Origin of the sequence: Actinomadura sp. NPDC023710, assembly GCF_040639875.1 — a bacterium.
GTDB classification, from domain to species: Bacteria; Actinomycetota; Actinomycetes; order Streptosporangiales; family Streptosporangiaceae; genus Spirillospora; species Spirillospora citrea.
On the sequence record NZ_JBFAGB010000021.1, the window covers coordinates 1 to 55,412 of the forward strand.

General features: G+C 70.4%; 54 protein-coding genes and 3 pseudogenes (1 of these 57 running past the window's edge). 30 read left to right on the forward strand and 27 right to left on the reverse strand.

Annotation, left to right across the window (positions count from 1 at the left end; translation table 11 throughout):
- Positions 1-1,003, reverse strand: a 1,003-nt coding sequence (locus tag AB0H37_RS23755) for a DHA2 family efflux MFS transporter permease subunit (protein ID WP_360615193.1), incomplete at its 3' end; no start/stop codon positions are given.
- A gap of 88 nt (positions 1,004-1,091) precedes the next feature.
- Here AB0H37_RS23755 and AB0H37_RS23760 point away from each other — a divergent pair.
- Positions 1,092-1,667, forward strand: a complete 576-nt coding sequence (locus tag AB0H37_RS23760) for a TetR/AcrR family transcriptional regulator (RefSeq protein WP_179834957.1) — start codon at positions 1,092-1,094, stop codon at positions 1,665-1,667.
- 240 nt (positions 1,668-1,907) lie between these two features.
- On the opposite strand, the gene AB0H37_RS23765 is transcribed toward AB0H37_RS23760, so the two are convergent.
- Both AB0H37_RS23765 and AB0H37_RS23770 read right to left on the reverse strand, forming a co-directional pair.
- Positions 1,908-3,281: an amidase family protein gene (locus tag AB0H37_RS23765; protein WP_360615196.1), complete on the reverse strand. Its 1,374-nt coding sequence runs from the start codon at positions 3,279-3,281 to the stop codon at positions 1,908-1,910.
- A 503-nt stretch (positions 3,282-3,784) separates the two neighbouring features.
- Complete coding sequence (locus AB0H37_RS23770; protein WP_360615197.1) at positions 3,785-5,176, reverse strand: hypothetical protein; 1,392 nt, start codon at positions 5,174-5,176, stop codon at positions 3,785-3,787.
- A 330-nt stretch (positions 5,177-5,506) separates the two neighbouring features.
- On the opposite strand from AB0H37_RS23770, the gene AB0H37_RS23775 reads away from it, so the two are divergent.
- Positions 5,507-5,866 carry a DUF4158 domain-containing protein gene (locus tag AB0H37_RS23775; protein ID WP_360615198.1) on the forward strand — a complete coding sequence of 120 codons (360 nt, stop codon included), beginning with the start codon at positions 5,507-5,509 and terminating at the stop codon, positions 5,864-5,866.
- Here AB0H37_RS23775 and AB0H37_RS23780 read toward each other — a convergent pair.
- Positions 5,845-6,201 (reverse strand): recombinase family protein, encoded by a 357-nt coding sequence (locus tag AB0H37_RS23780; protein WP_360615200.1) that lies wholly within the window; start codon positions 6,199-6,201, stop codon positions 5,845-5,847. The genes AB0H37_RS23775 and AB0H37_RS23780 overlap by 22 nt on opposite strands.
- A 226-nt stretch (positions 6,202-6,427) precedes the next feature.
- Positions 6,428-7,282, reverse strand: coding sequence for a MarR family transcriptional regulator (locus AB0H37_RS23785; protein ID WP_360615201.1), 855 nt, complete (start codon positions 7,280-7,282; stop codon positions 6,428-6,430).
- A 139-nt stretch (positions 7,283-7,421) separates the two neighbouring features.
- Between AB0H37_RS23785 and AB0H37_RS23790 the strand changes: the two genes are divergently transcribed.
- The 3 genes from AB0H37_RS23790 (at position 7,422) to AB0H37_RS23800 (ending at position 10,709) form a co-directional block, all read left to right on the forward strand.
- Entirely contained in the window at positions 7,422-8,288 is an 867-nt protein-coding gene (locus tag AB0H37_RS23790) for a haloalkane dehalogenase (RefSeq protein WP_329090686.1), read from the forward strand.
- Positions 8,289-8,614: 326 nt separating this feature from the next.
- Positions 8,615-9,958 (forward strand): FAD-binding oxidoreductase, encoded by a 1,344-nt coding sequence (locus AB0H37_RS23795; RefSeq protein WP_360615203.1) that lies wholly within the window; start codon positions 8,615-8,617, stop codon positions 9,956-9,958.
- Between the two features lie 583 nt (positions 9,959-10,541).
- Entirely contained in the window at positions 10,542-10,709 is a 168-nt protein-coding gene (locus tag AB0H37_RS23800) for a hypothetical protein (protein ID WP_360615205.1), read from the forward strand.
- Between the two features lie 258 nt (positions 10,710-10,967).
- Here the strand turns inward: AB0H37_RS23800 and AB0H37_RS23805 are convergent, their stop codons facing one another.
- Positions 10,968-11,846: an NmrA family NAD(P)-binding protein gene (locus tag AB0H37_RS23805; protein ID WP_360615207.1), complete on the reverse strand. Its 879-nt coding sequence runs from the start codon at positions 11,844-11,846 to the stop codon at positions 10,968-10,970.
- Positions 11,847-11,972: 126 nt separating this feature from the next.
- Between AB0H37_RS23805 and AB0H37_RS23810 the strand changes: the two genes are divergently transcribed.
- Entirely contained in the window at positions 11,973-12,887 is a 915-nt protein-coding gene (locus tag AB0H37_RS23810; RefSeq protein ID WP_360615209.1) for a LysR substrate-binding domain-containing protein, read from the forward strand.
- 237 nt (positions 12,888-13,124) lie between these two features.
- Here the strand turns inward: AB0H37_RS23810 and AB0H37_RS23815 are convergent, their stop codons facing one another.
- From AB0H37_RS23815 to AB0H37_RS23825, 3 genes are all read right to left on the reverse strand, one after another.
- Entirely contained in the window at positions 13,125-13,355 is a 231-nt protein-coding gene (locus AB0H37_RS23815) for a hypothetical protein (protein WP_360615211.1), read from the reverse strand.
- 102 nt (positions 13,356-13,457) lie between these two features.
- Entirely contained in the window at positions 13,458-13,943 is a 486-nt protein-coding gene (locus tag AB0H37_RS23820; RefSeq protein WP_360615213.1) for a MerR family transcriptional regulator, read from the reverse strand.
- A 9-nt stretch (positions 13,944-13,952) separates the two neighbouring features.
- Complete coding sequence (locus tag AB0H37_RS23825) at positions 13,953-14,828, reverse strand: SDR family NAD(P)-dependent oxidoreductase (protein ID WP_360615215.1); 876 nt, start codon at positions 14,826-14,828, stop codon at positions 13,953-13,955.
- 560 nt (positions 14,829-15,388) lie between these two features.
- On the opposite strand from AB0H37_RS23825, the gene AB0H37_RS23830 reads away from it, so the two are divergent.
- The 4 genes from AB0H37_RS23830 to AB0H37_RS23845 all read left to right on the forward strand — a co-directional run bounded on the left by AB0H37_RS23830 (position 15,389) and on the right by AB0H37_RS23845 (position 19,924).
- Positions 15,389-16,042, forward strand: coding sequence for a M15 family metallopeptidase (locus AB0H37_RS23830; protein WP_360615217.1), 654 nt, complete (start codon positions 15,389-15,391; stop codon positions 16,040-16,042).
- Positions 16,039-17,178, forward strand: coding sequence for an alanine racemase (alr, locus tag AB0H37_RS23835; RefSeq protein ID WP_360615219.1), 1,140 nt, complete (start codon positions 16,039-16,041; stop codon positions 17,176-17,178). The genes AB0H37_RS23830 and alr overlap by 4 nt, the downstream gene beginning before the upstream one ends.
- A complete protein-coding gene (locus AB0H37_RS23840; RefSeq protein WP_360615221.1) occupies positions 17,175-18,167 on the forward strand; it encodes a D-alanine--D-alanine ligase in 993 nt (330 codons plus the stop codon). Before alr ends, AB0H37_RS23840 begins: the two co-directional genes overlap by 4 nt.
- Positions 18,168-18,628: 461 nt before the next feature.
- Entirely contained in the window at positions 18,629-19,924 is a 1,296-nt protein-coding gene (locus tag AB0H37_RS23845) for a tetratricopeptide repeat protein (protein WP_360615222.1), read from the forward strand.
- Positions 19,925-20,594: 670 nt separating this feature from the next.
- On the opposite strand, the gene AB0H37_RS23850 is transcribed toward AB0H37_RS23845, so the two are convergent.
- Positions 20,595-21,185, reverse strand: a complete 591-nt coding sequence (locus tag AB0H37_RS23850; RefSeq protein WP_360615224.1) for a hypothetical protein — start codon at positions 21,183-21,185, stop codon at positions 20,595-20,597.
- 257 nt (positions 21,186-21,442) lie between these two features.
- Here AB0H37_RS23850 and AB0H37_RS23855 point away from each other — a divergent pair, with 257 nt between their 5' ends.
- The gene (locus tag AB0H37_RS23855) at positions 21,443-22,702 is read left to right on the forward strand and encodes a site-specific integrase (protein WP_360615226.1); all 1,260 of its coding nucleotides are present in this window, start codon (positions 21,443-21,445) and stop codon (positions 22,700-22,702) included.
- A 325-nt stretch (positions 22,703-23,027) separates the two neighbouring features.
- Here the strand turns inward: AB0H37_RS23855 and AB0H37_RS23860 are convergent, their stop codons facing one another.
- A complete protein-coding gene (locus tag AB0H37_RS23860) occupies positions 23,028-24,344 on the reverse strand; it encodes an MFS transporter (RefSeq protein WP_329090657.1) in 1,317 nt (438 codons plus the stop codon).
- A 313-nt stretch (positions 24,345-24,657) separates the two neighbouring features.
- On the opposite strand from AB0H37_RS23860, the gene AB0H37_RS23865 reads away from it, so the two are divergent.
- The gene (locus tag AB0H37_RS23865; protein WP_329090654.1) at positions 24,658-24,792 is read left to right on the forward strand and encodes a hypothetical protein; all 135 of its coding nucleotides are present in this window, start codon (positions 24,658-24,660) and stop codon (positions 24,790-24,792) included.
- A gap of 75 nt (positions 24,793-24,867) precedes the next feature.
- Here AB0H37_RS23865 and AB0H37_RS23870 read toward each other — a convergent pair whose 3' ends face one another.
- Both AB0H37_RS23870 and AB0H37_RS23875 read right to left on the reverse strand, forming a co-directional pair.
- Positions 24,868-25,749 (reverse strand): PhzF family phenazine biosynthesis isomerase, encoded by an 882-nt coding sequence (locus AB0H37_RS23870; RefSeq protein WP_360615229.1) that lies wholly within the window; start codon positions 25,747-25,749, stop codon positions 24,868-24,870.
- 208 nt (positions 25,750-25,957) lie between these two features.
- Positions 25,958-26,263: a DUF1330 domain-containing protein gene (locus AB0H37_RS23875; RefSeq protein ID WP_329090650.1), complete on the reverse strand. Its 306-nt coding sequence runs from the start codon at positions 26,261-26,263 to the stop codon at positions 25,958-25,960.
- A 188-nt stretch (positions 26,264-26,451) separates the two neighbouring features.
- Here AB0H37_RS23875 and AB0H37_RS23880 point away from each other — a divergent pair, with 188 nt between their 5' ends.
- Entirely contained in the window at positions 26,452-27,354 is a 903-nt protein-coding gene (locus AB0H37_RS23880) for a LysR family transcriptional regulator (RefSeq protein ID WP_360615231.1), read from the forward strand.
- A 130-nt stretch (positions 27,355-27,484) separates the two neighbouring features.
- Here the strand turns inward: AB0H37_RS23880 and AB0H37_RS23885 are convergent, their stop codons facing one another.
- Positions 27,485-27,934, reverse strand: coding sequence for a MarR family transcriptional regulator (locus AB0H37_RS23885; protein WP_329090647.1), 450 nt, complete (start codon positions 27,932-27,934; stop codon positions 27,485-27,487).
- Between the two features lie 138 nt (positions 27,935-28,072).
- On the opposite strand from AB0H37_RS23885, the gene AB0H37_RS23890 reads away from it, so the two are divergent.
- Together AB0H37_RS23890 and AB0H37_RS23895 are read left to right on the forward strand one after the other, a co-directional pair.
- Positions 28,073-29,314 (forward strand): MFS transporter, encoded by a 1,242-nt coding sequence (locus tag AB0H37_RS23890; protein WP_360615410.1) that lies wholly within the window; start codon positions 28,073-28,075, stop codon positions 29,312-29,314.
- A gap of 8 nt (positions 29,315-29,322) precedes the next feature.
- The gene (locus AB0H37_RS23895; protein WP_329090645.1) at positions 29,323-29,970 is read left to right on the forward strand and encodes a nitroreductase family protein; all 648 of its coding nucleotides are present in this window, start codon (positions 29,323-29,325) and stop codon (positions 29,968-29,970) included.
- Between the two features lie 405 nt (positions 29,971-30,375).
- Here the strand turns inward: AB0H37_RS23895 and AB0H37_RS23900 are convergent, their stop codons facing one another.
- Entirely contained in the window at positions 30,376-30,696 is a 321-nt protein-coding gene (locus AB0H37_RS23900; protein WP_360615234.1) for a hypothetical protein, read from the reverse strand.
- A gap of 289 nt (positions 30,697-30,985) precedes the next feature.
- Between AB0H37_RS23900 and AB0H37_RS23905 the strand changes: the two genes are divergently transcribed.
- Positions 30,986-31,573, forward strand: a complete 588-nt coding sequence (locus tag AB0H37_RS23905; protein WP_360615235.1) for a GNAT family protein — start codon at positions 30,986-30,988, stop codon at positions 31,571-31,573.
- A 26-nt stretch (positions 31,574-31,599) separates the two neighbouring features.
- Here AB0H37_RS23905 and AB0H37_RS23910 read toward each other — a convergent pair whose 3' ends face one another.
- Together AB0H37_RS23910 and AB0H37_RS23915 are read right to left on the reverse strand one after the other, a co-directional pair.
- On the reverse strand, positions 31,600-32,631 hold the full coding sequence (locus AB0H37_RS23910) for a phosphotransferase (RefSeq protein ID WP_360615237.1): 1,032 nt from the start codon (positions 32,629-32,631) through the stop codon (positions 31,600-31,602).
- Positions 32,628-33,722 carry a TIGR03857 family LLM class F420-dependent oxidoreductase gene (locus tag AB0H37_RS23915; RefSeq protein WP_360615239.1) on the reverse strand — a complete coding sequence of 365 codons (1,095 nt, stop codon included), beginning with the start codon at positions 33,720-33,722 and terminating at the stop codon, positions 32,628-32,630. Before AB0H37_RS23915 ends, AB0H37_RS23910 begins: the two co-directional genes overlap by 4 nt.
- A gap of 134 nt (positions 33,723-33,856) precedes the next feature.
- On the opposite strand from AB0H37_RS23915, the pseudogene AB0H37_RS23920 reads away from it, so the two are divergent.
- A pseudogene (locus AB0H37_RS23920) lies at positions 33,857-34,042 on the forward strand (IS5/IS1182 family transposase); the annotation flags it as partial.
- A gap of 135 nt (positions 34,043-34,177) precedes the next feature.
- Here the strand turns inward: AB0H37_RS23920 and AB0H37_RS23925 are convergent.
- Positions 34,178-34,720, reverse strand: a complete 543-nt coding sequence (locus AB0H37_RS23925; RefSeq protein ID WP_329090634.1) for a MarR family winged helix-turn-helix transcriptional regulator — start codon at positions 34,718-34,720, stop codon at positions 34,178-34,180.
- A 50-nt stretch (positions 34,721-34,770) separates the two neighbouring features.
- Here AB0H37_RS23925 and AB0H37_RS23930 point away from each other — a divergent pair, with 50 nt between their 5' ends.
- The 4 genes from AB0H37_RS23930 (at position 34,771) to AB0H37_RS23945 (ending at position 39,065) form a co-directional block, all read left to right on the forward strand.
- Positions 34,771-35,619, forward strand: a complete 849-nt coding sequence (locus AB0H37_RS23930; RefSeq protein WP_360615241.1) for an alpha/beta hydrolase — start codon at positions 34,771-34,773, stop codon at positions 35,617-35,619.
- A complete protein-coding gene (locus AB0H37_RS23935) occupies positions 35,616-36,989 on the forward strand; it encodes an FAD-binding oxidoreductase (protein WP_360615243.1) in 1,374 nt (457 codons plus the stop codon). The genes AB0H37_RS23930 and AB0H37_RS23935 overlap by 4 nt, the downstream gene beginning before the upstream one ends.
- A gap of 325 nt (positions 36,990-37,314) precedes the next feature.
- Positions 37,315-38,313: an RNA polymerase subunit sigma-70 gene (locus tag AB0H37_RS23940; RefSeq protein WP_360615245.1), complete on the forward strand. Its 999-nt coding sequence runs from the start codon at positions 37,315-37,317 to the stop codon at positions 38,311-38,313.
- 5 nt (positions 38,314-38,318) lie between these two features.
- Positions 38,319-39,065 (forward strand): DUF6069 family protein, encoded by a 747-nt coding sequence (locus tag AB0H37_RS23945; RefSeq protein ID WP_360615247.1) that lies wholly within the window; start codon positions 38,319-38,321, stop codon positions 39,063-39,065.
- Between the two features lie 260 nt (positions 39,066-39,325).
- Here AB0H37_RS23945 and AB0H37_RS23950 read toward each other — a convergent pair whose 3' ends face one another.
- The 5 genes and pseudogenes from AB0H37_RS23950 to AB0H37_RS23970 all read right to left on the reverse strand — a co-directional run bounded on the left by AB0H37_RS23950 (position 39,326) and on the right by AB0H37_RS23970 (position 42,890).
- A complete protein-coding gene (locus AB0H37_RS23950) occupies positions 39,326-40,243 on the reverse strand; it encodes an NADP-dependent oxidoreductase (protein ID WP_360615249.1) in 918 nt (305 codons plus the stop codon).
- 242 nt (positions 40,244-40,485) lie between these two features.
- Positions 40,486-40,805 (reverse strand): annotated as a pseudogene (locus AB0H37_RS23955) (IS256 family transposase); the annotation flags it as partial.
- Positions 40,805-41,785, reverse strand: coding sequence for a helix-turn-helix domain-containing protein (locus tag AB0H37_RS23960; RefSeq protein WP_360615250.1), 981 nt, complete (start codon positions 41,783-41,785; stop codon positions 40,805-40,807). The gene AB0H37_RS23960 and the pseudogene AB0H37_RS23955, both read right to left, overlap by 1 nt.
- Complete coding sequence (locus AB0H37_RS23965) at positions 41,773-42,369, reverse strand: hypothetical protein (RefSeq protein ID WP_360615252.1); 597 nt, start codon at positions 42,367-42,369, stop codon at positions 41,773-41,775. Before AB0H37_RS23965 ends, AB0H37_RS23960 begins: the two co-directional genes overlap by 13 nt.
- Positions 42,370-42,764: 395 nt before the next feature.
- Positions 42,765-42,890, reverse strand: coding sequence for a zinc-ribbon domain-containing protein (locus AB0H37_RS23970; protein WP_329090618.1), 126 nt, complete (start codon positions 42,888-42,890; stop codon positions 42,765-42,767).
- A 627-nt stretch (positions 42,891-43,517) separates the two neighbouring features.
- On the opposite strand from AB0H37_RS23970, the gene AB0H37_RS23975 reads away from it, so the two are divergent.
- Positions 43,518-44,066 carry a sigma-70 family RNA polymerase sigma factor gene (locus tag AB0H37_RS23975; protein ID WP_360615254.1) on the forward strand — a complete coding sequence of 183 codons (549 nt, stop codon included), beginning with the start codon at positions 43,518-43,520 and terminating at the stop codon, positions 44,064-44,066.
- Positions 44,053-44,910, forward strand: a complete 858-nt coding sequence (locus tag AB0H37_RS23980; protein WP_360615256.1) for a hypothetical protein — start codon at positions 44,053-44,055, stop codon at positions 44,908-44,910. Before AB0H37_RS23975 ends, AB0H37_RS23980 begins: the two co-directional genes overlap by 14 nt.
- A gap of 99 nt (positions 44,911-45,009) precedes the next feature.
- Here AB0H37_RS23980 and AB0H37_RS23985 read toward each other — a convergent pair whose 3' ends face one another.
- Positions 45,010-45,522 carry a GNAT family N-acetyltransferase gene (locus AB0H37_RS23985; protein WP_360615258.1) on the reverse strand — a complete coding sequence of 171 codons (513 nt, stop codon included), beginning with the start codon at positions 45,520-45,522 and terminating at the stop codon, positions 45,010-45,012.
- Between the two features lie 143 nt (positions 45,523-45,665).
- Positions 45,666-46,802, reverse strand: a complete 1,137-nt coding sequence (locus tag AB0H37_RS23990) for an epoxide hydrolase family protein (protein WP_360615260.1) — start codon at positions 46,800-46,802, stop codon at positions 45,666-45,668.
- Positions 46,803-46,865: 63 nt separating this feature from the next.
- Between AB0H37_RS23990 and AB0H37_RS23995 the strand changes: the two are divergent.
- The 5 genes and pseudogenes from AB0H37_RS23995 to AB0H37_RS24015 form a co-directional block, all read left to right on the forward strand.
- Positions 46,866-47,807, forward strand: a pseudogene (locus AB0H37_RS23995) (WYL domain-containing protein); the annotation flags it as partial.
- 191 nt (positions 47,808-47,998) lie between these two features.
- Complete coding sequence (locus AB0H37_RS24000; protein ID WP_360615262.1) at positions 47,999-48,736, forward strand: VOC family protein; 738 nt, start codon at positions 47,999-48,001, stop codon at positions 48,734-48,736.
- Positions 48,737-49,015: 279 nt separating this feature from the next.
- Positions 49,016-49,555 carry a DUF1062 domain-containing protein gene (locus tag AB0H37_RS24005; RefSeq protein ID WP_360615264.1) on the forward strand — a complete coding sequence of 180 codons (540 nt, stop codon included), beginning with the start codon at positions 49,016-49,018 and terminating at the stop codon, positions 49,553-49,555.
- 95 nt (positions 49,556-49,650) lie between these two features.
- Complete coding sequence (locus AB0H37_RS24010) at positions 49,651-50,778, forward strand: sensor histidine kinase (RefSeq protein ID WP_360615266.1); 1,128 nt, start codon at positions 49,651-49,653, stop codon at positions 50,776-50,778.
- A gap of 126 nt (positions 50,779-50,904) precedes the next feature.
- Positions 50,905-51,954: a hypothetical protein gene (locus AB0H37_RS24015; RefSeq protein ID WP_360615268.1), complete on the forward strand. Its 1,050-nt coding sequence runs from the start codon at positions 50,905-50,907 to the stop codon at positions 51,952-51,954.
- On the opposite strand, the gene rox is transcribed toward AB0H37_RS24015, so the two are convergent.
- Entirely contained in the window at positions 51,942-53,384 is a 1,443-nt protein-coding gene (gene rox / locus AB0H37_RS24020; protein WP_360615270.1) for a rifampin monooxygenase, read from the reverse strand. The genes AB0H37_RS24015 and rox overlap by 13 nt on opposite strands.
- Positions 53,385-53,662: 278 nt before the next feature.
- On the opposite strand from rox, the gene AB0H37_RS24025 reads away from it, so the two are divergent.
- Positions 53,663-54,181, forward strand: coding sequence for a MarR family transcriptional regulator (locus AB0H37_RS24025; RefSeq protein WP_360615271.1), 519 nt, complete (start codon positions 53,663-53,665; stop codon positions 54,179-54,181).
- A 46-nt stretch (positions 54,182-54,227) separates the two neighbouring features.
- Here AB0H37_RS24025 and AB0H37_RS24030 read toward each other — a convergent pair whose 3' ends face one another.
- Positions 54,228-55,217 carry a YafY family protein gene (locus AB0H37_RS24030; protein WP_360615273.1) on the reverse strand — a complete coding sequence of 330 codons (990 nt, stop codon included), beginning with the start codon at positions 55,215-55,217 and terminating at the stop codon, positions 54,228-54,230.
- A 105-nt stretch (positions 55,218-55,322) separates the two neighbouring features.
- Between AB0H37_RS24030 and AB0H37_RS24035 the strand changes: the two genes are divergently transcribed.
- Positions 55,323-55,412 carry the beginning of a VOC family protein gene (locus AB0H37_RS24035; protein WP_360615275.1) on the forward strand. 336 nt of this gene lie beyond the right edge of the window, so 90 of the gene's 426 nt are visible here — the first part of the coding sequence; it begins with the start codon at positions 55,323-55,325; its stop codon lies off the right edge, out of view.

The following is a 55,412-nucleotide window of genomic DNA, read 5'->3' on the forward strand; positions in this document are numbered from 1 at the left end:
TGATCCGGAAGCCGTACCGGGCGGCGAACCGGCCCGCGAACGGGCTGATGACGACCATCGCGAGCGTGGCGGGCAGGGTCTGCACCCCGGCTCGCAGGATCGAGCTGCCCTGGACGTAGACGAAGAACTGGGAGAAGAAGAACGACGAGCCCATGAGCGCGAAACCGACCACGATCATCGCCGTGTTGGAGACCGTGAACAGCCGTTGCCGGAAGAGTCGCAATGGCAGCATCGGTGCCGAAACCCGCCCTTCGACGAGCACGAAGAAGACGAAGATCACGGCCGCGGCGGCGAAGCTGCTCAGGATCACAGGCGAGGTCCAGCCACGGGAGCCGCCCTCGATCAGCCCGTAGGTGAGCGCCCCCACGCCCAGGACGGACAGGACCGTTCCCGGGACGTCGATCGCCGGCGCGCTCGGGTTGCGGGACTCGTCCAGCACGCGCAGGCCGGCGACCAGCAGGACCGCGCCGACGGGCACGTTGACGAGGAAGATGGCGGGCCAGCCGAAGGCCTCCACCAGAACACCACCGGCGACTGGTCCGGCGGCCAGGCCGATTCCGCTGAATCCCGCCCACAGCCCGATCGCCCTGACCCGCTCCTGCGGAACCGGATACGCGGCGGCGAGCAGGGTCAGCGAGGCGGGGCTCAGCGCCGCGGCCCCGACGCCCTGCAGCACCCGCCCGACGATCAGCCAGCCGATCGAGGGCGCGGCGGCGCACAGGACGGACGCGGCGGTGAACACCACGACGCCGGCCAGGTACAACCTCTTGCGGCCGAAGCGGTCGGCGAAGACGCCGCCGGACAGCAACAGCATGGCGACCAGCAGCACATAGGCGTCGACGATCCATTGCAGCCCGGTCAGCTGGGTGTGCAGCCGCTCCTGCATGTCGGGCAGCGCCGCACCGACGATCGTGTTGTCGAGCAGCACCATGAACTGCCCCAGGCAGGTCACCGTGAGCAACGCCGCCCGGTTCGGCACGGCCACCGGCGGTGCAGACTTCATCCGTCCTCCTAAAGCAGTTCCCTACTGCGTTAGGACCTTAGACGCCGGGCCCCGTAAACGCAACTGCGAGCTGCGCTAAGGTGGGGGCATGGAGGAACGATGGCCGGTCCGGCGGCCCGGCGGGCGCAGCGCCCGGGTCCGGGCGGCGGTGCACCAGGCCGTCACGGACCTGGTCGGCGAGCGCGGCTACGGCGAATTCACGGTCGGTGACGTCGCGGCCCGCGCAGGCGTGGCCGACACCAGCGTCTACCGCCGGTGGGGCACCCTTGAGGCCCTGCTCACCGATGTGGCGCTCGCGCGCCTGAACGCGCAGTCGCCGATGCCCGACACCGGGAGCCTGGCCGGTGACCTGCACGCCTACGCGGCCCAGGTGGCGCGCGAGATCACGGGACCCGACGGCCTGGCGGTGCTGCGCCTGACCGTCGCCCTGTCGAACAGGGGCGAACGGGGTCTGCAGGCGCGTGACGACTTTCTCGCCGAACGCACCCGGTTCGTGCAGGCCATGCTCGACCGCGCCGGCGAGCGCGGCGAGCATCCACCCGATGTGCTGGACGTGCTCGACCACATCATGGCCCCGATGTACATCCGCGTCCTGTTCGGCGCGGGCCCGCTCACCCCGGACTACATCGCCGGCCTGGTCGACCGGTTGCTGGGGCAGGCCTGATCTCTGCCTTCCGGCGGAGACGCGGATCGGCCGGGCGGTGCATACCTTCGCAGTCCGTGGCGCCGGCGGGGCGGAGCAGTGCGTGGGGGATTGGCGAGGGGTGCTCAGGTGCAGGAGAAGCTCAGCGCCCCGGGCAGCCGGAGCCGTCCTGTGGTTGGGAACTGGGGGAGAGGCGAAAGGGACCGGCCCCAGCGGATGGCTGGGGCCGGCGAATGTTCACCTGCCGAACGTGCCCGGTCGTCAGACCGGGAGCGCGGGCAGGTACAGGGGCCGCTTGCGGGCTCGGGTCGCCTGCTCGAAGGAGTAGGCGAGACCCAGGAGCTCCTCGTCGCGGTTCCTGCGACCCATGAACGAGACGCCCAGCGGCAGCCGGGCGTCGGCGTAACCCGCCGGTACCGTGATGCTCGGATACCCGCCCACCGACGCCGGAGCGCCGGAGAACACCCAGGCGTGGCCGCGCTCGGTGATCTTCGGAGCCCGGCCGTTGGACGGAGCCATGATCGCGTGGAGGCCGTGGCGCCCGAAGAGGGCGTCAACGCCTCCGCGAGTCTCCTCGGTGATCCGTTGGCGTTCCTCCAGGTACTCCCGCGGTGAACGGGCCAGGTCCGAATCCTGCGCTCGTTCGAACCTGGTGACCCCGAGTTCGGACCTCCGCTCGGCCGGATGGCTGAACGCGATCAGCTCGTCGAGATTCCGAGGGTGCTCGCCCCCGACCGAGCTCAGGTAGGCGTTGATGCCCCTCTTGAACTCGTAGGGAAGCACCCCGGACGGGTCGGGTGCGGGCACGTCCACCTCGACGATGGTCACGCCCAGTTCCTCCAGCCTCGCCGCGGCTTCCGCGAGAACACGATCCACGTCGGGGTGGCTGCCGGCCGACCTCCTCCCGCGCCACACGCCGATCCTGGTCCCAGCCGGAAGGTCTGGTTCCAGACGGCAGGCGAAGCGGGGTGTCGCGATCACCGCGAAGACCGCGGCGGCGTCCGCCACGTTCCGGGTGATCGGCCCGGCGGTGTCCTGGTGCGGCGAGATCGGCACGATGCCGGCCCCGCTGACCCGTCCCAGGGACGGTCGGAAGCCGACCACGGCGCTCGTCGCGGAAGGCGCGATGATGGAGCCGAAGCTGTCGGTGCCGATGGCCAGCGGGGCCAGACTCGCCGCCGCCGCGACCGCGGAACCGCCCGAAGACCCGAAGGGTGTCCGGTCCAGGACGTGGGGATTCCGTGTCTGACCGCCGACCGGGCTCCAGCCGTTGTGCGGGGCAGAGGTGCGGTAGGCGGCCCACTCCGACAAGTTCGTCTTGCCCAGAATGATCGCGCCGCTTTTGCGCAGTCGCCCCACCAACTCCGCGTCGCGGTACGGGTAAGCGTGACGCAGAGCCTCGGAACCCGCCGTCGTGGCCAGACCGAGAGTGTCGATGTTGTCCTTCACCAGGACGGGAATCCCGGCGAGCGGTCCGAGCGGAAAGCCCGAGGACCGCAGACGATCGATCTCGCGTGCCCGTGCCAGCGCGTACGGATTCACGCTGATGACCGCGTGCAGTACGGGGTTCAGCCGCTCGATGCGCTTCAGGCATCGGGTGGTGAGCTCCTCCGCGGTCAGCAGACCGGCCGCCATCGCTCGAAGCAGATCGCGAATGGTCAACTCCTCAAAAAAGGCCGCTTCCATCGGCCCTCCTCCTGTCTGGTTTGCGTCCGCCGTACGGCGGGGCCGCTTTAGGCGACCACTGAGAACAGTCCAGAAAAGGAGCACCGCGTCAAAGAAGTCGCATCCGCTCTCTGAGCGCGCTGGTCGAAGAGGGGCTGTGGCCTGCGATTTCAGGTATCGGTCGGCCTTTATTGGCCCATGTGGATATGCCGACCGACGCTGGCGTAGTCCTTGCCGGCCAGGCGGGCCTTTTAAGCGGTTAGTACGCAAAGACCCCCAAGCCGGGCGGCGTCACGGCCGGGGGCCTCGGCGCCGCGCCGCAGTTCCGCATGCTGCCATGGCTGGAATTCACACCGAATAGGTGGGTGTCGGCGTGGTCAGAGCGCCCGCTCGAAATCGCCAAAGCCTTCAGAAAGCGGGATCCACAGCCTGGATCTCCCGTCGCCGACGCCCACGCCGGACCGGGCTGCAGGTCAGGTGGACCTTCGGGCTGCATCGCTCCGGCTCTGGACGTGCGCGGCGAGGGCGAGCATGGCGCGGGCGAGCTCGCCGGCGGCATCAGAGTCGAGTCGCTGGTGCACGCCCGCCAACTGGAGCAGTCCGGAGGCGGCGGTCACGGTGGCGCCTCCGGCACGTACGCCGGGGACCCCGTCGACGTCACCGACCGGGGGCAGGTGAAGCGCGGTCCGGAGCCGGTCGGTCTCGGCGGCGAAGCGGTCGGCGCGGTCGGCCGCCTGGTCGGCCCGGGTGGTGGCCTGGTCGGCGCGGCGCACTTCCCGGTCAGCGCGCTGCTCGGCGTTGTCCGCACGGGTTCGGAGCTCCTCGGCTCGCGTGGACGCCGCGGTGGCCTGGGACAGTGCGGCCTCGTGAGCGGCCTCCGCGTCGATGAGCCGGCGGCGGATGTCGGCCAGCGCGGACTTGGTCTGCTGCAGCGTCTCCGCGTCAGCGGTGGCGCGCTGCTCGGCCTGCTCGGCGCGGCGCTGCTGGGCATCGCGTTCGTCGGTGGCGGTCTGCAGCGCCGCACTGAGCCGGGAGATCTGCTGTTCGGCGGCCCGCAACTCCTCGGCGGCGCCTCTGAGGGCTTCTTCGGCGTCGGCCTGGGCGTGCCGGGCCTGTTCGCTGTCGCGGGTGGCGCCCGCGGCCTGCTCCTCGGCGCGGCCGCGGGCCAGGTCGTGCTCGGCGACCCGCTGGTCGGCCAGCCGCTGCGCTTCGGTGGCGCGCTCGTCGGCGTCGTCGGCGCGGGTCAGCGCGATATGCGCGCGCTGCTCGGCTGCGGCGACATCGCGGGCGGCCTGGGCCTCGACCTCGGCGATGCGTTGATCGGCGTGCTGGGTGGCCTGGCGGATGCGGCGGCCGGCATCGGCCTCCACGGCGGCGTTGCGATCGGTGAGCGCGTCGATCTGGTTCTCCAGTTCCTCGCGCTCGCCGAGTTCGTCCAGCAGCGCCTGGTGGCGGGCGGCGTGCTCGATCAGCAACCGGCCCACGTCGGCCAAGGCGGGCGCCGTCCGGGCCGCCACCTGGTCGTGCGAGCGCAGCACCGCGGCGGCGTCGCTGCGGCTCGCGCTACGGCGGGCGTTGTTGTGCCGGCTGCGGCACTTCTTGGGGGCGGGGCAGTACTCCAGTCGACGGCCGCCGCGGCGCAGCGGCGCCGGAAGCGGGTCGTCGCAGTGCAGGCACCTCCCGTAGGGGGCCACTGAATCGCCGCCGGCGTCCCCGTCGGCGCTCGGGTCCTCGGCGGTGCCGGCGCCCCCGACTTGCGCGGCCGCAGCGTGGCCCTCGACCTCGTCGATGTCGCGTGGCGCGGCGTCCGTCTCGGAGTCGCCGGTCGCGGGCCCGTCCTCATGCTCAGTGTCCTGGTCGATCACGACCCGACCCTAGCATTCATTCGCATCAGGCAATCGTTTCCGGAAACGTTTCGTATGATGCGATAAAGAGAGCACTTAACTGGCGTTAAGTGCTATCGGCTACCGAGATTCCATCTAGAGCCATCGTGGGGCGACGGGGCTTGAGTGACAACCACTCGGCCAGTGGCGTTAAGGGAGCGGGCGGGGCCGGAGTTACCGCCATCCATCGCGGCGATGCGGGCGGGCTCGTCAGCGACTGCGGTGTCGGCGGCCCGGTTTGGCGCGATGCGGTCAGTGCCGGTTCGGTAGCTCTGGGTTGGCTACTTGCAGGTCGGTCCTATTTTGCGATGTATGCCGATGGTGGACTTCCTGACCGACGAAGAGGCGACGGCGTACGGCCGGTACACGGGTGCGCCGTCGCGGGCGGATCTGGAGCGGGTGTTCTTCCTCGATGACGACGATCGGGCGCTCGTTGATCGGCACCGCGGTGAACATATGAGGCTCGGCTTCAGCCTCCAGCTCGTGACGGTGCGTTGGGTCGGGGCGTTCCTGGAGGATCCGCTGGATGTCCCCGGGGTGGTGTTGGACTTCGTCGCCGAGCAACTCGGGATCGCTGACGCCTCGCAGGTGAAGAAGTACACCGAGCGGACCAAGACTCGCTTCGACCACCAGTGGGAGATCCGCCGGAGCTACGGTCTGGCCGAGTCGTAGACCGATCCACCCAGCCCGAACAGCACGCCCCGGTCGGATAGGTCGGTGAGGATCTGGTTGGCCTCGGCCATGTTGCGGGCGAACCGGTCGAACTTGGTCACGGTGAACACGCTGGCCGGCCACACCGCCGCCAGGGCCTGGTCCAGGCCGCCGCGGTTGCGGCGGGTGGTCCCGGAGAAGCCCCGGTCGATGTAGATCCGATCGGCCGGGACACCGGGTGCGAGCAACTGCTCGGTCTGGACGACGACGTCCTGCTCGTCGGTGGAGCAGCGGGCGTACCCGACCCCGACGGCACCGTGGGCCGTGCCGGAAGCTGCGGCGTTCGCGGCGTTCACGCGCTCAAGTGTTCCGGATAGCCCCCCGTCACCGGGACAGTTCGCGGAACACCCTTACGGAACACCCCGACCTGGGGCTCCGTCTGGGTCGGCAGGTGTTCCGGTAGAGGATCCCCTAACGGAACACCCGATCGACGCCCGCTACTGCAGTCGCGCCTGCAAGGCAGCCGCCCGCCGGCGACGCTGGCCCTACTGCTGCGAGATGGGGCGGGGTGTGTCGATCTGCTTACGGCAAGAGCTTGGTGAGAAGGGCGCGAAGTTCTTGCGCGCGGTCCGGGCCGAGGACGTCGTCGATGTCGCGCTCCATGCTCTCCAGGGCTTCACGCACTACAGGCATGCGGGCGCGGCCGAGGTCGGTGAGCTGTAGGGCATAGCGGCGTCGGTCGTGCGGGTCCTGGCCGCGGGACACGATGCCGGCCTGGACCAGTTCCTCGATGAGCGATGCGATGGCGGGCTCGGTCACGTGCAGGTATCGGGCCAGTTGCTCTTGCGGGCAGGGGGCGAGCCGGTCCAGCGCGGGCAGCAAGGCGAAGTGGCGGGTGCGCAGGCCGTGCGCCGCGAGCCGATGATCCCCAAGACGGCGCAGGCGGTAGTGGGCTTGAGCTATCAGGTGCTCGATGCTGCGGATGGCGGATGGCCCGTCGTCAGCGACGAGCATGGTCAACAGCGCGGTGAGGCGCCGCCGTTCGAGGTCGGTGAGCGCGGCGGTGACCCGGGCATCGCTGTCGGCGACGGCTTGGCGCATGCCGTCCAGGGCGGTACGGCCCGCCTCGGTCAGCGACAGCATGTAGGTGCGGCGGTTGGCCGGGTTGCGAGTGCGGACGATATGGCCCGCCTCTTGGAGCCGATCGAGCAGCCTGACCATGATCGTACGGTTGATGCCGAGTCGGTGGGCGAGGTCCTGCTGGGAGGGAGCGTCCGCGTCGGCGAGGATGTCGAGCACCACGAACTCGCGCGACTGGGGCCCGTCCTTCACGGCGTGAGCGGTGACGGTCGTGAACACGCGGCGCATCAGGTGACCGGTGGTCGCATGCAGCGGTCCGGATTCGTCGTCGACGACGTTTCCTGCCTGGTCGGGCACGAGCCTCACCTCCGGGCGTGATGTTAGCAGGCTGATGCTTCTGTCAATGATGGTTGCATCAGTATTAGTTGGGAAGTTGACAGTTGGAGGAGTGCAGATCTAGATTCCAGGTGCCAAACCAGCGAAGGGTCTAACGATCATGCACACTGTCGCCGTCCTCGACTCCCACCTCGCCTACACAGAGACCGGGCAGGGCGAGTCGCCCGTGGTGTTCCTGCACGGCAGCCCCACCTCGTCCTACATCTGGCGCAACGTCATCCCGCACGTCGCCGATCGCGCCAAGGTCCTGGCCCCTGATCTGATCGGGATGGGCGCCTCCGGAAAGCCCGACATCGGTTACCGCTTCGCCGACCACGCTCGCTACCTGGACGCGTGGTTCGAAGCCATGGAGCTGAAGGAGGCCGTCCTGGTCGGCCACGATTGGGGCGGCGCACTGGCCATGGACCGTGCCGCACGCCACCCCGACCAGGTGCGCGGCGTCGCCGTCCTGGAGACGTTCCTGCGGCCGCAGATGTGGGCGGAGCTGCCGCAGGACGTGATCGACCATTCCAAGGCGCTGCGCACCCCCGGGCTCGGCGAGCGGCTACTGCTGGAGGAGAATGCCGCCATCGAGTTCGCCCTGCCCCACCCGTTCGCCATCAAGACAGGCCTCAGCCCAGAGGACCACGACGTCTACCGCGCGCCCTACACCGACCCTGCGTCGCGCCTTCCGCTGCTCCAGTGGCCTCGCGAGATTCCCTACGACCGCGAACCGGCCGATGTGGCCGAGCGCATGGACACCTACGGCGAATGGCTCGCCGGCAGCCCCGAGGTGCCCAAACTTCTCCTCACGGTCGAGGAGGGTGTCGGTATCGCCTCCCCCGAGATCGTGGACTGGGCTCGCCGGAACATCGCCGCCCTCGAAATCGAAGGGATCGGACCCGCCGGCCACCAGGCTCCCGAGGACCAGCCCCACGCCATCGGCCAGGCCATCGCCGGCTGGCTGAACCGCCATCACCTCATCTGAGCTGGCCCGGCGCAGCTGCAACGCCACCAGCGCGACCAGCAGCTCGCCAACATCCGCCGTATCTACGGCCCGGAGAAGGAAGCGCTGGGAGTCCTGGCCATCGAGATCGAACTGGTCACAGACCACCCCTCCTGAGCGCACCACCCGGATCGAAACGACCATCCGCGCTATGCCGACGCCACCAGGCCCGCTAACGCGACTTTTCGTTCCGATGCTGGTCGACCCCCGTTTCGGGCGGTGCGGATCGCGGGGTCGGTGACTTCGCCAGGCGCATGGTGTCCGGTTCCTACAAGACCGCCGTCCATTGCGTGGATACGTTGACCTGCATGAACCTATCTCCAGACCAGATCTTTCGACCTGGTGAGCAGGCGTATGACCAGGAGCGGGTGGGGCTCAACCGGGCTGTGGAATCGCGTCCGGCGTGCGTGGTCGGCGTGGCCGGTGAGCAGGACGTGGTCGCCGCCGTGCGGATGGCGGTGGCGCAGGGCCGGGCTGTCGGCGTGATGGCCACCGGCCACAGCCCGTCGGTGGCGGCGGACGGCGCCGTGCTGATCAACACCGGGCGGCTGAACGGTGTCGAGGTGAACCCGCAGGCCAGGTCCGCATGGGTGGAGGCAGGGACGCGTTGGCGGCAGGTCGTGGAGCGGGCCGCCCCGCACGGCCTGGCTCCGCTCAACGGCTCCAGCCCCAACGTGGGCGCGGTCGGGTACACGACCGGCGGTGGCGCGGGCCTGCTCGGCCGCCGCTTCGGCTTCGCCGCCGATCACGTACGGCGGCTGCGCGTGGTCACCGCCGACGGCCGTCTGCGCGAGGCCGGCCCTGGCAGCGACCCCGATCTGTTCTGGGCGGTGCGCGGCGGCAAGGACAACTTCGGCGTCGTCGTCGGCATGGAGATCGAGCTGTTCCCGGTGTCGCGGCTGTACGGCGGCGGCCTCTACTTCCCCGCCGACGCCACCGGCGACGTCCTGCACGCCTACGCCGAATGGACCCGTTCGCTGCCGGAGCACATGGCCTCCTCGGTGCTGCTGGCCCAGAACCCGGACCTGCCCGGCGTGCCGGCGCCGTTGCGCGGCAGGTTCGTCACGCATGTACGGATCGCCTTCAGCGACACCGAAAGCGGAGAGGAACTGGTGCGTCCGCTGCGGGAGATCGGCTCCACCTTGATGGACACGCTGCGGGACATCCCCTACGCCGAGGTCGGCACCATCCACCACGAGCCCACCGATGCCCCCTACGCGGCCTATGACCGCAACGTGCTCCTGCACGAGATCGGCAAGGACGCGGTCGACACGCTCCTGGCCCACGCAGGACCAGACGCGCAGCCGCCGTTCATCACCGAGCTGCGGCACTTCGGCGGCGCCTACGCCCGCCCGCCCGAGCTCCCCAACTGCGTCGGCGGCAGGGACGCGGCGTTCTCCCTGTTCACCGGCGCGACGCCCGCCCCCGGGAGCCGGGAGGCGCGCGACCGGTTCCTAGCGGGCATGCGTCCCTGGAGCACCGGTGGCACCAACATCAACTTCGCCGGTGTGGAGGACACCGACCCGGCCATCGTCCGCACCGCCTACCGGCCCGGCGATTACACCCGCCTGACCGAGCTCAAAGCCGTCTACGACCCCGGCAACGTCTTCCGGATCAACTTCAACATCCCCCCGAAGGGGGCGCCGGCATGACGGCGCGGCCGGATCCGCGCGCCCCCGGCCGTTCAGGTCAGGGCCTCGCTCCGACGCGGTGCGGGGCCATGCCAGGCCGAAGGACGACCCGCCCGCCCATGGTGGCACTACACCCCAGAACGCAAACGGCTGCTTACCGCAACCAGACCCACCACCAACGAAGGCGCTTAGAACAAGGAACATACAAGACCAGCCCCTGCCGGGCATGGCGCTGTCCGGACACGAGAACATCCGCAGCCTGGCCATCTACACCAACGTCACTGCCGAGGCCGTCGGCGCGGCCCTCGCCCAGCAAGACCCGGGCCGCCGACACCGCAGTCGCTGACGAGCCCGCCCGCATCGCCGCGGCGGATGGCGGTAACTCCGGCCCCGCTCGCTCCCTAACGCCACTGGCCGAGAGGTTGTCGCTCAAGCCCCGAGACGGCCCTCCGCTCCCAAACGTGTCCCCAGCCGCCAGGTAGCTGGTTGAGAGGTCACGGTTGCGGTTAGTGATCAGTTGCAAGTCGGCTTTACCGCGCGGTAGCGCATCGATGGGCGTTCGAGGGTTTCCCGACTTTTGGGGGCCGATCGAGCGAATGGGTACATGGCGCTTCGGGAGTGGGGGCCGGAGGAGCTGATCGCGGCTTGGACGCTGCTGGACGGCGACTGGGAGCTGGTGGGGAACAAAGACGGCGGCCCCGGCGATGTACGCCGCGCACTGGGCACCGCTCGGCGGGTCCTGCGTCCCCGGGGTTCGCGGCCGGGCTGGTAGGCGGTGCGGGCGGCCTCACGCTGCTCAAGCGGCTGCGCTCGGGTTCCAAGAAGCACGGTACGGATCACACGGTCGCCCTCGCGGAAGGCAGCGTAGGTGGCGGAGACGATGAACACCCCCGTGCCGACCGGTCGGTGTCTGTACCGCGCCGAGCAGCTCCGCCGCCTCGACCCCGGCGGTCGGCGCGCTGGACGACCCGGACGTGTCCGGGCTTGACGAGGACGACGACGCGTGCGGTCGGGACTGATCGTGACAGGGTCAGGCCGCAAGGGCGGGCTTGAGGACGTCCTGGCACCACTGCCGGAACCCGGTCTCGGCGGCGAAACCCCCCTCGCGCGGTTCGGCGTCGTAGATACCGTCGTTCTGCGCATGGACCATGTCTGCCATGTCCTTGGCCAGCGCAGGGCTCGCGCCGCGCTCCACCATCATGGACTGGAAGTCGGCGAGGGCGACCTGGCGGTAGTCCACCGTGCTCCCCAGGGTCTTGGAGACGATCTCGGCCATGGCCGCCGGGGTCAGAGCGTCGGGGCTGACTACGGGGACGCGGGCCCGGCCGCTCCAGGAGGCGTCGAGGAGAAGGACGGCGGCCGCCTTCGCGACGTCCTGGGTGGCGACGGTCAGCAGGGGCCGGTCCGCGTCGTTCGCCATGGCGATCGTTCCCTGCTTGATCGCGGGGGCCTGGCGCAGCAGGTTCTCCATGAAGAACGGCAGGGCCAGGGCCCGGTAGGCGACGCCGCCGGACTCGATCATGGCGTCCATCTCCAACGCGGCCGTCAGCAACCCGGCCTCACCTGCGTATCCCTTTCCCAGGGACGTGACGCCGACCATCAGCACCTCCCGCCTCGCGGCCTCGTGGGCGGCGTGCCGAGTGAACTCGAGGTAGTAGTGCCTGGCGTCGCCGGCATCGTGGAAGTCGGCCGGGGGCACGAGCCAGAACATCCGGTCGGCGCCGTCGAGCGCCTTGGCGATGGTGTCGGCGTCGCCGTGGGAGCCCTGCACGACCTCGGCTCCGGCGCGCACGTGCTCCGGCAGCCGCGCGGGATCGCGGACGATGACACGGACCGCCTCCCCAGCGGCCAGGAGCCGGTCGATCAGCTGTCGGCCGATGTCTCCGGTCGGTGTGGTGACGACGATCACGACATGCCTCCATACAGGGTGAATCGGGCGAAACGAGTGAGACGCCGTGTGTCGAGTCAACCGAACGCGATGCGTGAGGCGAAGGATCAATCTCTGCCAGATTGATACCCTGGAGGTATGAGTGATGTGGAGGTGCGGCAGCTGCGTTACTTCGTGGCGGTCGCGGAGGAACTGCACTTCGGGCGCGCCGCCGACCGGCTGGGCATGGCGCAGCCCCCGCTCTCGCGCGCGATCCGCGACCTGGAGCGGCAACTCGCGGTGCGACTGTTCGAACGGACCACTCGGCAGGTGAACCTGACCGCAGCTGGAGAAATTCTCCTGCGCGATGCCCGGACCGCCCTGGAAGCGGTCACAGCCGCCACCCGCCGGGTCCGGGAGGCAGGGCGCACCTCGCCGCGACTGCGGATCGCCTTGAAGGCCGACATCGACGGCGGCCTGCTGCCGCAGATCCTGGACGCCTACAACGCCGGCGGCGCCTCCTTGACGCCGGAACTGATCCTCGGCGGGTTCGGTGAGCAGCCGCAGGCTCTGCGCGACGGCCGCGCCGATGTGGGACTCGTCCTGCATCCCTTCGACGACCGCGGCCTGGACAGTGAACCGCTCCTGTCCGAACCGGTCCTGGTCGCCCTCGCGGCCGCCGACCCGCTGGCCGCTCGGACCGCCCTCCGCCTGGACGACCTGGCGGGCCGCGAAACTCTGGGAGGGACACCGGCCAACCGCGCGCGGCCCGTCGAACACCGCTCTCGACACGACACGCTGCGGCCGGCCTCGAACCTGTCGGAGATCTTCAGTCTCGTCGAGACCGGCAGCATCGTCTTCTTCGCCCCCGCCTCGGTGGCCCAGCGTTACCCACGCCCCGAAATCGCCTACCGCCCGGTCACCGACATTCCCGACTCCACCCTGGCCGTCGCCTGGCCGCAGGACGCCCGCTCCCCAGCCGTAGCTGCCTTCGTGCGCGCAGCCTGCGCGGTCGCAGCTGCCCAGGACGCCCAGGCAGAGCCGCCCGCGCCGACCGCAACACGCGACCGGCGCCGCGCGTGATGCTGATCTGCCAGGCTCATTCCCCGTCGTCCTGTCGTCAAAGGGTCTAATTCTCCAACGGAACAGAACGCATGCCATCGACCCCACGCGGGCCTCGTTCAGCACCCACGCTTCTCCCAGCCGGCCTAGTGTGCTATCCCCGTCCGATGTAGGTGCTGCCCCGAAGCGGGCGGCCCCAACGGAACCTGCCAAGCGCCCGCATCGCAGCGGGCCTTTACCAGGTGCCCCGAGAGACGTTCACGCACGGGCGTGGTCGACCCGCCCGGCCCAGTCGATCCGGTGGTCGAAAATCCAATCGAGGGATCCGATCCCGCCCTTGGCTGCCCTCCGCAGAAAGTACGGGGTGAGGAGCCGCGAGTCGGGCGAGGCCGTTCGTCGCCGCCCCACGATGCCCGGGTGCCGGGCCTTCGGTGCGTCCGGGTCGATGATCTGCCGGGTCCGCGAATGGATGCCGTCGGCGCCGATCATGACCTCCGCGTCGAGCCGGTGTCTTGGCCAGGTGATGAAGACGAGGGTGACCGTGCCGACTGGGAGTGATGGACCCGTTCGGCGCGGTTCGGTGGCGACGGGTCAGGCCTTCCGCGCTGACGAGGGGCCGGTGTGGCCGCCGTAGGTGGCGATCTTGTATTCGGTCGCCGCCAGCGACAGGGTCAGCTCCTTGAGCTGCCGGCGGATCGTGTCGCGGTGTTCGAGCAGTAGGTCAAGGCGCTCGGGGACGGTGCCCTCGCCCTCGTCGGCCAGCCGCATGTAGTGCTGAAGGTCGCGCATGGCCATCCCGGACAGGCGCATGCGGGTCAGGAACACCAGTCTGCGTACCGCCTGCGCGTCGTAGCTGCGGTGGCCGCTGGCGTCGCGGGCCACCTCGACCAGCCCGATCCGCTCGTAGTAGCGCAGCGTGTGCGGCGACATGTCGAGCAGGTCGGCGACCTCGGTGATGGTCATGGGGTCGGTGGCGGCGCTGACGTCGACGAGGCGGTGGATCACCTCGACCGACATCGGGCCGTCGACCTCGTCGAGGGCGGCCAGTGCCCTCGACATCAGATCGTCGGTGGCCATGGCGACATTCTAGATCGGCCGGGCGGACGCGGGGGCGCCGGGGAAGTCGGCGGTACGCGCGGTAGGGGCCCAGCGTTCGAGCTCCTCCAGGTTCTGCCGGTAGGACCTTGCGATGCGCTCGACCGCCTCACGCCCGAGCGGAAGGCGCAGCGGCAGCTCGTCACCGGCGACCAGGTCCACGATGATCTCCGCGGCCCGTACCGGATCGCCCTCCTGAATCCCGTCGGCGCTGGCCATGTCGTTGCGGACGGCCCCCAGCAGCCCGGTGTAGACGGCGCTGGCGTCGGCGACCCCGAGCACGTCGGGCGCGTTGAACGAGGTGCGGAACCGGCTCGGCTCGACGATCATCACCCGGACCCCGAACGGCGCGACCTCGCCGGCCAGCGCCTCCGACCAGCCCTCCAGCGCGAACTTGCCGGCCGAGTACGCGCCGACACCGGGGAAGGAGATGCGCCCGCCCTGGCTGCTCATCTGCACGATCGTGCCCGACCGCTGCTCGCGGAAGTACGGCAGGACGGCCCGCACGAGCGCCGCCGGCCCCAGCAGGTGCAGTTCCAAAGACGCGCGAAGCTCCTCCTCGCCGACCTCCTCGGCCGCGCCGACGACCCCGCGGCCGGCGTTGTTCACCAGCACGTCCACCCGACCGAACCGGTCGACCGCCGACCCTACGACGTCCCCGGCCCGCCCGGTGTCACGCACGTCGAACTCGGCGACCAGCACCTGGTCGCGGTGGGCGTCGGCGAAGTCGGCCACCGACCCGGGCCGCCGCACGGCCAGCACCACGTTGTCGCCCCGCCCGACCGCGCACTCGGCGATGGCACGGCCGAAGCCCGCCGACGCGCCGGTGATGATCCATGTCCGCTGAGTCCCTGGTTGAGATGTCATGCCGGCGACGCTAGGAGTTCGAGCGCGCTCGAACGCAAGCGCGGCCTCGGTTCGCTGAGGATTCTTCAGTCCGCCGCGAACCCTGGGATCTCCAGCCCCCCGCCCGGGTCCGTGCTGCCAGCCCAAACGGGGGAGACCTGGCGGCTGGAGACATGTTCGGGAGCGGAGAGTCGTTAAGGTCCGGCTGGCCCCTGGATTGTGGAGGTGCTTAGGACGAGTCGTTCAGCACCTGCAGTGGCCGAGCTGTCGGGATCACCGGTGGCGGGACCATCTCACTGTCGCTTGCGCCAGGTCGTCGATGTTGGGGTTCCCGCCTATCGCGGGCGTATCGAAAACCTCATACGCCACCGCAACAGTGTCCCGTCTTCAGTGGAGGCATGAACCACCGCATCACTGTCAGCGCCAACCCCTCGTGCGCGCAGGATTGGGCTCGTCAGTCTGGCGATCCTCGGTGCAGCGATCGCCGGCCTGATGTCCGCCCTCCGCTCAGCCCGGCTCTGGCCGACCGAGGCCGTGCGTACGGCCCGACCCTTCGGCGGTGAGGTGTGGCCAATCCACCCTTGGCGATCAAAGCGCGCGTCCTGGCGACCGTCACTCGACTCGTCGCGATGCCGCTGGTGCCGATCGCCTTCTGCCGCGCACCGGGCCGCGCCCGCTTCCTGGCCTGCCAGTGGGCGTTGGGCCTGCGCTTTCCTGCCGAGGATCTCCGCGGGCTCATGCCGGACGCGCTGGCGGCGTTCACGCACGCGCGGGCCGAGGCGTTCTGGCGCGACGGGCAGCTGATCGGCCTCACCTCGGGATATCGGGACGCGGCGGAACAGCACCGGATCTTCACCGAGCAGGTGCGGCGCACCGGCTCGGTGTCGGCGGCGCGGCGCCGGGTGCTGCCAGCGGAGGAGTCCGGCCACGTGCGGGGGCTCGCGCTCGACGTGCTGCCGGCCGAGGGCGCGCGGTGGCTCGACCAGCACGGCGGGCGGTACGGGCTCTACCGCGTCTACGACAACGAGTGGTGGCATTTTGAACACACGGTCGAGCCGGTCCGGCTGCCGCATCCGGATGCCGCGGCTCGGCTGTCTGAGCACGGCGCCGCATACGGGCTGGGTCAGATCTATGGCAATGAGTCTTGGCATGACGAACTGCGTCCCGATGCTGTCGACGACGGTTGCCGGCCGATGTATGCGGATCCGGCTGAGGACCCGAGGATGCGGCTGTGAATCGGGTGCAGGTCGCGCCCCCGCGCCGATCGGGTTTCCGGCCGCCGACCTTGCAGACGCTGTCCGAGGCGGTGGCCGCGAACGTGGCCGAGATCAAGGTGCGGACTCGGAGCACGATCATGGCCGTGGTCAAAGCCGACGGTTACGGCCACGGCGCCGTCACGGTGGCCAAGGCCGCCGTCGCCGCCGGGGCCGGGTGGCTCGGGACGACCAGTGTCGCTGAGGCTTCGGCGTTGCGTGCCGCGGGGCTGGCGGTGCCGATCCTGACCTGGCTGCACCCCTGCGGGATCGACGCCGAGGCTGCGGCGGCCACCAGGGTCGATGTCGCGGTCGGGTCGGTGGACGAGCTCGGCGTGCTTCTCGCGCAGGCCGCGTCGACGGCTGCGTCGGCGGTGCGGGTCCACCTACATGTGGACACCGGGATGTCCCGTGGCGGCTGCCCCCGTGGGCAGTGGGGCGAACTGACCGCTCTGGCTCGGCGGGGTCAGCAGGCTCGGAGGATCCGCGTGGTGGGTGTCATGGGCCATCTTCCGCTGGCCGACCGGGCGGACCCCGCGGCGAACGCGCCGGCGGTCGCCGGCATGCGCGAGGCGTGGCAATCGGTCCGAGCGGCGGAGCTCGGTTCGCCGCTCGCCCATCTCGCGGCCACGTCGGGGACGCTGACCGACCGGGCGACCCATTTCGGCATGGTCCGCGTCGGGGCGGGACTGGTCGGTATCGATCCCTCCGAGACCCTGGAGCTGCACGGCGCGTCCCGGCTGACCGCACCGATCGTGCACACGGCGGCGGTGCCGGCCGGTACGCCGGTTGGTTACGCCGGCGCGTATGTCACCGATCGTGCCACCCATCTGAGCGTCCTGCCCGTCGGGTACGCCGACGGGATCCCGCGAGAGTGCTCGCGCCAGGCCGGCGTTGAGATCCGCGGGCGCCGTTTCCCGGTCGTCGGCCGGGTCTCGATGGACCAGATCGTGATCGACACCGGTGCCGAGTCCTTTCCGGCGGGCACGTCCGCGACCGTTTTCGGCCCGGGCGGGGGCGCGACCCCGACCATTCATGACTGGGCTCGTTGGGCCGGGACCATTCCGCACACCATTGTCACCGGCCTCGGGCCGCGTGTGAAAAGGAGCGTCGCATGACACGGCGAATCGTGGTGATCGGAGGCGGGGAGAACGCCGAGCACGATGTCTCCCTGGCCACTGCCACGGCGGTCGCAGGGGCGTTGCGTTCCAGCGGATTCGACGTTGACGAGCTGACCATCGACCGCGCCGGGACATGGAGGCGGGGGGCGGACGCGCTCGGGTCGCGGGCCGCCGATTCCCTGGCGGCGGCACTGAGCGTCATCGAACGCGTCGACGTCGTCTTTCCCGCGGTCCACGGTCCGTCCGGCGAGGACGGGACCCTCGCGGCACTGTGCGCACTCACCCACACGCCGATGGTCGGCTCTGGCCTGCGCGCCGGCGCGCTCGGCATGGACAAGTGGGCGACCAAGCTCGTGGCTGAGGCCGTCGGGATCGACACCGCTCCCGGGCGGCTGGCGGCGGCGGACGAGATCTCCGAGATCGGGTTCGACACGGATGTGGTGGTGAAGCCGGCTTCGGCCGGGTCGAGTTTCGGTGTCGCCCTGGCGCGCGACGCCACCCAGCTACGGGACGCGCTGCGCTGTGCGGCGCGATACGACGACCGGATCCTGATCGAGGACGTCGTCGCGGGCAGGGAGATCGATGTGGCCGTCCTGCGTGAGGCCGATGGCCGCCGCTGGGCGTCACCGCCGCTGGAGATCCACGCCGGCGGCCTGTTCGACACCCGGTCCAAGTACGACGGTTCAGCCCGGTTCAGCGTGCCCGCCGACATCGACGGCGCAGACCGGACAGCCCTGACCGGTGCGGCACTGCGGATGTTCGACGCGCTCGGCTGCGCGGGTGTCGCCCGCGTCGACTTCTTCCTCACCGAGCACGGACCCGTCCTCAACGAGGTCAACACCATGCCCGGAATGACCGCCGCCTCGCAGGTACCCAGAATGTTCGCCGCAGCCGGACTGCCCTACGAGCAACTGGTCGCTCGCCTGGTCGACGCCGCCACGGTGCCCGAACCCGCGAGCCCGGGCGCTGAGTGTGTGAAGCCTTGACCCGGCCGGCCCGAGAAGGCTGGGACGACGTTGAGAAGCAGAGGAGACCGCGGCCACCGTGCCGGGGGGCCACCGGCGGAGTCTCTCTCGTGGAGCCGGCGACCGAGTTTCCAATCGACGATCTAGTGGGCCCCGAACGGCCCGTCGACTCCTCCAGCAACAACGATTCTGTGGGCGTGACGGCGAACTCGTCGTGGATGCCCGGCAGCGCGATGTTCACCGACGAGTCACCTCAGCACCTGTAGTAGCCGGGGGTGTCGCGATCACCAGCGGAGGGATCCACTCACTGCCGGCTTGCGCCGATTCCTTGATGCTGGGGCTTGGGTGTATCGCGGGCGTATCGATAATCACATACGCCACCGCAACACTTTTTCTTCTTCAGTGGAGGCATGGACCACACCGGTCCGTGCCGAGGGCATGGCGCCCCGGCTTCGGAAGGTGATCACGAAAGGGAGAAGGCCGTGGCTGATGACGGAGAATGGGGCCGGCGTTCGCTGCTGCGGGCCGCCGCCGTGGTGGCCGGTTCCGCCGCGTCTGCACCGCTGCTGGGCGAGGCGGCGACGGCGCAAGCCGGCAGTAGCGACGCGGATGCGTTGTTCAAGGCCGGGAAGTTCGAGCAGGCCGGCCGCGCGTACGAGGAGATCCTGAAAAAGGACCCCGCGAACCTGCACGCGGCCCGCCAGCGCGGCTACGTCGGGCTACTGAGCAACAAGTTCCCCGACGCTGAGAAATACCTGACGATGGCCCTCAAACTGGCGCCCGACGACAAGCAGACGAACCGGTTCCTGGCCGACTGCTACACCCGGCAAGACAAACTCTCCCTCGCCGCACCACGCTGGCAAGCGGCCGGCCAGGAAACCCGGGCCAAATGGTTCGCGGCAGTCCTCGGCGAGTCGTATCAGATCCACGGCGACATCGCGCGGGTGCCATTCCAGCAGATGGACCCGTCACCGCTGGTAGAGGCCTCGGTCAACGGCGGACCACCGAAGCGCTTCTCGTTCTACACCGGCGCCCCGTGGCTGGACATATCCCCAGAGGCAGCCGAGGAAGCCGGACTGAGCGCCGTGGCCCAGCAAAAGATCGATTACTTGGACGGCACCGCATGGATGTACTTCGGGGTGCTGGACTCCTTCAAGCTGGGCGGCATCGAACTGCGCAACATCCCCGTGGGCTGGACGGAGACGGACCAAGCTTCGCCCGTGGGGCCCAGCGACGGTCTCATCGGCACGTGGGTCTTCTACCACTTGCTGACCACCTTCGACTACGCGGGCCGGTCGCTGATCCTGCGCCGCCGGACCCCCGAGGTGGCCAGGAAGGTACGCGCCGACGCCATCCGGGCGGGCGCGAAGCCGCTGCCGCTGTGGCTGGCCCGTGAGCAGTATGTGCACAGCACGGGCAGCTTCGCCGGCTCCGGCCCACGTGTGGTGGGCGTGAACATCGGCGGAATCAGCGAGTGCGCCGCGGTCGTGAAGGGAGAGGTGGCCAAGCAGTTGCGGATCCGTACCGACTACGACCGCCCGCTCGAGACTTTTGGCCACAGCCACCCAACGGTCGTCTACCCCTGCTACCCCACGGAGATCCGCCTCGGCAACGCCGACGCCAGGGAGGTCTACTGCAACTCGGCCCCACAAATGCCGGCTGACGAATACGGGTTCGACTCGCTGGGCGGCTTCTTCCACTCCTTCTACAAGCCCTACAACATCACCCTCGACTTCACCGACATGAACGTCTACATCGCGCGCGGCAAGGCCAGCTGATCACCGCGACCGCACGGGCGTCCTGGGAGCTACCTGGGGCTGCCGGCCGCGCAGTACGTCCTGCGGCTGGACCGGGTGTCCTCTGTCGACGACGTACTGCTCAACCCCCCGGCACCGCTCTGGCCGCGCTGGCGTCGCGCCGCTGGTGGTCCGCTACGGCCAGAGTTCGTCAGATCGACCTCGATCAGCCCCGGTACCAGGCTCCGCCATCCTGCTCACGGAACCGGAGCCGTGCGACGAAACTCTGGGCGGGCGGACCCAGGCAGTACCAAGTGCGGCCAGGTCCCCCGCGCCGCGACCGGACGGCGCCTCATGGGGATCGATCTCCTTGCGTGGGCGCCCGTGTCGATACACGGGCGTCAGGGGTGACCGTCCGCCACCATGTCAGGTAGGTGAGCGGCGGCTGGCCGATCAGATGGGAGCCGACCAGGGCTGCTCCTAGGGCGAAAGCAAGCCGGGGAGGCAAGACGTTGGCGCCGTCGGAACCGGCGACGGTAAGTCCTGGTCGGCGTCGTCGGCGGCTTGGGCCAGGTGTTCGGCGTGGCAGTCGGTTTCCAAATATGTGAGCGGCGGGCTTGGCCCGAGCCAGCGAACACCGAGTAGAAAGGCGCGGGCGGGATCCTAGGGACCCGCCCGCGCCTTCGCGTCGGGACTGGCCGCGCGAGTGCGGCTAGTCGATTGATGTCGTCTCGGCTCGGTCCTGCTCGATCCGGGCGTTGGGACGAACGATGGGTAGTGCGCAGTCGTAGGCCGGCTGTATTGCCGCCCGGCGAGTGGCATCTGCGGCCGGCTTGATGAGGTTGCGAGGCAGCGCGCCCTCGGCGTACCCGATGACCGCGGGCAGGCCGCTGAATCCGGAGTTGAGGTCGGCGGTCAGCGCATCGCTGGTGCGCTGGGCGAGATCCCGGCCTTCTCTTTCCGGGGTGGCTCGGATCTTCCACTCGACCAGGACGAAGTACTTGCCCTCGCCGATGTCGAAAACCCGCCGGTGGGAGTGGAGCCTGGTGAGCCGCTTCATCGCGATCTCCTGGACATGGCCCCGGGCCAGGGGATCCAACCTGTACGCCTGCTCCGGATCGATGTCGACCATCATGACCGTCCACCGGCCGGACCGGGCGGAGGCGAGGATCCGGAAAAGATCGTCCTTGTCTCGCCTGCAGCGGCGCTCGACCCAGCCGGCGATCTCTTCGCGGAACAGCAGTAGCGCGAACAGCACCCCGCCCGGTCCCAAGATCACCAGCAAGATGAGAAGTTCCGTCATGACAGTCCTCCGGTTCTTCTTTGTGTGGCCGTCCGACTCGACGGTTTCCACGGAGGACCGTTCGCATGGCATCTGCGGGAGCAACCCAAAGGCCCCGATGGCCTCGACGCAACGACTGGCACTGTGGCGGCCGAGCCGATCGGAGGACCCATGCCGCGGCGGCGATACCTATCGACGATGCCGCGCAAGCCCAGCCAGCGGCGCAGGGTGTGGGATTCTCGCCACACCACACCAACACCCCGAGGAGGAGCCCGCCGATGCCCGATGCCGGACTGATCGCTGCGGGCCGGTCGGTACCCGCGGTCGCTGTGCCGCCGCTGCTTCACGACGCGCTCAACGCGCTGGACGCCGACCTGGGGGAGCGGTGCGTGGGGTGGGCCGATTCCCCGCAACCGGGCGGCCGCATCCGAAAGCAACGGGTCTACCAGCGGCGGCTGCACATGCTGGCGGAGGTGTTGGACCCGGCCACTCTGCCGGTGGTGGTCGGGTGGCTGTCGTCAGCCAGGCGGACCTCGGTGGCCACCCGGCGCGGCTACTGTGACGACCTGCTGACGGTCTGGGCGCCGTTGGCCCGCGAGCTCGGCCACGACCGCTTCTTCGTCGGGTGCCTGAGCACCGCTCACCTGCAGATGTGGCGGGCCCGGGTCACCAGCCGCGCCGTGCACCCGCTCACGCCGCGCAGCATCGCCCGCTACGTCAAGACGCTCTCCAGTCTGCACGCCTACGCCGCCGGGGTGCTGGACCCGCCACCCCCCAACCCGGTCAGCGAGGACGTCCGCCCGGTCATCGACGAGGAGGACCCCTCCACCGCGACCCCGATCCTGGAGGAGGACGAGGTCGCCGCGGTGTTCGCCGCCGCCCGGTCCACCGCATGGGCCGCCGCGCCTCCTGAAGCCTCGCCTGATGCGCCCGAGCCGCACTCCGGCTCGGACCGCGCGCAGTTGCGCGACCTGGCGCTGGTCACACTGTTGTACGTGGTGGCCGGCCGGGTCAGCGAGATCTGCGCGGCCGATGTGGAGGACCTGCAGACTTCCGGTGATCGCACCTTCCTGCGGGTGCGGCGGAAGGGGCACCAGGTCCGGGACCTGGAGATCCCGCCGGCGCTGGCCGGGCTGCTGCGCGCCTACCTGGGCGGCCGCACGATGGGCCCGCTGCTGCTCGACGCCGCCGGGCGGCGCCTGGACCGGCACGACGCCGTCCGCATCAGCACCCGGCTGGGTCGCGCCGCCGGCGTGCTTGGCGCCGACGACCTCACCCCGCACGTGTGGCGCGCCTCCCGGATCACTCACCTGCTCGACGCGCTGGAGCAGGCTGGCGGCGAAGAACGCGTCATGGCCGGCCTGCACCACGTCATGATCTACGCCAACCACAAGGACCCTAAGACCACCCTGCGCTACTGGATCCGCCGCTCGAAAGCCAAAAAGAACGCCGAACTCGCCAGCACCGGCGACCGACTCCTGGCCGACCTGTTGCCCCACTGGCTCCACCCCGACCTCCCGGAGCAGACCATCCACTGATCAGCCGACCACGAAGCCATCGCACTGCTCTTCGGCCCGCGCTGGCCGCCAGGAGGTGGTCCATCCACGCCACTATCCCTCCGGCGCGCGGGGCCGACTCCACGATGGCTTAGGTCTCAGGGCGTTGACCGAATCATCCCCGCGTGCACGGGGCCGACCTATCGTCGGACCAACGCTGTTCCGTGTCCGACGAGCCATCCCCGCGTGCGCGGGCCGCGTTCGGGAGCAGTCCGCCCAAATGAGCAGGGCCCGGCTGACGCCGGGCCCTTGGTTGGAGCACTCGTTGAGTGTGAGCTGAGCCGGCACTGTGTGCCGACTGTGTTGTTCAGGGCCGCGGTGCTGTTCCGCGTGCGAGCAGCCCTGCGGCAGCCGGCGCCATGAAGGCGACGGTGGCCACCACTGAGGCCAGGGAAGCGAGGCCGCCGATGATCAGGGTCGAACGCGGCCCGAAGATCTCGGCCAGCCAGCCGATCAGGGGATAGCCGACCAGGGCGCTCCCGGTGATCACCAGCAGGTACAGACCCATCACCCTGCCGCGCATCTCCTCCGGAGCGCTCAGCTGCGTGAGCGAGTAGGCCGTTGTGGTGAACGTCATCAACGCCATGCCCGTCGGCAGCTGCATGGCCGCGAACGCCCAATAGTCCGGCATCAGTCCGGTCGCGGTTACCAGCACCCCGAAGACTGCCGCTGCGGCCAGCATGCCCCGCATACTCGGCTGCCTCCGGCGGGCGGAGAGCAGCGAGCCGACCAGCCCGCCGACGGCCATCATCGCCGAGACGAGGCCGAATGACGAGGCTCCGGTGTGGAAGACCTCTCGGCTCATCAGGGCATCGGTCACCGCGAAGTTCATGCCGAACGCGGAGACGAACAGCATGATGGTCATCAGCATGACCAGGTCGCGGCGCTCCCGGACGTAGCGCAGGCCCTCGCGCAACTGGCCCTTTGCCCGTGGCACCGGATCCTTGACGTACAGCTCGTCCTCACGCATGAGGTAGAGCCCGATTTCCATGGCGCCGAACGACGCGGCGTTGATGAGGAAAACCGGACCGGTGCCGACGGCGGCGATCAGTACGCCGGCGACGGCCGGGCCGAGAATCATCGTTGTGTTGAACAGCGCGTTGTTCAGGCCGATGGCATTGGACACGTCACGGGGTCCCACCACCTCGAAGGTGAACGCCATCCGGGCCGGGCTGTCCACCGTTACGGCCAGGCCGAGGCCGAACGCCAGAGCGTACACATTCCACACGCTGACGGAGCCGGCAACAGTGAGCAGGCCGAGCACCAGCGCGAGCGTGCCCATCACCGCCTGGCTGACCATGAGGACGCGCCGCTTGGGGTACCTGTCGGCCAGGACACTGCCGTACAAGCTGAACAGCAGCGCCGGCAGTATCTGCAGGCCGGCCGTGATGCCGACTGCGGTGCCACTGCCGTGCGTCAGGTCCAGCACCAGCCAGTCCTGGGCAGTCATCTGCATCCAAGCGCCGATACTGGAGATGCCCTGACCTGGCATGAGCAGCCGGTAGTTGCGGTGGTTGCGCAGCGAGCGGAACAGGTTGAGGTCCTGCTGAGCCGCTTGAGGATCGCTGCCTGGCGGGCCCCCTCCTGTGGAGTCGGCTCCACCCGTGCCCGAAACGTCGGACATTGTCGTTCCTTTCGTTTGTGTGGTCTCGCCGTGGCGCCTTTGAACGCCACGGCAAGGACCGTCCGGCCAGCGGACGGCAAAGCAAGATGAACCGCCTCGGGGCGGTGGAGCCTCAAAATGCGGCGGTGACCTGCTGGTTTTGGTGTTGCTGGTAGTAGTTGGTCTTGTGTTCGCGGGGTGGGATGTGGCCGATCTCTCCGTGCAGGCGGGTGGTGCTGTACCGCTCCACCCACGCGGTGGTGGCCAGCTCGGCATCGGTGAGTTGCCGCTAGGGGCGGCGGGGCAGCCAGTGCGATGGCGTCTCCACAGGGCCATGTCGACGGCGCCCAAGACCGGAAGGGTCGGCTTCGTGATCGAGTACCACCGCAAGCAGGTCCGGGACGTCTACGGGTTCCGGACGATCACGGTCGGCAACGAGGACAAGGCACCTGACACCGCGTTCCGCTGACGGCCGCCACCGGGTGCCAACGCTTGACCGCAGCGGACAGCCCCAGCCCATGCGCGGATCGCAGAAGAGGACGGTCTAGTTGTCGCCTCGGTGTCCGTCGCGGACCACCGCCAACCCGCCGACCCGGGTCGTGATGCCCGCCGGCCCGCGTCGGGCCGAAGCGAGCACGCTGGCCGGTCGACCGAGGGTGTCACCCTGCTCTACCACGATCGCGACCGTCTGTGCCCCTGTCGTGTCGAGCACGTGGGCGGCCAGGCAGCCGGTGCTGTTGGCGTTGGCGACGTCTTCGTCGACACCGATCGCCGGCGCGAACATCCGCGCCGCACCGGGTTGGTCGCCCACCGGCGGTGCGTACACGAAACAGCCGAGAAGCCCGTACCGCCGGCACGCCGCTGTCAGCCTGCCGAGGTGTGGGCGGACTCGGAGCAGCGCCGACCGGTCGTGGACCGGTACCAGCATGCGTGGTGCGCCGGGCGCGGCGATCCGTGGCGCGTCGGTCGGATGCGGGTCGTCCGCGGTGAGCCCGAGCGCGGCGACGATCGCGGCGTGCTCGTCCGGTGCCGGGTGACGCAGCGCGACGAGGCCCTGGTCGAACCACACCTCGATGCCGGCGGGGCGGCGGATCGCGACGGTGTCGAACGTGCGCCCGCCGGTGTGTTGGCGGTCGTTCAGCTCGCCCAGCGCGGTGCGGGTCAACCGGACGGCCTGCGCGGCAACGGTGCCGTGGCCGCAGCCGGACAGTTCGGCGGTGGCGGTGAAGAACCGGACCGGCCGGCCACCGTCCGGCGTCCGCCCCGGGCCGAGAAACGCCGCGTGCGAGGTGCCGGCCGCAGCAGCGACCGCACGCCGGTCCGCGTCCGTCGCCGCCGGGTCGTCGTCGGTGACGGCCGTGGGGCTGCCGCCCCGGCCGTCGCGTCGCACGCACGCATCAACCACCGTGACATCCGGCCAGGACATCGGCCCACCCTTTGACGCTCAACGAACCGGCAACCGCGAACGGCGTCCGCCGTAGCCGGACCTGGCCGTAACGGCCGACCGAACGCGTCCCGGAGCGTACCGGCCTGCCTCAGCCGGTGCCGTCCTGCACCGGACAGTGGATGATGACCGCACCGCCGGTGGCGTGCGTATCAGGTGACGGATGCTCAGCAATGGCTGGGCCCGCCGGTCAGTCGATGCCTTCGATGATGCGGAAGTCGCGCTCGACGCCGTCGGGGAGGGCCACCAGCGCCTTCTGGTATGCCTCGCTCTCGTATGCCGCGACGGCCTGTTCAAAGCTGTCGAACTCGATCAGAACGACGCGTTGCGTGATTCCGGCCTCGTGGGCGACGACTCGACCGCCACGGGACGGGAGGAGGGACAGGACCCGCCCGCCCCCAGCCTGGACGGCCGGACCGGCCAGCTTGTCGTAGGCAGTCAGCCTCTCAGGGTCGGAAATGGCGGGGTAGACACTGACCCAGTAGCCCTTGGCCATGGAAACCTCCTGTGTTCGGCCGGACACGTCCGACTTCGAACTGACACTCAGATCGATCGATCCCGGCGACCGGTACTGCGGCCGGCTGAATCGTCATATGCGCAGGTTAGGGCTTGATATGCGGTCGAGGGAAAGACCGGTACGGGATAGAATCAGAACGGATCGTTATCAATCGGCAGGGAGGGCACGTGGCGCCGGATACGGTGAGCCTGCGGTACTTCCTGGTGCTGGCGCAGGAGTTGAACTTCACCCGCGCGGCCGCACGGATCGGTATCGCACAGCCCGCACTCAGCGCCCGGATGCGCCGATTGGAGGCGGAACTCGGTACCGCCCTGCTGGTCCGCAACACGCGTAGCGTCGCATTGACCACGGCCGGTGCGGCTTTGGCGGAGTCCGCGCCGCCCGCGCTGGCGGCGCTGGACCGGGCATGGGACACCGCCCGGAGCGCGGCGGCCGGTGAACTGGGCACGCTGCGCATCGGATACAGCCTCAGCGCCGGGGCCGAGACGGCACCGGCCCTGGTGGACAGGCTGATTCGCGGCAACAGCGGACTCGAGGTCGGCGCGGTCCCGATGGCGACACCGGAGATCTCCCCCGCGGTCGCCGACGGCCGCATCGATGCCGGGATCACCCGCGGTGAACAGCCGGGCCGTGGCGTGCGCCGGTTCCTCCTGCGGCGTCAACGCGTCGGGGTGCAGCTGGCGCAGCACCATCCGCTGGCCGAACACCCGGAGATCGAGATCGCCGACGCGGCCGCGTATCCGCTGCGACTCCCGGACCGTGCGGCCAACCCCGTGATCCACGATCAGCTGTCCGCACTGTTCCGAGACACCCGGCCACACCCCCGATTCCACACGCCCGCAGTCTCTTTCGACATGTCTCAGCGCGACCTGCGCGACGGGGTCACCCTCGCCCCGGCCGGAGAAGCCGCGGTCACGGTGTCACCGGCCGGTCTCACCTGGCGACCGCTGCGGGGCGCGCCCAGCCTGACGCTCCACCTGGTTCTCCCACGCGAGCAGTCGCCACTACACCGCCGCATCCGCGCCGTCGCCAAAACCCTGGCGCACGAGCTGCACTGGCTGTCGGACTGACGCGCAAGAGGTCAAGCGAGACGGACGTCTGCGGTGGCGAGGCTGAAGACCTTGCGCCCGGCGGACTTCGCGGTGATGACGACGGCTGTCTTGCCGAATGTCCGAACCCGCGACCGCGCCTCCCCTGGGATCAGAGCTGCATGAGCTTGCTGATGAGGGCGGTGAGCTGGGCGCGTTCGCTCGTGGTGAGGGGGGCGAATGTTTCGTCCAGGTAGGAGGAGACGGTGCTCTCGGCCTCGGCGAGGCGTCCGCGGCCCTCGTCGGTGAGGGTGACGGCGTAGGAGCGGCGGTCTTCGGGGTTGCGTTCGCGGCGGACGAACCCGGACTGCTCCAGGTCGTCGCACACGTTCACCATGACGCTGCGGTCGATGCGCAGTTCCTCGCTGAGCATCTGCTGGGAGCAGGGGCCGACGGTGTCGAGCATCTTCAGCACCAGATGCTGACCGACGCCGAGGCCGTGCCGGGTGGCGTGGGCGTCGGCGGCGCGGGCCAGGTACGCCGAGGCGCGGCACATCGCGATGTCGGGACGTTCGGCCGCGAGTGCCGGAAAGTACGCCGGACGGGCGGTCTTGGACGCCATGGGTCTCCTGCTCTGTCGACCTGCCTGAGACTACCAGAACCATCTTTCGGGCGATTGTTTGACAGCAGATCATTTACGGTCATACGGTCACGATCGTCTGCCGACAGATAATCTGCTCAAAGATGGAGTGTTGTGGTGATGCGTTCCGACCGCCGGGCGACGGCGGCCTTGATTCTGTTGTGCACGGCGGTGTTCCTGGACTCGATGGACCTGTCGCTGGTGGGCGTGGCGTTGCCGGCCATCGGCACCGAGCTGGCACTGCCCGACAGCACGTTGCAATGGCTGATGTCCGGCTACGCGGTCGCCTACGGTGGGTTCCTGCTGCTCGGTGGGAGACTGGCCGACCTGTTCGGACGGCGCCGGATGTTCCTGGCGTCACTGACGGTGTTCGCGGCCGCGAGCCTGGCGGGCGGGCTGCTCTCGACCGGGGCCACCGGTTACAGCGCCGGGCTGATCGCCTCCGGGCTGCTCACGCAGGTGAACTGGCGCCTGGTGTTCTTCCTGCCGGTGCCCGTCGCGCTGCTCGTGCTGGCCGTCGCACCCAGGGTGATCCCGGTCGGACGCACCGACGGCCCGCGCACCGGATTCGACGCGGCAGGCGCCGGCACTGTCACCGGCGGTGTCCTGCTGCTGGTCTACGCGCTCACCGAAACGAACTGGCTTGCCGGCGGGGCGGCGTTCCTGCTGCTCGGCGGGTTCGTGGCGATCGAGCGGCGCCGGCGGGATCCGCTCGTCCCGCTGGGCGTGTTCCGTTCAGGACGGCTCACCTCCGCGAACCTGGCCGCGCTGGCCTGGGCCTGCGCGACGATCGGCTGGCAGTTCGTGGCCGTCCTCTACCTGCAGGGCGTGCTGGGGTACTCGGCGCTGGCCACCGGACTGGGCATCGTCCCGATGGGGTTGGCCATCGTCGTGACCGCCAACCTCGCCGGACGGCTGATCGGGCGCTGGGGTCTGCGGCGCACCGCCGCGCTCGGGCTGCTCGTCCAAGGCGCCGGGATCCTGCTGTTCCTGCGGGCGGGCGCGTCCGGTGACTATGCGACCGTGCTGCTGCCCGCGCTCATCGTGCACGGGGTGGGCAACGGCCTGTCGTTCCCCAGCCTCAACATCGCCGCCGTCGGGAGCCTGCCCGACGACCGTCAGGGCCTGGCCTCCGGCCTGGTCACCTCGGCCGTCCAGGTCGGGGCCGGCATCGGCGTAGCGGTGCTGGCGGCCGTGATGGCCATCCCGGCATCCCCGCTGGACGGCTACCGAGCGGCGTTCCTGAGCGCTGGGGCCTTCTCGCTTCTCGGCGCGTTCATCGCCTATCTCGGCCTGCGCGTTCGTGCCGAACCTGCGGCACCCGAGCCGACGCGCACCGCACCGACCTCCACCCGAGCTTGAGGACCACGATGACCCTCGACCTGACCCCCGACGAACTGCTGTCCACCACCCGAGCCGTCCGCAAGCGGCTCGACCTCGACCGTCCCGTCCCGCGCAGACTCATCGAAGAGTGCATCGACCTGGCCACCCAGGCGCCCACCGGACGCAACCGGCAACGCTGGCACTTCATCGTGGTGACCGAGCCGCGCCTGCGCCGCAAGGTGGGCGACATCTTCCTCCGCGCGCTCGCCGCCGCCGAGGGGCAACCACTGAACGAACACGACATCCGGCGCATGAACCATGCTCCGCGCTCCACCCAGGGCGTGTTCGATGGGCTACGGCACCTGACCGACAACATCCACCGCGTCCCGGCGTTCGTCATCCCCGCCATCGAAGGACGCACCGATCACGCGTCGGCGGCCGTCCAATCCGGCACATGGGGATCCATCCTGCCCGCGACCTGGAGCTTCATGCTCGCCGCCCGCGCCCGCGGCCTCGGCACCACCTGGACCACCGCCCAAGGACCCCTCGAACGCGAACTCGCCGCCACACTGGGCGTCCCCTACGACGAGGTCATGCTCGCCGCGTTCATCCCGCTCGCCTACACGATCGGCACCGACTTCAAACCCGCGCCCCGCATCCCACGCGACCAGGTCCTGCACTGGGAGCGATGGTGAGCGCCCGACCGCCGGGCCGAGCGCCTGACACAAGCCGCAGAGGCCGCGGACCAGGACTGCCTGCCGCGGGCGCCTCGCCCGGGTCGCGGAGCGCGGCGAAGCAGTGGGCGACCACGCCGTCCAGGTCGTTGATGACCTCCACCGGGCGGGGCCCTCCTTGCCGCACAGCACCGCAGCGGAACCCGTGTGGGTCTCCGTCCACGCCTCCTACACCGCGGCGCTGAAACGGCGAAGCGCCGCCCCGCGCTCGGCTGGGGCGGCGCTCGGCCACAAACATTCGGGGGCTGGTGTCAGGTGGGGTTCAGGTCCGGGGCGTGGGGTCTCGGCCAGGGCCCGCACGGCGGTCGCGTGAGTCCGCCGCGTGTCGCAGCGTGGTCAGCGCCACGTTCAGCGATCGCGATCAGATCAGCCGCTCGGGCGCGGCCGCGGACCGGCGAACGAGTCATCGCTGCTCAAGCGGGCATTCACCAACTGGTTGCGATCCACCTCGATGACCACGAGCCCCACCGCCGTGCCACCATGCGGGGATGCCTCGTCTTTGGCCGCTTCCAAGACATAGAAGTCGCCACCGCGCTCGGCGGGACGGCAGCCGTGCACTCTCAGTTCCGCGCCGAGCACGCTGACCATGTGCTTGTCGGTGAGATGGTGAACCGCTGTGGGCTCCCAGAGATCGATGATCCCCCCAGGGGCATCGGCCGGTGGCATCGGCTTCTCCTTCGAGATCACTGCGCGAGCGGTAATTTCGTCCACAAAAGCACGCGTATCAGCCCCTAAGAAATATATGAACATCCAGCCAGAGATGATCCTCACTGTATGAACACCCAAGCCCGGTGGTGCCTGGGACTGCTGTCGGCAGCGCGGGTGAGGACTTGCGAGCCGTCCGCGACGCCGCCCGGGGCGGCAGAGACTGAGCAGCGCGAACGGGCCGTGCGGGCTGAACAGGCAACCGGGACGGTCGGATTAGCCTGCCGTGGCCTGAGGTGCCGGTGGGCGGTGCTGCGGATATCGTCGGGCCATGCACGAGACCCTTCACGGTGAGTCGGTGACGCTGCGGCCCGCGACGGTGGCCGACGTGCCCGCGTTGGCGGCGGTCCGCGCGACGCCGGAGGTCCGCCGGTGGTGGCGGGGCGGCCCCGACCTGGCCGCCGAAGTGGCCCGCGAGCTCGCCGAACCCGACACCGGGAAGCTGGTCATCGAGCACGAGGGCCGTAGCGTCGGCCTGATCCAGTGGCACGCCGAACAGGACCCCGACTACCGGCACGCCGGCATCGACATCTACCTCGACCCGTCCGTGCATGGGCGCGGCCTGGGCCCCGATGCCATCCGCACCCTCGCCAGGCACCTGTTCGACGACCACGACCACCACCGGATCACCATCGACCCGGCCGCCTCCAACACCGCCGCCATCCACTGCTACGAAAAGGTCGGCTTCCGCCCGGTCGGTGTCATGCGCCAGTACGAACGCGACACCGACGGCACCTGGCACGACGGTCTCCTCATGGACCTCCTGGCCGACCAGTTGACCGGCCCTACCCCAACACCGGGAGTCACGGCGAAGCGCCGCCACCGTGCAGCGATCAGCCCGTCGAATCCACCAGGGTGAGGGCGCGTTCCGCCTCGGCGGACGGGTCAGGGCACCTTGGTGAGGGAGCCGTGATCGCGGATCGCGGCGCAGGAACGGGCGGCCATGGCAAGGAACATTTCGTCGCCGCGTTCGGTGGGGGCGCCGTAGGCGCAGCCGAGCACGGTGATCAGGGGGCCTTGAAGGAAGGCGAAGGCGTAGTCGTCCCAGCACTGCTCAGGGGAGTAGCCGGTCACGCCGTGGCCGGCCAGAGCGCGGTGGTAGGCGGCTACCAGATCGCGCTCGTGGGCTCGGCGGTCTGCGACGGTGAGGCCGGTGCCCAGGAAGTAGGCCAGATCGCGGGCGGGCAGGCCGACGGTGAGGGTCTGCCAGTCGACCGCGGCGACGCCGGCTCCGCCGCCGTCCGCGAAGATGATGTTGTCGAGCCGGTAGTCGCCGTGGACGAGGGCGAAGCGCTCCGGTCGTGCCGTGATCCACGGTCCGGCGTGGACGGCGACGTCCCGCAGGGTCGCCTTGTCCTCGGCGGCCAGCCGGCTCGCGAAGCGGTCGATGAAGATCTCGGTGGCCGGGCGCAGCACGTCCGTCACCCCGTCACCGTCGTCCGGGCCGGTGCGGTGCAGCCAGTCCAGGTCCAGCAGGGCCGGGTCGCACCAGCGGGGACCGTGCAGCCCGGCCAGGTTGACCACGCAGTCCAGCGCCTCGGCTGCGGTGCAGCCGGCGAGCTGGTCGCCCTGCGCGCCGGGGTGCAGGTCCTCCAGGAGCAGGACGAAGTCGGTGGCGTCCTCGGTGAGCATCCCGTACCGGCAGGCCGGGGTGCGCACGGCCACCGTCGAGGCCAGGTCGAGGTAGAACCGCACCTCCGTCCGGTAGATGCCCTTGAGCATCTCCCGTGTGGCCTGGTCGGCCGCCGGGAGTTTGGCCACCAGTCGTGCCGGAACCCCGTCCCCGGTCAGTTCGCCTCGGAAGCAGCCGCTCATCTGCCCCGTCCCGACCGGCCGCCACCGGACGTCGGTCACCGTTGCGCCGAGCACCTCGCTCAGCCAGGCGGCGTTGAGCCGGGCAGGTTCGCCGCTGGTCACGCGTCCCCCGCAGTGGCACGGCCCGGGTTGCGGGGGAGTCCCTCGAACCGGTCAGCGGGTCGCAGCGCCCGGTAGGCGTCGAGGATCGGGGCCAGCTCGGCGGGGGTTGCGCCGTGGAGGACGACGCTGTCGGCGCCGGCGTCGAACTGGGCGAGGACGCGTCGCGCGCACTGTTCGGGAGAGCCGGTCGCCGCCGCCTCCAGCCATGTCGGGGGAAGCAACCCGGCCAGGTGGCGGAGTTCGTCCGGCGTCGCGAGCGCGTCGAAGGCTCCGGGGTAGCCGTCGACCAGGTCATCGGCGCGGAAACGGGCCAGGTCGGCCGGATCCCAGCGGTTGACCCGGACCAGCAGGTCCCCGTACCCCTGCAGGTAGGTGGCCAGGCGGCCGGCGAGCTTGCGCAGGCGGGCCTCCTCGTCCAGATGGTCGCCGACCGTGGCCAGGACCGACCACACCCGGACCGAGGCGGGGTCGCGGCCCGCCGCCGCGGCGCCCCGGTGGATCGAGGACACCGCACGGGCCAGGGTCTGGTCGGTGAAGAAGGTGTGCAGGACGACCCCGTCGGCGACCCGGCCGGCGAACTCCAGCGAGCGCTCGCCCATCGCCATGAGCATGATCGGGATGTCTTCGCGGAAGGTGGAGTCCTGGCTGAGGTACGGATAGCTTCCGGCGGGACCGTCATGCCCGACGACCGCCTCTCCCCGCCACAACCGGCGCATGATGCCGATGAAGTCGTCGAGCTGGGCCTGGGTGACGCGGCGCAGGCCCATCACGTCGAAGAGCATGTCGAAGCCCCGGCCCAGACCGAGCGCGAACCGCCCGCCGGTCATCCGGTGCATCGTCGTGGCGAACGTCGCGGTGACCAGGGGGTGGCGGGTGTTGTGGTTCGTGGCCGCGGTGGCGATGCCGATCCGAGTGCCGGCCGCCGCGGCGGCTCCCGCCAGCACCGCCGCGTCCTTGGTGTTGAAGCGCTCCGACAGGAACACCGAGCCGAGCCCCATGGCCTCGGCCTCGGCGACCTCGCCGAGCAGGTCACGTGGGGCTCCCGAATGCCCGGCCAGTCCATAGCAACCGAGCTCTGGCAGGTCGTCCACCGTGGCCTCCTCGCCTCCGCCGGGCCTCGACCGTACCCGAGATGGACACCTGTCCGAAAGCCTGTCCAGGTCGAGAACTCCTGCCTCTCGGCGCCGCCACACGAGCGCGGGAACGGTGGCGGATGGCACCGGCCAGGATCCGGATGCCGGCCTTCCTCATCCTCGACGGCACGCTGATCCCGATCGGCCGCGTGCACGATCAGATGCCGTGTTGCTGCGGAAAGCGGCGACGGTGCGGGATGAAGGTGCAGGTGTTCGCGGGTGCGGCCGGACGCCTCATCTGGGCGTCGGCTGTACTTCCCGGCTCGGCGCACGACCTCTGCGGGGCCCTTGGCGCCGTTGGTGCGGCGGGCTGCGGTCTGGGGATCGTGTCGATGCCGAGGTCGCAGCGGCACGCCGACCCGGCGTCCCGCCCGTCCCCCGGCGCAGTACACCCGGCGCCGTGCCGGCACGGCCTACTTCGGGGGAGACACTGTCGCACTGCTCTCCGCTTCGAGGGCGATGACCTGTTCCAGAGCCCGCCGCAGCGTGGTGACCTGGTCCTTGCCGAGGTGCCGCGACCATCGCTGCTCGACGTCCGCGAGGATCCGGGCGGCTGCGGCCTGGGCCATCCTGCCTTGGTCGGTGAGCCGGATGATCTTCGCGCGGCGGTCGGCCTCGTCGGCGACCCGCTCGAGGTAACCGTGATCCTCCAGGTCGCCGACAAGTTCGCCGATCGCCTGCTTGGTGAGTCCGGAGCGTTCGGCGAGCGTGGTCAGCCGCGAGCCTTCGGTGTCGATGTGCCGGAAGACCGAGCCGTGGACGTACCGGATCCCCTCGAACCCCTCGTCGGCCAGCTGCTGGTGAAGTCCCTCGAGCGCAATGTCCCTGACCTGTGTGAGCAGGGTGGGGAGCGGCAGCTTCGGGTTGCCGCTCCCGTAGTTCGAGCGCGTCGTCATCGGCGGGCGGTCCTTCTTCCGGGCGAGTTCGTCAGGCCGCTTGACAGTATCAGGCAGCATGGTAAGGTCACCTGACTGTCAGGTAGCTTGACAAAATTCTGGAGGACGAGATGCTCGACATTGCCGAACGGCGCGAGCAGTTCGCGGCGATGTTCACCCGGCCCTTGCCTGCGGATGTCGCCTCGTCGGCGACGACACTCGGCGGGCGGCCGGCACTGCGGCTGCGGACCACGACGCCCGGCGCGGCGGGCGAGGACGTGCTGCTGTATCTCCACGGCGGAGGGTTCGTGGTCGGGTCGGCGCGCGTCACCGCCCACGTCACGGCCGCGCTGCTGCGGCACCTGGACGGCCGGGCGGTCTCGCTCGACTACCGGCTGGCGCCCGAGCATGCGTTCCCGGCCGCGCCCGATGACTGCCTGGCGGCCTACCGCGAGCTGCTGGACTCCGGTGTCGATCCGCAGCGGTTGGTGGTCGCGGGCGACTCGGCCGGTGCCGCTCTGGCCGTCGTCACCATGATGCGCGCCCGGGACGCCGGCCTGCCGATGCCGGCGGCGGCGGTCCTGTTCTCGCCGGCGGTCGATCTGACCCTCGGCGGCGCGAGCATGCGGTCCAAGGACGGGGTGGACCCGTTCTTCGCTCCGGCCGATCTCGCGTGGCTCTTCGACCAGTACGCCGCCGGCAGTGACAGGTCGGCGCCCGAGCTGAGCCCGGTCTTCGCCGATCTCACCGGGCTGCCACCCGTGCTGATCCAGGTCGGCTCGAACGAGCTCCTGCTGGACGACGCCGTCCGGCTGGCCGGACGCGCCGGGGCCGACGAGGTCGCGGTGACGTTGGAGGTGGCTCCGCGTCAACCGCATGTGTTCCAGCTGGACGACGAATCGGCCGAGGCGGCAGCGGCGCTGGAGCGTGCCGGCCGGTTCCTGGCCACTCGGCTCGGCGGAGAGAAGGACGAGTCATGAACCGGCTGGCCGATCAGGTGATGGGGCCGGTACTCGCGCCCCGCGACGAGGGGTACGACGCGGAACGCGCCGGTTGGCAGACCGCCCGCCGGCATCGTCCCGACCTGGTGGTGGGCGCCGCCGGACCCGCCGACGTGCAGGCGGCGGTGACGTATGCGAGCGGTCGCGGGCTCCCGGTGGCGGTGCAGGGCACGGGGCATGCCTCGGCCGCCGTCGCCGCCGAGGGCGGAGTGCTGATCACCACGGCGCGGATGAGCGCCGTCCGGGTGGACGCCGATGCCGGCACCGCGTGGGTGGCCGCGGGAACGCGTTGGGATCAGGTGATCGAGAGGGCGGCACCGGCCGGCCTGGCACCCCTGTCCGGCTCCGCCCCGCGCGTGGGCGCGGTGTCCTACACCCTCGGCGGTGGCCTGGCCCTGCTGTCCCGGAGCTTCGGTTACGCCGCCGACCACGTGCGCGGCCTGGATGTCGTCACGGCGGACGGCCGCCTGCGGCACGTCACCCGGGACCGTGAGCCGGACCTGTTCTGGGCACTGCGCGGCGGCCGGGACAACTTCGGCGTGGTGACCGGAATGGAGATCGGTCTGATGCCGGTCACCACGCTGTATGGCGGAGCACTGGTCTTTCCCGTCCAGAAGGCCGCCGATGTGCTCGGCACCTACCTGCAATGGGCCGCCACCATGCCGGAGGCGATGAACTCCTCGGTCGCGCTGATCTCCCTACCCGACGTTCCAGCGATCCCGGAGCCGTTGCGCGGCCGTCACACCGTCCATATCCGCATCGCCTTCGCGCCCGGCGACCCCGGAGCCGGTGAGCGCCTGGTGGCGCCGCTGCGGGCCATCGGCCCGATGAGCGACACCCTCGGTGAGCTGGCCTACGCCGAAGCCGGGTCGATCTACAACGACCCCGTCGCACCGGGCGCGGTCGAGTCGGACACGGCCATGCTCGGCGAACTCGACGCCACCGCCGTGCAAGCCGTCCTCGACCTGGCAGGCCCCCATGCGCCCGTGCCGCACGTCGTCGAACTGCGCCACCTCGGCGGCAGGCTCGCCCACCCGCCCGCCGTGGCGAATGCCGTCGGCAACCGCGATGCGCGCTACCTGTTCAACGTGGTGTCCCGGCTGGAACGCGCCGACATCACCCAGATCCGGCCGGCGCACGCGCGCATGTTCGAGGCGATCGCGCCGTGGAGCACCGGCGGCCGGTTCCTCAACTTCATGAACGGCGAGGACGCCGCCACGCAGGTGCGCTCCGCCTACAACGCCACGGACTACCAGCGGCTGACCGACCTCAAAGCCGTCTACGACCCGGAGAACATCTTCCGTCTCAACCACAACATCCCGCCCGCAGGAGGGCCGATCCGGGGTTGAGGGGGCAACTCATGAACCAGGTTTGCGGCCGGTGACACCTCCGTCAACGCGAGATTGCCAGGCCCGGTCCTCGCGGAGGCCACCGTGGAAGGGACGGCAGCCCGCGCCCTCGCGGTCCTCCAGACCTGGAAAATCCTGACCAAGCTGCGCTGCAGCCCTCCCGGACGACCCCAGTGGCGCAGGCCATGTTCGTTCTCACCACGTCGAAACCCGACCTACCAGGGATGAAACGCTCAACCGTGCCGACCGGCCCTGGTGATGAGTTGTGGCGCCCGCACCCGTCACACCTATGACGGGACACGACGAGATGGGAAGGGATGACGTGATGAGTGCGGACACGCGGCTGGAGGAGCTGGACGTGAGCGGTCTGGGCGAGGTCGACGAGCCGGAGTTCTCGGGGCTGGCGGAGCGGCACCGGCGGGAGCTGCACGTGCACTGCTACCGGATGCTCGGGTCGTTCGAGGACGCCGAGGACACCGTGCAGGAGACGTTCCTGCGCGCCTGGCGGCGGCGGGAGACCTTCGAGGGGCGGTCGACGTTCCGGGCGTGGCTGTACCGGATCGCCACCAACGCCTGCCTGGACCTGCTCGCCAAGCACCGCCCGGAGCCCGCGACCGGCGGTGAGGTGCTGTGGCTGCAGCCCTACCCGGACCGGCTGCTCGACGAACTGCCCGCGGGCGACGCGGACGAGCCGGAGAGCGTCGCCGTCGCGCGGGAGACGATCGAGCTGGCGTATGTGGTCGCAGTCCAGCACCTCGCGCCGCGCCCGCGGGCCGTGCTGATCCTGCGGGACGTGCTCGGCTGGCCGGCGAGGGAGGTCGCGGAGCTCCTCGGGGACTCCGTCAACTCCGTGAACAGCGCGCTGCAGCGGGCCCGCGCCGGCATGCGGGAGCACCTGCCCGCCGAGCGGCAGGACTGGACCGGCGGCGAGCAGGACGCCGGGACCCGCGAGGTGGTGCGCCGCTTCACCGACGCCAGTGTGGCCACGGACATCGACGGGCTCGCCGCACTGCTGCGGGACGACGTCCGGTGCTCGATGCCGCCCACGCCGGGCCTGTACGTCGGCCGCGACGCGGTAGTGAACGACTGGGTCGAGGACGGCTTCGAGGGCATGGAGGGCCTGCGCGCCGTCCGAACCTCCGTGAACCGGCAGCCCGCCATCGCCTTCTACCTCTGGCGGGAGCGGGAGGGCGCGTACCTGCCGCTGACGATCGACGTCCTGCGCATCACCGGCGGGGCGATCACCGAGATCGTCACGTTCCACGACGACCAGTTCCCGCGGCTCGGGCTGCCGGAGCGCCTGCCGGCGGACGGGGCGAAGTAGTCCCGGTGTGGACGCTCGCGCTGCGCGGTGGCGCGCGTGTCGCGGTGGCCGCTGCCCAGTGGTGTGACGCGTTCGGCGTCGTCACCCGCGGGCGGGTGCAGCTGGAACTGCGCGGCGGCGAGCTCGGGCCGGTCCTGGGACGCGACGCCGGGTTCTGGCTCCGCGGCACCGGCGTCCGCGCCCTGCGCAACCCCGACCGTCGCACGGCGAGGGTACGCATCGTAACCCCCAGGGCCAGGACCGTCACATGGCAGTCAACCCACCCCTACCCCAATCACCGAACGTTGGAGGATGACATGAACAGGATCAATAACAGCGGGGTCGTCGCAGGCCCGGCATCGGGCCGAATCAGCCACACCCAACGACTCCGCAGGCCCGTCGGCACCGGCTTTGTCGCCACACTCGCAGCGACGGTGGCCACCACTCTCGCCGCTGCGCTTGCCCAGGCCGTCGGCGTCGACTTCGAGGTCCCCGATGGTGGCGAGTCGATCCCGTTGTCCGGGTTCGCCGTGGTGACCGGCTTCTTCTCGGTCGTGGGCGTCGTCCTCGCCGTCGCTCTTCTTCATTGGAGCGCTCGCCCCGCCTCGCGATTCGTGTGGACGGCAGTGCCGCTGACCGCGATCTCGCTGGCCCCGCCCTTGTTCTCCGGGGCAGACACCGCCACCACCATCGCCCTCCTCGGGCTGCACCTCGTCCCTGCGACGGTGATGATCCCCACCCTGGCGCGGAGCCTCCGCACCCGGACCGATTGACGATCCCGCAACGGGACAACGCGCGGCGCAAGACCGTGCGCATGCGCACTTAGGTCTTGGCTTCTGGTGCTGTCACCCCTTTGTTCCAGGTTCCTTTTCTTGGTCGATTTGGGCGTCCAGTACGAGCCCGCCACCGTGACCGGGCTCGCCGGGACACGCAATGCCTGACGCCCGCGCGGTAACAAGGTCACGGGCGACCACGCCTGGGCCTGCCTGAATTTCCCTCGTCAGCTCCTGCCGCTCCGTCCGTTCCAGGAAGCTCAGGGGCGCACGCGAATGACGGTCTTGCCCTTGCGCCGCTCGGTCGGGTTGAGCACAGGGACGGCGTCGTCGAGGGTCGCGACGGTTCCAATGTGCGTGCGAAGGCGCCCGTCCCGCACCCGGTTGACGATCTCCACCAGCTGACTCGGAACGGACTCGACGACGAAGTCGACCGCGAGACCGTCGACAGGGCGAGTCTCAGCGGGCCCGACCACCGACACCAGCGTCCCGCCAGGCCGGATGATGCCCGCCGAGCGCCTCTGGATGTCACCGCCGATGACATCGAAGACCAGGTCGACCCTTCCGATGTCTTCGAGATCCCCTTCGTCGAGGGCGAGGAACTCGTTCGCGCCGAAGTCGAGTGCCGCCTGGCGGTCCGCCGCCCGCCCGGTGCCGATGACGTAAGCGCCGAACTCTCGGGCGAGCTGTGTCACCGCAGATCCGACCGCGCCGGCGGCGCCGTGTGCGAGGACGCTCTGCCCCGCCTGAAGCCGACCATGCTGGAACAGGCCTTGCCATGCGGTCAGGCCGGAGATCGGCAGGCTCGCACCCACCGTGAAGTCGACGGCCCCGGGCAGCGGCGCGAGGTTGCGTGCCTCCACGGCCGCGTATTCGGCCAGGGTTCCATCGCGGTGCCAGTCCGTGATCCCGAACACCCGCTGGCCCAGCGAGAGTCCCGTCGTGCCGTAGCCGAGCGAGGTGACCACTCCGGCGAACTCGTGGCCGATGATCGCCTGGGCTCGGTCGTGACCGGAGCGATCGACCCACGTCGAGGGCCACTCCCACTCGGCCGGGACGAAGCCCGACGCATGGACTTCAACGACGACGTCGTTGATCGCCGGCGTCGGCTCAGGCCGCTCCGCCAGCTTGATCCCGGCCGCTTCCGCGGCCTGATCAGTCGCGACGACTGCCTTCATTCCTACCTCCGTATACCTCGTGCTCGCTGGCTCCACGCGCAGGTCTGTGACCTGTGTGTCTTCCCCACTCCGGTGGAACCCGACGCGTTTCAGTGGTCCGTTCGTCCGCGGTGACGGATCGTCTGTGGTGACAGACCGCGGAAGCTCGGGTGCCACAGAACCTCACGGACAAGGGGTAGGCGACGGGAGCAATGGTCAAGACCTAATGGATCAGGTTCTTGGGCGCCTTCTGGTCGGTCGTCGGGGCGTTCGACCAGCTTGCCGTTAGTGAAGGTTGCTCCTGAGCGGCCGAGGGCGACGAGGTGGTGCGTTGACCGCCCGCCAGCGTGTCTGGGCGGACTCGACAAGCTTGAACGCCATGGCCAGGCCAGCGGCCCGTGAACCGGGGCCCTTAGTGAGCTTGGTGCGGTGGCGGACCGTGGCGAAGGCGCTCTCGATTTATCGATCTTGTGGAACCAGCAGCGCTGTTGCTCGGCCTCGGGGACAACTCACCCAGCGCGCCCCAGAACCCCAGCGCACCGTCCCCGACCGCCAGCACTGAGGTGCGCGTCCCACGGCGCCTTATTTACCTGCGCGTCCGTACCGCTCCTCCCTGTACTGGCGCGGAGACAACCCGTAGGCATTGCGGAACGCCTGGGTGAAATGTTGCGGCCTGGAGAACCCCCACCGGGCCGCGATCTCGCTGATCCGACGGGTGGCGAGCAGCGGTTCGGCTAGGTCGCGGCGGCAGTGTTCCAGACGGCACTCGCGGATCCAACCGGCGACCGTGCGGCCTTGCTCGTGGAACAGTTTGTGGAGTAGACGCAGGGAGATGTGATGTGCGGCGGCGATCGAGGCCGGGGACAGTTCCGGGTCACCAAGATTCTGCTGTACGAAGGTGTGGATCTGGGCCAAGAGTGCCCGATGGCGGTTGTGCAGCGGCACTGCGTCGCCAACCTCCAACTCGTGGGCGAGGGCCGCGGTCAGCGTTTCCAGCGCGAGGGCGGACAACCTGGCCGAGTCGGCGGGGCTGTACTCGTCGATGTGCCGGGCGAGCCGAAGGAGGAAGGTCGAGGCGAGCGCCCCGACACCTTGGGCGCCCGGAATGCGCACGGCGGTCAGGCGGTCGAGATCCCGGGCCGGCAACGGCAGCAGGGCACGCGCGAATCGCAGGACCAGCAGCCGAGCGACGGGGGAGTCCGTCGAGAGTGTCGCCGAGTACGGCCGCGAAGTGTCGTAGAGAACCATGTCGCCGACGCCGAAAGCCGTCTCCCGGCCGTTCTGCGTGGCGTTCCCCGCACCGGCCACGGCGATCCCGAGTTTGCACAGTCCGGGGTCGTCTTGGCGGATGAGCTTCGGTGTCCGGTGGATCACGTATGGCGTGGTCGTCATCAGAGCGACCTGTATGGAACCCAGATCCCAGATGTCCATACGGGCTTGAAAACTCATCTCCAGGTTCGGTTCGCAGCTGAGCTCGTAGGGAACCCAGGTTCGGGAACTCACCTCATGCCAGAAGCCAAACCGCTCACTGGCAGGCAACCCGTCCGTGCTCACGGTGCGCATCTGGGCCACCGGTCAGCGCCTGAGGCGGTTTCATCGCCGGTACGCAAGTTCGCGTGGGTCAGCATCACGCCGGCGCCGCCAGTCCGACCGGTCCGAGACAGGCCATGGGTACGACCTGCAGTCGCGGCCGCCACGCTCAGCCGCGCCCGAAAGCGCACCAGGTCTGTTGGCTCCGGCTCGACATTAAGGCGGTGGTCGTGGACGGAGGTCGCGACTGCGTCGGGGGAGAGGACGGAACCGAGCATTTTGCACAGCAGGGTTACATTCAGCTTTGCGGCGAGGCGCGGATGGGCGGGTCGCTCATCACTCCAGGTCACCTCGGCCCATTCCCCTAGAGGCGGCGACCACCTCGTATGCGGCAGGATTACGGGGAGAAGAGTGCGGTGCCTGGACTCCCTCAAAGGTATAATCCGTCCGTCTGCCCGCATTTTGAATGGCACCAGCAAGGCGAACCCGACGTCAATTTCGCTGACGTCCCGTTGACCGAAGCCATCCACCACGTCCAGCATTCGGTCGTTCCCTTCCTTTTTCAGTGCATTTCTCATCACCTCCACCCCGCCCGCGAGACCGCGGGGTTCGGTCATCGCTCTTGCCCACCTGCCGCTTTCGATCTTTGACGATTCACGTTGCGGAGTGCGGAGCGGTCCTTGGCGTGCAGACTCGCGTTGCCCCTCCAGAGGAGGTCCTCATCGCGAAGAGGGTGCCAGGGGGCCGTAGGTAAATACATGGACAGAACGTGGGCGCGTCCGTTTTCGGGGTTCTTGAGTCCGCGACAGCCCGGTTGCGGGCTCTGAATGCCCGCATGGGTCCGGGATGACGCGCGAAGGCGAAGCCGGTGGTCTGAATGTGGTCAGCGACTGCACGCCGGCGGAGTCGCTTACAAAAAGACCCCGACGTCCGCTGCAATGCAACGAACGCCGGAGCCGACTTGCATCAGGCAAGGGGAGACGAAACCGGGACGCCCCGGCCTGTCACCAGCTCAGCCAATTCGAGTGCCGCAGCCCTGGCAGACTTTGGCGTTCTCGCTGTTGTAGGTGCCGCAGGCGGAGCACGGGATCTGATCGACGTTCATCGCCCTACGGATGATCATCGCGATCTTGCGCATCGTTCTCTCCTTTGATGATTCGCGGACGGCCTTTACCGCCAGCGATCTGAACTGTACGCCCTGAGCGCCTTTCGGCTGCTGAATCCACCATTCCCCGCGCAGAATGTGCATTCAGATGTAAGAACGGTGCACGCAAACGTAAGAGGGCATCAGAGGCCACCTATGGCGCGCGAAGTGCGCCTGGTTCGGTCCGGTCTTCTTCTGAAGGACCTCGCGGACATGGGCGCGTCCTCTCCTGCCCCCGCCTGGCCTGCTTCCAGCCGTGAACGACGCCCGAGCGCACCAGACGGGTAGAGCACCGAGCCGAGAAGAATCTTGGCCCGGGGTTCCCGTTGATCTTGCGCCGCGGCCTCTTACGAGGGACGGCCCGCCGCTGTTGAAGCGCCACCTTCGGCGCTCGGGCGGGACGGTAGGGGAGCGGATCGGGAATGTTGACCCAGTTGGCTGCGGTGGCGCCGGTGCTCGCCGCGGTGATCAGTCTGGTGGACGGCCGGCTGCGGGCCCGCCGGGAGCAGTCCCGCCGGGCCGGTGATGAGTGATGGCCAGGACCGGGAGGCCGCGGGTCGCCGTGGGCCGGACCCGGCCAGCGGCGGAGGCCAGGCGAGTACGGGCGGCAGGATGGCAGCGATGCGGCAGGACTTCCTGGACTTCTTCGACACAGAGTTCCATCTGGTGGTGCGGTTCGTGATGCGCGACGGCGCCAGCCTGCACGATGCTCAAGACGCAGCTCAGCAGGGGTTCCTGCAGGGGTGGCGGATGGTGCGGGAGGGTACCTGGGAGCAGATCCGCCATCCGCGCGCCTGGGTCCGCTCGGTGGCGCTGCGGAACCACCGAGCCCGGCGGCGGGTGGAGGTCCCGGTCCGGCAGTTGCCCGAGGCGGCCGCTCCCGGGACCGGGCACGCGGAGCTGACCGAGCAGGCCCGCGATCTGATCGCCGCGCTGCGGCTGCTGGACGCTGACGCCCGGGCGGTTCTGGCGTTCCATCTGGACGACATCCCCACTCACGCCATCGCCGCGTATCAGAGCATTTCTGAGCAGAGGGCCCGGGATCTGCTCAAGAAGGCCCGGCGTACGCTCAGGAAGCATCTGCCCGCGCCACCGCAACGGTCGGCGAGGCCCGCCGGCACCACCGAGACAGGCAGCCACGAAGGGGGCGCCAGCCGTGACCACCTCTGACGGCCCGTTCCCGCCGGACGACGCACTCAGCGACGAGCTCACCGACACCGAACTGGACGCCGCCCTCGGCGCCGCCGATGCCCAATTGCTGGATCATGTGCGCGCGCACACCAACCCGGTCGTCGCGCTGTCCGCTCTGCTCGGCGGCACCTCCACCGACGCCCAGGACCGCCCGGCGCCACTCTCCGATGGCGCCGCCACCCAGATCCGCGCCCGTACTCAGGCGCACACCCTGGAGCGCGACCTTCACCGCGCCAGCCTCGGAGTCGGCATACTCGCCGCTCTCCTCGACCCAGACCCCGCGTTCTCCCGGACCGTCGAGCTGAACGATCTCCGCGCCCGCACCCACGATGTCGCTCGCGTTCTCACCCGCGCGGTCGGCCGAGCCGGTGACCTCGCACGCGACCTCGGCCTCGCCCGTCACCGCCACAGCGTCGCCGCCCGCGCCATCGCCACCCTTCTCATCCAGGTCCGTGACGGCGCTCGCACCCTCACCGGCGATCTCGACCACGTCGTCGACCTCGACTGCGGGGACGCCCGCGACCTCGACTCCGCTGCCGCCCAGGCGTCCCACCTCGTCCGCGACCTCGATGGTGCCTGCGGCCGTGCCCGCAGCCTCGCCCATAACCTGGCGGCGCAACCGGTGAACGCGTCCGGCGCAGACTTGTCCGAGGTCTCGCTGCCCGATCTGGCGGTGCTGGAAGGGGTGGTGTGGGACGAGTTCACCCGCTGGCAGCCCGGCCTGCGCGACCGGATCGCCGACCGGTCGGAGGAGATCGCAGCCGGTGTCTACCAGGTGCGGAGCGGCACGGCCCGCGACCCGCACACGACGCCCGGTCGGTGATGTTCGGGGCGGTCGCGCAGCGTGCCCGGGCCGGCGTTGGCGTGCGGTCGGCGGGCGCCGACTGCCGTACCCCTTCAGCGCCGCCAGTGAAGGGCAGCGTCACGGTGCCCCTTCCGCCGAGGCCCGGCTCCCTACCGGGATCGCCCGGTGGAGAACCAGCCCCATGTAGTACTCATCGACGAACTCGCCATCCACGCACACCGAGGAGCGCCGTACTCCCTCCACCTGGAAGCCGCAGGCTTCGTACAGACCCAACGCAACCCGGTTATGGCTCATGGCCGTGAGTTCCAGCCGCCACATTCCCAGAAGCCGCGCCTGAGCGATCGCCGTCTCCAGCAGGCCGCGGCCGACTCCTTGTCCATGATGGGAGGAGCGTACGCCCAGCACGATCGCACCCCGGCCTCGTGCCCGCCGCCACCGTGACGCAAAGACGTCGATCACTCCGACGAGCCGCCCGCCGTCATCGGCGACGAACCTGTACGACCGGTCTGGAAGTTCGTTGCCGCGTTCGCCGGGCTCAGCGAGCATGAACTTCGTTTCTGTGTCCAAAGCGCGGCGAAGCTCAGTAAGGGCCTCGCCTTCCTCGGCGGTGAGGGGCCGGATGGTTGCCATGGCACCAGGATTCGTCACCTACGTCCAGGCGGTGCGCGCCGGGCAGACCGCCGATCGGGGTTTCGCGGACGTGCTCACCGTGCACCCAGTGAGCCGAGCGCCCGGGACGGTTCTCCGTCCGCCGTTCTGCCGCGCGGGACAGGTCAGCGGACCAGGCGGAAGAACGCGCGGATGTCGGTGATCAGGAGGTCCGGTGCCTCCATCGCGGCGAAGTGGCCGCCGCGGTCGAACTCCGACCAGTGGATCACGTTGTGCTCGCGTTCGGCGATGCGGCGGACCCCGGCGTCTCCGGGGAAGACCGCCACCCCGGTGGGGACATCGGACTTTTCGACCGGGCGGCCCCAGTCGGCGGCGCCCTCCTTGTAGAGGCGGGCCGATGACGCCGCGGTGCCGGTGAGCCAGTAGATCGTGACGTCGGTGAGCAACTGGTCGCGGTCCACGGCCTCTTCGGGCAGCGCGTGCGCGGGGTCGGTCCACTCCTTGAACTTCTCCACGATCCAGGCCAGTTGACCGGCGGGAGAGTCGTGCAGCCCGAAGGCCACCGTCTGCGGACGGGTCGACTGGACCATGGCATAGGCCGCGCGGTCCTGGTCGGAGTACTGGGCCAGGCGCGCCTGTTCCGCCTCGGTCAGGCCGTCAAGCTCGTCGGGCTGGAAGGTCGGGAAGCCCAGCGCGCCGTTGACATGGACGCCGATGACGTTGCCAGGGGCGAGGCGGCCGAGTTCGGGGGAGATCACCGAGCCGGTGTCGCCGCCGTGGGCGCCGTACCGGTCGTAGCCGAGACGGCTCATCAGCTCGGCCCAGGCGTGGGCCGCCCGGCGGGGGCTCCAGCCGGTCTCCCGGGTGGGGCCGGAGAACCCGAAGCCGGGCAGGGAGGGCGCGACCACGTGGAAGGCGTCGGCGGGGTCGCCGCCGTGGGCGCGGGGGTCGGTGAGCGGGCCGAGGATCTTCGTGAACTCGGCGACCGAGCCGGGCCAGCCGTGCGTGATGATCAACGGGAGCGCGTCCGGCTCGGGGGAGCGGACGTGCAGGAAGTGGATGTTCTGGCCGTCGATCTCGGTGGTGAACTGCGGGTACCGGTTGAGCGCCGCCTCCTGCGCGCGCCAGTCGTACTCCGTCCGCCAGTAGTCGGCCAGCTCCCTGGCGTAGGCGGACGGGACCCCGTACGACCAGCCGGTGCCGGGTAGTTCGTCAGGCCAGCGGGTGCGGGCCAGGCGGTCGCGCAGGTCGTCCAGGTCGGCCTGCGGGATGTCGATGCGGAACGGGTTGATCTTTGTCATGTCCAGTACGTTAGGAGCAGGCTAGGACCGATTCGGTCCTAGCTTGCACGCAGAATCATGAACATGTTGGAGACCTCGGCTCGACTCCTCAGGTTGCTGTCCCTCCTGCAGGCTCGCCGGGACTGGTCCGGCCCGGAACTGGCCGAACGGCTCGGCGTCACGACGCGGACCGTGCGGCGGGATGTGGACCGGCTGCGCGAACTGGGCTACCTGGTGCACGCCACGGCCGGGACGCCGGGCTACCGTCTGGGCGCCGGAGCCGATCTGCCCCCGCTGCTGCTGGACGAGGAGGAGGCGGTCGCGGTCGCGGTGGGTTTGCGGACGGCCGCCGGGGGCTCGGTCGCCGGGATCGAGGAGACGTCGGTACGGGCGCTCGCGAAGCTCGAACGGGTCCTCCCCCCACGGCTGCGGCATCGTGTTCACGCGCTCCGGTCGATGACCGTGCCCATGACGGGAGCGGCGGACCCGGTCGATCCCGAGGTGCTGACCGCCATTGCCGCGGCCTGCCAGGAACATGAGGTGCTGCGGTTCGACTACCGGTCGCACGAGGGCCGGGAGAGCCGCCGTTCGACCGAGCCGCACCGGCTCGTGAACTCGGGACGCCGCTGGTACCTGGTGGGCTGGGACGTCGACAAGGAGAGCTGGCGGACCTACCGTGTCGACCGGCTGCGGCTGAAGGCGCCGAACGGGCCGCGTTTCGTCCCCCGGGACCCGCCCGCCGAGGACCTCGCCGCCTACACCTCGCGCGCGGTGTCCAGCGCCCCGTACCGCTACCGGGCGCGGCTGACGGTGCACGCAGCCGCGCAGGTCGTGGCCGGGCACATGCCGCCGACGGTGGGGACGATCGAGCCCGTTGACGCCCGCACCTGCGTCCTGCGGTGCGGCGCGAACGACCTGGACGAGATCGTCGTGTGGGTCGCACTGATGGACATCGATTTCGAGGTGCACGACCCGCCGGAGCTGGCCGAGCGGATCGGCGCCATGGCCGACCGGCTCCGGGCGGCGTCGGGCACCGCGCGGCGGGTGACCGTCCCGCCCGGTCACCCGGCGGGCGGCGCGGACGGGGCCGCGTCTGCCGGGCTCGCGGGCCCTACCGCGCCCGCACGTGAGGAGGGCTGACAGCCGTCCGGTCATCTTCGGGGTGGTCTGTTTGCGGGTTCGAGACGCTCATCCGCCCGGGCATAGGGTGGGGCGGCATGGCGCTGCGACTCGTTCAGGTGAACTTCAAGGCTCGGGATGATTCGGCGCTCGGCCGGTTCTGGGCGGAGGTGCTCGGCTGGGGCATGTCCAGCGAGGGGCCCGGCGTGACCAACCTGGAGCCCGAGGGCTTCGTCTGGCCGGACCCCACCGCCGTCTGCGTCGACCTCGTCACCGTTCCGGACCCGGAAACGGTGAAGGACCGCGTGCATCTCGATCTCGCCACCACCTCCGCGGCCCACCATGCGGAGTTGGTCGCGCGTATGAAGGGTCTCGGTGCGACGCCGGCGGACGTGGGCCAGGGCGATGTCCCGTGGACGGTTCTGGCCGATCCGGAGGGCAACGTGTTCTGCGTGCTGGAGCCTCGGGAGCGCTACCGGGACACCGGGCCGATCGCCGCGGTGGTGGTCGACTGCGCGGATCCGCGGGCCATGGCCCGGTTCTGGGACGAGGCGCTGGACTGGACCCTGCACGAGGTCACCGATGATCATGCGGTGCTGCGTTCCGCCGAGGGTGTCGGGCCGTATCTGGAGTTCCTCCGCGCACCCGGCGCGCGGACATGGTGGAACCGCGTGCATCTCGACCTGCTGCCCTTCCCCGTTGACGACAAGGAGGCGGAGGTGGCGAGGCTGCGGGCCCTCGGCGCCACGGACCTCGACCTTGGCCAGGGCGACGTGCCCTGGACGGTTCTGGCCGATCCGGAGGGCAACGAGTTCTGTGTCCTCGGCCGGGGCTGACGCAGAGCCCTGCCGGGCCTCGCCGACACGGAAAACCGATTGAGCCTTCCTTCCGCGTCCCGTAAATTGCCTGCGGCCCCGTCGCAGTGAAGACAAAGGACAGAACCGCGTGACCCCGCCTGCTCTTCAGACCTGACACGTCTCTTCGCTCACCTGTAGCCGACGCTCCCGTCGGCTCTGCCGGGCTGCCCTTGCGCGCCCGGTCATTCAGCGTTTGAGGTCGCGCGTAATCGGCCTCGTGTCAGGTCTAGAGGGCTCATGTCTTCACAACCTCATATCGTGCTGCCCTGGGTCGTTCGTCGGACCAGGCTGCCCCTGCTGTCGTTGCGGTGCGCGGACTGCCGGTCGGAGTCGGCCGGCACCGGCGAGGGCAGGTTCCGCGTCAACGCCAACGGCAAGCTGCTGGACGTGTGGCTGCTGGTCCGCTGCGTAGCGTGCGATCGGACGAGCAAGCTCGCCGTGCACGAGCGGGTGCCGGTCAAGTCCCTCGATCCGGCCGAACTCCACGGCTACCGCGTCAACGATCCGGAACTGGTGGCCTCCAGGCTGCTGGACCCGCTGCTCGCCCGGCGCAACCGCTTCGCCCTGGACTGGACGGGCGCCTGGCGGCTGGACGCCCCGTCGCCATGGCTCGACGAGGCGTGGCCCGTCCAGGTGGAGGTCGTCTTCGAGGATCCGGTACCGGTGCGGCCGGACCGGCTCATCGCGCAGAGGCTCGGCCTCAGCAGGAACGAGGTGCTGCGCCGGATCAAGTCCGACACCCCGCTGCGCCGTCCGCGGAGCACCGGATTCACCTTCACGGTGATGGCCGGGGACTAGCGGGGATGTGGCCGCGGCGGGCCACCCGGCCCGCCCGGCTTCACCCCCGAACGTCCGGGCCGGTGGCGGCACGTGCGCTGGTAGCGTCTGCAGGCGTGCGGGACCGGTTCGAGGCGTCGTTGCCGGCGCGGTGGAAGGCGCCGCTGGTGGCGGGCGCGCTGGCTGCGCTGTCACCGGTGCTGCTCCTGACGCCCCGCGGCGTGCCGGCCGAGGCCGGGCGCCCGCTGGTGACGGCGCTCGTCGTCGTCCAGGCCGCGGCGCTGTGGTGGCTGAGCGCGCGGCCCGCCGTGGTCACCGCCGTCGCGGTGCTCTCCGGAGCCGCCCTGCAGTTCCTGGTTCCCGCGGCCGGGCAGGGGATCGCGCTGGTGGTGCTGAGCACGTTCGCCTGGTTGCGGCCCGCGCGGACGTCGCTGTGGGGCGCGGCGGGCGCGGCGGGCGTTCTCGGTGTGGCGGCCGGTGTCGGCGGCCACGGCGTCGCGGCGGTCCTGTGGCCGGTCGCGGCGGTCCTGGCCTGGAGTTGGGGCGCGCTCGGACGGGCATGGGCGGCGCGGCGGCAGGCCGAGGCGCGCCGGGCGGTGCTGGAAGAGCGGGCCCGCATCGCCCGTGAACTGCACGACGTCCTGGCGCACACGGTGTCGGTGATGGTGGTGCAGGCCGCCGCCGCGGACGATGTCTTCGACACCAGTCCCGAGAAGGCGCGGCAGGCGGTGCGGAGCCTGGAGGCGTCGGGACGGGAGGCGCTGGTCGAGCTCCGCCGCTTCGTGCGCACCGTGCGCCTGCTGGACGAGGAGACCGCGGCGGTCACCGGCGGCGACGCCCTGGCGCCGCAGCCGACCCTCGCGGATCTGGACCGGCTCGCCGGGACGGTGGAGGCCGCCGGGCTCCCCGTCCGCGTGGTCCGGGACGGCTTGGAGGACGCCGACGTCCCGCCGGGCGTGGCCCTGTCGGCGTACCGGATCGTGCAGGAGTCGCTCACCAACGCCCTGCGCCACGCGCGCGCGTCCACCGCCGTCGTCACGGTCCGCGCGCGGGACGGCCGGCTGACCGTGGAGGTCCGCGACGACGGGACGGGCGGCGGCCGGCCGGGCTGGACGGGCGCCGGACAGGGCGTCGCCGGGATGCGCGAGCGCGCCGCGCTGCTCGGCGGGACCCTGGAGGCCTCACCGGATCCGGCGGGCGGGTTCCGGGTCCGCGCCCACCTGCCGCTGGAAGAAACCGCGTGACGATCCGGGTGCTGGTCGCCTACGACTTCGGAGTGGTCCAGCCCCTTCTCTCCGTCTGAGGACGGAGCGCTCAGACCAGTCCGCCGCCGGAGGTGCGGAGGCGGGTCCCGTCCCTACCGTCGGGGCATGGTCCTTCCTCGAAACCGGCCGCTCCGGGCGGGCCGCGCGCAGCGGCGCCGGCAGCGGCGCGCCGCCTTGGCGCTGGTGCTCCTGGCGCCCGCCGTCGCCGAGCTCACCCTCGGCTCGATCCCCGTGAGGATGCTGTGGCTGGTCGTCCTCTACGTGCCGATCTACGGGGCCGGGGTCCTGCTGATCCGCGAGGCGGTGCGCCGGACGGGCGGCGGGACGGGAGCCCTGCTGCTGATGGGCCTGGCCTACGGGCTGGTCGAGGAGGGGCTCGCGCTGCAGAGCCTCACCAGCCCCCATCTGTACGGTGCCGCCGGGTGGGGCCCCAGGCCGTGGGGGATCAACGCCCCCTACACCGAGCTGAACCTGCCCTACCACGCGGTGTTCAGCGTCCTGCTGCCGGTCGCGCTGGTCGAGCTGATGTTCCGCGACCTCGGCCGGACGCCCTATCTGCGGAGGGCGGGGCTCGTCGGCACCGCCGCCGCGGCACTGCTGGGGGTGGGGCTGCTGCGGGTGTCGGTGCCTCCGTCGGAGGACCCCGGCTACCTGCTGTCCGGGCGCGCCGCCGGGGTGATCCTGGGGTTGGCGGCCGCGGCGGCGGTGGCGGCGCTCGCCGTGCTCCCGCGCCGCGCGGGCCGCGGTCCGGCCGGTGCCGGGGGTCCCGTCCCCGGCCTGTTCCGGCTCGGCGCCGTGTGCGCCGTCGCGGCCTTCGCCTTCCTGGCGCTGCTGTTCCCCTTCGCCGGCGCGCACCATCCGGCGTTCCTGCCCCGCGCGTGGGCGCCGCTGCCGATGGCCGCCGCCGCGGCGGTCGCCGGAGCCGCCGCGTGGGCGCTGCGCCGATGGGGCACGGCGGACGGCTGGACGCCCCGCCACCGGCTGGCCGCCGTGACCGGGGCGCTCGTCGCCCATACCGCCTTCGGCCTCGTCTCCCACACCCGCCACCCGCTCGACACCGCCGGCCTCGCCGTCATCGGAGCGGCGATGGTCCTGCTGCTCCACCGCCTGGACCACCGCCTCGCCACCGGCCCCGAGGTGTCTCAGGGCCTGTGAGGCGGGGCGGTGGGAGCGCCGAACCACCTGGCCATGGGGCCGAGCAGGTCCGTCTGGTCGTCGCCGACCCATGCCACGTGGCCGTCCGGGCGTAGCAGGGCCGCGGGCACGTCGAGTTCCTCGCCGGCGTCGACGACGTGGTCGACGCGGTCCGCCCAGCCGGCGACCGAGAGGCGGCCGGTCTGGTCGAGCAGCAGTCCGCGGCCGTCGTGCATCAGCTCGTAGAGGCGGCCCTTCTTCAGTCCGATGTCCCGGAGCCTGCGGCCGACGAGCGGGTGCTCGCCGCCGAGGTCGTAGCGGACCCCGATCGCGATGATCTTCTCGGTGAGGTACCGGTTCACCTCGTCGAAGTCCATCAGTTCCGACAGCAGCCGCCGGACGGCGAGGGGGCCCGGCTCGGTGGACAGCAGTTCCATCTGCACGCGGGTGTTGTCCAGCACGTCGGCGGCCACCGGGTGCCGTTCTGCGTGGTAGGTGTCCACCAGTCCCTCCGGCGCCGTGCCGGCGACCTCGGCGGCGAGTTTCCAGCCGAGGTTGAACGCGTCCTGGATGCCGAGGTTGAGGCCCTGCCCGCCGGTGGGCGGGTGGATGTGCGCCGCGTCGCCGGCCAGCAGGACCCGGCCGACCCGGTAGCGCTCGGCCAGCCGGGTGGCGTCGCCGAAGCGGGACAGCCAGCGGGGGGAGTGCGCGCCGAAGTCGGTGCCGGCGACGGCCCGCAGCTGGTGCTTGAACTCCTCGAGGGTGGTCGGGGCCGAGCGGTCCTGTGCCACGCCCTCGGCGGGCACGCCGACGCGGTAGACCCCGTCCGCGAGGGGCATGATCCCGAACCGCTTCTGGGTCTTGCGGACCTCGTCCATCACCGCGGCCTGCGTCTCCGGCGAAGCGGTGAGCTCCACCTCGCCCAGCAGCGTCTCGACCCGGGAGGGTTCGCCAGGGAACCCGACGCCGAGGCGCCTGCGGACGGTGCTGCGGCCGCCGTCGCAGCCGACGAGGTGGCGCGAGCGCAGCCGCGTCCCGTCGGCCAGCTCGACGGTCACCCCGTCGTCGTCCTGGCTCAGCCCGACCACCTCGCAGCCGCGCCGGATCTCGGCGCCGAGCTCGGCGGCGCGTTCGGCCAGCAGCCGGTCGGTGGTGGGCTGCAGGATGCCGAGGACGTAGGGGTGGGCGGTGTCAAGCCGGTCGGGTGCGGGTTTCCTGATGGCGCCGAAGAAGCCGCCGAGCGGGTACTTCCTGCCGTGCGCGAGGAACCGCTCCAGCAGGCCGCGCTGGTCCATCACCTCGATGCTGCGCACGTGCAGGCCGAGGGCGCGGACGTAGGGGGTCGGCTCGGTCTCCTTCTCCAGGACCAGGACGTGCACGCCGTGCAGTCGCAGCTCGCCGGCCAGCATCAGGCCGGTCGGCCCGCCGCCGACCACGATCACGTCGATCATGAATTTCCCCCGTCTGAGAGCGGTTCTCGGCCGGCTGCACCGGCGGTCCGCCGGCGCACGCCCGCGTCCCCGTTCACGCAGGTACCGGCCTCGGCCGACGATTCTGCGGCACGACCCGGGTCTTGCCGCAAGCCCCCTGGTCGGCTATAAGTTGAAAATGGAGGGAGTGAATTGGTCCTCCTTCCCGCGTCGCACAGGTCATGTGCTTCGCCATGTTCCCCCCGGGGGCCTTGCCCGATTGATAATCTCAACATTGAGATTGTCGCGGGAGGGTGGGAATGGCGGACGCGGTGGACGCGATCCTGGCGCAGTGGGGCCGCGAGCGTCCCGACCTGGACGTGTCGGCGATGGGCGTCGTCGGGCGGATCTCGCGGGCGCAGTCGCTGCTCGGCCGGGAGCTGAAGGAGTTCTTCGCCGCACGGGGGCTGGAGAGCTGGGAGTTCGACGTCCTGGCGACGCTGCGCCGGCACGGCGCCCCCTACGAGCTGACGGCGGGGGCGCTGCTGCGGGCGGCGATGGTCACCTCGGGGGCGATCACCAACCGGATCGACCGGATGGAGGCCAAGGGCCTGGTGGAGCGGGTGCGCGACACCGGTGACCGGCGGTCGGTGCTGATCCGGCTGGCGCCGCGCGGCCTGGAGATCGTGGACGAGCTGGTCGGCCTGCACACCGCCAACGAGGAGCGCCTGCTGGCGGCGCTGTCGGCGGACGAGCGCGGGCACCTCGCCGCCGCCCTGCGCACGCTGCTGGAGTCGCTCGGCGACACGACCCTGGGCTCCCCGTCCGGCGAGCGCTGAGGTCCCCGGCCGCGCGCCGGCGGGCGGTTCGGCCCTCGCGCGGTGCTCAGGAGGCGGCGGGTGCGGTGAAGGGACGGATGGCGCGGGTGGCGCGGTCGGCGATGACGGCCAGGTGGTCGGCGAGTTCGGGCGGGTCCAGCAGGGTGTAGTCGATGGGCAGCAGGGTGACGCGGTAGGCCAGAAAGCGCATCGAGTCCGACCGGGTGTGCAGGAGGCAGCTGCGGTCGTCGGCGGGTTCCAGGACGCCCTGCCAGGCGGTGACGTGCTCGGCGGCCTCCTGGACGGGGGCGTGCAGCAGCAGCCGCGCCCGGATCGTGCCCGATCCGCCGGCCAGGGTGTCCATGGCCCAGGAGGCCGCGTCGGCGCCGCCGGGCAGGCGGAGTTCGGGGCCGCGCACGCCGGTGCGGTGGGGGTCGGTGACGCGGTCGGCGCGGAAGGTGCGCCAGGCGGCGCGGTCCTCGTCGTGGGCGACCAGGTACCAGCGGCGGCCGGCGGTGACGAGGCGGTGGGGCTGGGCCAGCCGGCGGGTGCCGCTGCCGTCGGCGGCGGTGTAGGTGAAGCGGACCTTCTCGCGGGTGAGGCACGCGGCGGCGAGCAGGGCCAGGACGGCGGGGTCGGCTGCGGGCGGCGCGCCGTCCTGCGGCGGGAGGGGCACGGCGGCCTCGGTGAGGGCGGCGACGCGGTGCCGCAGCCGGTGGGGCAGGACCTGTTCGAGTTTGGCCAGGGCGCGCAGCGAGGTGTCCTCGATGCCGGAGACGGCGCCCGCCGCGGCGCTGCGCAGGCCGATCGCGATGGCGGTGGCCTCGTCGTCGTCCAGCAGCAGCGGCGGCATCGCGGCGCCGGCGGTGAGGCGGTAGCCGCCGGTGTTGCCGTGGGTGGCGTGGACGGGGTAGCCGAGGTCGCGCAGGCGGTCGATGTCGCGGCGGATGGTGCGGGCGGTGACGCCGAGCCGCTCGGCCAGCTCGGTGCCCGACCATTCGCGGGGCGTCTGCAGGAGGGACAGCATCTGGAGGAGCCGTCCGGACGGATCGCGCATGTCTTCCATCCTGCCGCGCCAGTAGGACGTTGGGTGACCTATTGGCCGTCTAACGTCGTGGGCATCGAGGCCGGAACGTCCGGTCCGGGGATCGGGAGGCACGACATGCTGCGGGGATTCGCCACCATCAACTTCTGGGCGGACGACCTGGAGGCGGCCAAGGACTGGTACGCCGACCTGCTGGGGGCCCAGCCG

What these genes read in the sequence shown, in the direction of transcription:
- AB0H37_RS23815 (WP_360615211.1), bottom strand. Translation starts at nt 13,355, where the DNA reads ATGATCGGCGCCGACGGCATCCATTCGCGGACCCGGCAGATCATCGAC.
- AB0H37_RS23990 (WP_360615260.1), bottom strand. Translation starts at nt 46,802, where the DNA reads ATGACAAAGATCAACCCGTTCCGCATCGACATCCCGCAGGCCGACCTG.
- AB0H37_RS23885 (WP_329090647.1), bottom strand. Translation starts at nt 27,934, where the DNA reads ATGGCGTCCAAGACCGCCCGTCCGGCGTACTTTCCGGCACTCGCGGCC.
- AB0H37_RS23850 (WP_360615224.1), bottom strand. Translation starts at nt 21,185, where the DNA reads ATGACGGAACTTCTCATCTTGCTGGTGATCTTGGGACCGGGCGGGGTG.
- AB0H37_RS23935 (WP_360615243.1), top strand. Translation starts at nt 35,616, where the DNA reads ATGAACCGGCTGGCCGATCAGGTGATGGGGCCGGTACTCGCGCCCCGC.
- AB0H37_RS23800 (WP_360615205.1), top strand. Translation starts at nt 10,542, where the DNA reads ATGGCGCTTCGGGAGTGGGGGCCGGAGGAGCTGATCGCGGCTTGGACG.
- AB0H37_RS23765 (WP_360615196.1), bottom strand. Translation starts at nt 3,281, where the DNA reads ATGGCGGCCGGTCTGCTGACCGCGGAGGAGCTCACCACCCGATGCCTG.
- AB0H37_RS23795 (WP_360615203.1), top strand. Translation starts at nt 8,615, where the DNA reads ATGAACCTATCTCCAGACCAGATCTTTCGACCTGGTGAGCAGGCGTAT.
- AB0H37_RS24030 (WP_360615273.1), bottom strand. Translation starts at nt 55,217, where the DNA reads ATGCGCGATCCGTCCGGACGGCTCCTCCAGATGCTGTCCCTCCTGCAG.
- AB0H37_RS23950 (WP_360615249.1), bottom strand. Translation starts at nt 40,243, where the DNA reads ATGAAGGCAGTCGTCGCGACTGATCAGGCCGCGGAAGCGGCCGGGATC.
- AB0H37_RS23775 (WP_360615198.1), top strand. Translation starts at nt 5,507, where the DNA reads ATGCCGATGGTGGACTTCCTGACCGACGAAGAGGCGACGGCGTACGGC.
- AB0H37_RS23965 (WP_360615252.1), bottom strand. Translation starts at nt 42,369, where the DNA reads ATGACCGAACCCCGCGGTCTCGCGGGCGGGGTGGAGGTGATGAGAAAT.
- AB0H37_RS24000 (WP_360615262.1), top strand. Translation starts at nt 47,999, where the DNA reads ATGGCGCTGCGACTCGTTCAGGTGAACTTCAAGGCTCGGGATGATTCG.
- AB0H37_RS23760 (WP_179834957.1), top strand. Translation starts at nt 1,092, where the DNA reads ATGGAGGAACGATGGCCGGTCCGGCGGCCCGGCGGGCGCAGCGCCCGG.
- AB0H37_RS23870 (WP_360615229.1), bottom strand. Translation starts at nt 25,749, where the DNA reads ATGTCCTGGCCGGATGTCACGGTGGTTGATGCGTGCGTGCGACGCGAC.
- AB0H37_RS23925 (WP_329090634.1), bottom strand. Translation starts at nt 34,720, where the DNA reads ATGCTGCCTGATACTGTCAAGCGGCCTGACGAACTCGCCCGGAAGAAG.
- AB0H37_RS24015 (WP_360615268.1), top strand. Translation starts at nt 50,905, where the DNA reads ATGGTCCTTCCTCGAAACCGGCCGCTCCGGGCGGGCCGCGCGCAGCGG.
- AB0H37_RS23905 (WP_360615235.1), top strand. Translation starts at nt 30,986, where the DNA reads ATGCACGAGACCCTTCACGGTGAGTCGGTGACGCTGCGGCCCGCGACG.
- rox (WP_360615270.1), bottom strand. Translation starts at nt 53,384, where the DNA reads ATGATCGACGTGATCGTGGTCGGCGGCGGGCCGACCGGCCTGATGCTG.
- AB0H37_RS23875 (WP_329090650.1), bottom strand. Translation starts at nt 26,263, where the DNA reads ATGGCCAAGGGCTACTGGGTCAGTGTCTACCCCGCCATTTCCGACCCT.
- AB0H37_RS23985 (WP_360615258.1), bottom strand. Translation starts at nt 45,522, where the DNA reads ATGGCAACCATCCGGCCCCTCACCGCCGAGGAAGGCGAGGCCCTTACT.
- AB0H37_RS23855 (WP_360615226.1), top strand. Translation starts at nt 21,443, where the DNA reads ATGCCCGATGCCGGACTGATCGCTGCGGGCCGGTCGGTACCCGCGGTC.
- AB0H37_RS23895 (WP_329090645.1), top strand. Translation starts at nt 29,323, where the DNA reads ATGACCCTCGACCTGACCCCCGACGAACTGCTGTCCACCACCCGAGCC.
- AB0H37_RS24025 (WP_360615271.1), top strand. Translation starts at nt 53,663, where the DNA reads ATGGCGGACGCGGTGGACGCGATCCTGGCGCAGTGGGGCCGCGAGCGT.
- AB0H37_RS23975 (WP_360615254.1), top strand. Translation starts at nt 43,518, where the DNA reads ATGCGGCAGGACTTCCTGGACTTCTTCGACACAGAGTTCCATCTGGTG.
- AB0H37_RS23825 (WP_360615215.1), bottom strand. Translation starts at nt 14,828, where the DNA reads ATGACATCTCAACCAGGGACTCAGCGGACATGGATCATCACCGGCGCG.
- AB0H37_RS23860 (WP_329090657.1), bottom strand. Translation starts at nt 24,344, where the DNA reads ATGTCCGACGTTTCGGGCACGGGTGGAGCCGACTCCACAGGAGGGGGC.
- AB0H37_RS23960 (WP_360615250.1), bottom strand. Translation starts at nt 41,785, where the DNA reads ATGCGCACCGTGAGCACGGACGGGTTGCCTGCCAGTGAGCGGTTTGGC.
- AB0H37_RS23940 (WP_360615245.1), top strand. Translation starts at nt 37,315, where the DNA reads ATGAGTGCGGACACGCGGCTGGAGGAGCTGGACGTGAGCGGTCTGGGC.
- AB0H37_RS23790 (WP_329090686.1), top strand. Translation starts at nt 7,422, where the DNA reads ATGCACACTGTCGCCGTCCTCGACTCCCACCTCGCCTACACAGAGACC.
- AB0H37_RS23930 (WP_360615241.1), top strand. Translation starts at nt 34,771, where the DNA reads ATGCTCGACATTGCCGAACGGCGCGAGCAGTTCGCGGCGATGTTCACC.
- AB0H37_RS23865 (WP_329090654.1), top strand. Translation starts at nt 24,658, where the DNA reads ATGTCGACGGCGCCCAAGACCGGAAGGGTCGGCTTCGTGATCGAGTAC.
- AB0H37_RS23970 (WP_329090618.1), bottom strand. Translation starts at nt 42,890, where the DNA reads ATGCGCAAGATCGCGATGATCATCCGTAGGGCGATGAACGTCGATCAG.
- AB0H37_RS23890 (WP_360615410.1), top strand. Translation starts at nt 28,073, where the DNA reads ATGCGTTCCGACCGCCGGGCGACGGCGGCCTTGATTCTGTTGTGCACG.
- AB0H37_RS23820 (WP_360615213.1), bottom strand. Translation starts at nt 13,943, where the DNA reads ATGGCCACCGACGATCTGATGTCGAGGGCACTGGCCGCCCTCGACGAG.
- AB0H37_RS23840 (WP_360615221.1), top strand. Translation starts at nt 17,175, where the DNA reads ATGACACGGCGAATCGTGGTGATCGGAGGCGGGGAGAACGCCGAGCAC.